At 71.7% G+C, this 55,992-nt stretch carries 53 protein-coding genes and 2 pseudogenes (2 of these 55 running past the window's edge); 16 read left to right on the plus strand and 39 right to left on the minus strand.

Annotation, left to right across the window (positions count from 1 at the left end):
• From KUM03_RS12735 to KUM03_RS12785, 12 genes are all read right to left on the minus strand, one after another.
• Window positions 1-592 carry the 5' portion of an aliphatic sulfonate ABC transporter substrate-binding protein gene (locus tag KUM03_RS12735; RefSeq protein WP_217247156.1) on the minus strand. 512 nt of this gene lie to the left of the window's left edge, so 592 of the gene's 1,104 nt are visible here — the first part of the coding sequence; the start codon lies at window positions 590-592; the stop codon falls past the left edge of the window.
• A 239-nt stretch (window positions 593-831) separates the two neighbouring features.
• Window positions 832-2,187, minus strand: a complete 1,356-nt coding sequence (locus KUM03_RS12740; RefSeq protein WP_217247157.1) for a sulfate adenylyltransferase subunit 1 — start codon at window positions 2,185-2,187, stop codon at window positions 832-834.
• A 2-nt stretch (window positions 2,188-2,189) separates the two neighbouring features.
• Window positions 2,190-3,128, minus strand: coding sequence for a sulfate adenylyltransferase subunit CysD (gene cysD / locus KUM03_RS12745; RefSeq protein ID WP_217247158.1), 939 nt, complete (start codon window positions 3,126-3,128; stop codon window positions 2,190-2,192).
• Complete coding sequence (gene cysC / locus KUM03_RS12750) at window positions 3,125-3,661, minus strand: adenylyl-sulfate kinase (RefSeq protein WP_217247159.1); 537 nt, start codon at window positions 3,659-3,661, stop codon at window positions 3,125-3,127. The genes cysD and cysC overlap by 4 nt, the downstream gene beginning before the upstream one ends.
• Before the next feature lie 43 nt (window positions 3,662-3,704).
• On the minus strand, window positions 3,705-4,415 hold the full coding sequence (locus KUM03_RS12755) for a phosphoadenylyl-sulfate reductase (RefSeq protein ID WP_217247160.1): 711 nt from the start codon (window positions 4,413-4,415) through the stop codon (window positions 3,705-3,707).
• Complete coding sequence (locus KUM03_RS12760) at window positions 4,412-4,591, minus strand: hypothetical protein (RefSeq protein ID WP_073731948.1); 180 nt, start codon at window positions 4,589-4,591, stop codon at window positions 4,412-4,414. Before KUM03_RS12760 ends, KUM03_RS12755 begins: the two co-directional genes overlap by 4 nt.
• Window positions 4,588-6,285: a sulfite reductase SirA gene (sirA, locus tag KUM03_RS12765; protein ID WP_217247161.1), complete on the minus strand. Its 1,698-nt coding sequence runs from the start codon at window positions 6,283-6,285 to the stop codon at window positions 4,588-4,590. Before sirA ends, KUM03_RS12760 begins: the two co-directional genes overlap by 4 nt.
• 128 nt (window positions 6,286-6,413) lie before the next feature.
• Window positions 6,414-6,566 (minus strand): putative leader peptide, encoded by a 153-nt coding sequence (locus KUM03_RS39200; protein WP_374225302.1) that lies wholly within the window; start codon window positions 6,564-6,566, stop codon window positions 6,414-6,416.
• Window positions 6,567-6,648: 82 nt separating this feature from the next.
• Entirely contained in the window at window positions 6,649-7,221 is a 573-nt protein-coding gene (locus KUM03_RS12770; protein ID WP_217247162.1) for a GNAT family N-acetyltransferase, read from the minus strand.
• 43 nt (window positions 7,222-7,264) lie between these two features.
• Entirely contained in the window at window positions 7,265-8,581 is a 1,317-nt protein-coding gene (locus tag KUM03_RS12775; RefSeq protein ID WP_217247163.1) for a hypothetical protein, read from the minus strand.
• 151 nt (window positions 8,582-8,732) lie between these two features.
• Window positions 8,733-10,022, minus strand: coding sequence for a helix-turn-helix domain-containing protein (locus KUM03_RS12780; protein WP_217247164.1), 1,290 nt, complete (start codon window positions 10,020-10,022; stop codon window positions 8,733-8,735).
• A gap of 236 nt (window positions 10,023-10,258) precedes the next feature.
• The gene (locus tag KUM03_RS12785; protein WP_217247165.1) at window positions 10,259-11,902 is read right to left on the minus strand and encodes an acyl-CoA dehydrogenase family protein; all 1,644 of its coding nucleotides are present in this window, start codon (window positions 11,900-11,902) and stop codon (window positions 10,259-10,261) included.
• Between the two features lie 99 nt (window positions 11,903-12,001).
• Between KUM03_RS12785 and KUM03_RS12790 the strand changes: the two genes are divergently transcribed.
• The 3 genes from KUM03_RS12790 to KUM03_RS12800 all read left to right on the plus strand — a co-directional run bounded on the left by KUM03_RS12790 (window position 12,002) and on the right by KUM03_RS12800 (window position 14,887).
• Complete coding sequence (locus KUM03_RS12790; protein WP_217247166.1) at window positions 12,002-13,165, plus strand: YihY/virulence factor BrkB family protein; 1,164 nt, start codon at window positions 12,002-12,004, stop codon at window positions 13,163-13,165.
• An 86-nt stretch (window positions 13,166-13,251) separates the two neighbouring features.
• Window positions 13,252-14,187, plus strand: coding sequence for an AraC family transcriptional regulator (locus tag KUM03_RS12795; RefSeq protein ID WP_217247167.1), 936 nt, complete (start codon window positions 13,252-13,254; stop codon window positions 14,185-14,187).
• A gap of 10 nt (window positions 14,188-14,197) precedes the next feature.
• The gene (locus tag KUM03_RS12800) at window positions 14,198-14,887 is read left to right on the plus strand and encodes a helix-turn-helix transcriptional regulator (RefSeq protein ID WP_217247168.1); all 690 of its coding nucleotides are present in this window, start codon (window positions 14,198-14,200) and stop codon (window positions 14,885-14,887) included.
• On the opposite strand, the gene KUM03_RS12805 is transcribed toward KUM03_RS12800, so the two are convergent.
• Entirely contained in the window at window positions 14,867-15,271 is a 405-nt protein-coding gene (locus KUM03_RS12805) for a VOC family protein (protein WP_217247169.1), read from the minus strand. The genes KUM03_RS12800 and KUM03_RS12805 overlap by 21 nt on opposite strands.
• 132 nt (window positions 15,272-15,403) lie before the next feature.
• On the opposite strand from KUM03_RS12805, the gene KUM03_RS12810 reads away from it, so the two are divergent.
• The gene (locus KUM03_RS12810; RefSeq protein WP_217247170.1) at window positions 15,404-16,072 is read left to right on the plus strand and encodes a hypothetical protein; all 669 of its coding nucleotides are present in this window, start codon (window positions 15,404-15,406) and stop codon (window positions 16,070-16,072) included.
• 24 nt (window positions 16,073-16,096) lie between these two features.
• Here the strand turns inward: KUM03_RS12810 and KUM03_RS12815 are convergent, their stop codons facing one another.
• The 6 genes from KUM03_RS12815 to KUM03_RS12840 all read right to left on the minus strand — a co-directional run bounded on the left by KUM03_RS12815 (window position 16,097) and on the right by KUM03_RS12840 (window position 20,347).
• Entirely contained in the window at window positions 16,097-16,972 is an 876-nt protein-coding gene (locus KUM03_RS12815; RefSeq protein ID WP_254399254.1) for an ABC transporter permease, read from the minus strand.
• A complete protein-coding gene (locus KUM03_RS12820; RefSeq protein WP_217247171.1) occupies window positions 16,969-17,907 on the minus strand; it encodes an ABC transporter ATP-binding protein in 939 nt (312 codons plus the stop codon). The genes KUM03_RS12815 and KUM03_RS12820 overlap by 4 nt, the downstream gene beginning before the upstream one ends.
• Entirely contained in the window at window positions 17,904-18,257 is a 354-nt protein-coding gene (locus KUM03_RS12825) for a transcriptional regulator (protein WP_217247172.1), read from the minus strand. The genes KUM03_RS12820 and KUM03_RS12825 overlap by 4 nt, the downstream gene beginning before the upstream one ends.
• Window positions 18,254-18,760 (minus strand): hypothetical protein, encoded by a 507-nt coding sequence (locus KUM03_RS12830; RefSeq protein ID WP_308406310.1) that lies wholly within the window; start codon window positions 18,758-18,760, stop codon window positions 18,254-18,256. Before KUM03_RS12830 ends, KUM03_RS12825 begins: the two co-directional genes overlap by 4 nt.
• Window positions 18,761-18,823: 63 nt before the next feature.
• Complete coding sequence (locus tag KUM03_RS12835) at window positions 18,824-19,906, minus strand: LacI family DNA-binding transcriptional regulator (protein WP_217247174.1); 1,083 nt, start codon at window positions 19,904-19,906, stop codon at window positions 18,824-18,826.
• A 102-nt stretch (window positions 19,907-20,008) separates the two neighbouring features.
• Window positions 20,009-20,347 (minus strand): STAS domain-containing protein, encoded by a 339-nt coding sequence (locus tag KUM03_RS12840; RefSeq protein ID WP_217247175.1) that lies wholly within the window; start codon window positions 20,345-20,347, stop codon window positions 20,009-20,011.
• A gap of 159 nt (window positions 20,348-20,506) precedes the next feature.
• Here KUM03_RS12840 and KUM03_RS12845 point away from each other — a divergent pair, with 159 nt between their 5' ends.
• Window positions 20,507-22,003 (plus strand): carboxylesterase family protein, encoded by a 1,497-nt coding sequence (locus KUM03_RS12845; RefSeq protein WP_217247176.1) that lies wholly within the window; start codon window positions 20,507-20,509, stop codon window positions 22,001-22,003.
• Here KUM03_RS12845 and KUM03_RS12850 read toward each other — a convergent pair.
• Window positions 21,966-22,199 (minus strand): DUF397 domain-containing protein, encoded by a 234-nt coding sequence (locus KUM03_RS12850; RefSeq protein ID WP_217247177.1) that lies wholly within the window; start codon window positions 22,197-22,199, stop codon window positions 21,966-21,968. The two genes, KUM03_RS12845 and KUM03_RS12850, sit on opposite strands and share 38 nt — an antisense overlap.
• Window positions 22,196-23,014, minus strand: coding sequence for a helix-turn-helix transcriptional regulator (locus tag KUM03_RS12855; RefSeq protein ID WP_217247178.1), 819 nt, complete (start codon window positions 23,012-23,014; stop codon window positions 22,196-22,198). The genes KUM03_RS12850 and KUM03_RS12855 overlap by 4 nt, the downstream gene beginning before the upstream one ends.
• Before the next feature lie 112 nt (window positions 23,015-23,126).
• Here KUM03_RS12855 and KUM03_RS12860 point away from each other — a divergent pair, with 112 nt between their 5' ends.
• Entirely contained in the window at window positions 23,127-23,549 is a 423-nt protein-coding gene (locus KUM03_RS12860; protein ID WP_308406312.1) for an ATP-binding protein, read from the plus strand.
• Here the strand turns inward: KUM03_RS12860 and KUM03_RS12865 are convergent.
• Window positions 23,533-23,691: a hypothetical protein gene (locus KUM03_RS12865; protein WP_217247179.1), complete on the minus strand. Its 159-nt coding sequence runs from the start codon at window positions 23,689-23,691 to the stop codon at window positions 23,533-23,535. The two genes, KUM03_RS12860 and KUM03_RS12865, sit on opposite strands and share 17 nt — an antisense overlap.
• A 139-nt stretch (window positions 23,692-23,830) precedes the next feature.
• Here KUM03_RS12865 and KUM03_RS12870 point away from each other — a divergent pair, with 139 nt between their 5' ends.
• Together KUM03_RS12870 and KUM03_RS12875 are read left to right on the plus strand one after the other, a co-directional pair.
• Window positions 23,831-25,810 (plus strand): helix-turn-helix domain-containing protein, encoded by a 1,980-nt coding sequence (locus KUM03_RS12870; RefSeq protein ID WP_217247180.1) that lies wholly within the window; start codon window positions 23,831-23,833, stop codon window positions 25,808-25,810.
• A 212-nt stretch (window positions 25,811-26,022) separates the two neighbouring features.
• The gene (locus KUM03_RS12875; protein WP_217247181.1) at window positions 26,023-26,538 is read left to right on the plus strand and encodes a hypothetical protein; all 516 of its coding nucleotides are present in this window, start codon (window positions 26,023-26,025) and stop codon (window positions 26,536-26,538) included.
• 23 nt (window positions 26,539-26,561) lie between these two features.
• On the opposite strand, the gene KUM03_RS12880 is transcribed toward KUM03_RS12875, so the two are convergent.
• From KUM03_RS12880 to KUM03_RS12910, 7 genes are all read right to left on the minus strand, one after another.
• Window positions 26,562-27,158: a hypothetical protein gene (locus KUM03_RS12880; protein ID WP_217247182.1), complete on the minus strand. Its 597-nt coding sequence runs from the start codon at window positions 27,156-27,158 to the stop codon at window positions 26,562-26,564.
• Complete coding sequence (locus KUM03_RS12885; RefSeq protein ID WP_217247183.1) at window positions 27,155-28,495, minus strand: DUF58 domain-containing protein; 1,341 nt, start codon at window positions 28,493-28,495, stop codon at window positions 27,155-27,157. Before KUM03_RS12885 ends, KUM03_RS12880 begins: the two co-directional genes overlap by 4 nt.
• Complete coding sequence (locus tag KUM03_RS12890) at window positions 28,492-29,502, minus strand: MoxR family ATPase (protein WP_217247184.1); 1,011 nt, start codon at window positions 29,500-29,502, stop codon at window positions 28,492-28,494. Before KUM03_RS12890 ends, KUM03_RS12885 begins: the two co-directional genes overlap by 4 nt.
• On the minus strand, window positions 29,499-30,086 hold the full coding sequence (locus KUM03_RS12895; RefSeq protein ID WP_217247185.1) for a hypothetical protein: 588 nt from the start codon (window positions 30,084-30,086) through the stop codon (window positions 29,499-29,501). The genes KUM03_RS12890 and KUM03_RS12895 overlap by 4 nt, the downstream gene beginning before the upstream one ends.
• On the minus strand, window positions 30,083-31,021 hold the full coding sequence (locus KUM03_RS12900; RefSeq protein ID WP_217247186.1) for a DUF4129 domain-containing protein: 939 nt from the start codon (window positions 31,019-31,021) through the stop codon (window positions 30,083-30,085). Before KUM03_RS12900 ends, KUM03_RS12895 begins: the two co-directional genes overlap by 4 nt.
• Before the next feature lie 129 nt (window positions 31,022-31,150).
• Window positions 31,151-32,059 carry a homocysteine S-methyltransferase gene (gene mmuM, locus KUM03_RS12905; protein ID WP_217247187.1) on the minus strand — a complete coding sequence of 303 codons (909 nt, stop codon included), beginning with the start codon at window positions 32,057-32,059 and terminating at the stop codon, window positions 31,151-31,153.
• 151 nt (window positions 32,060-32,210) lie between these two features.
• Window positions 32,211-32,744, minus strand: a complete 534-nt coding sequence (locus KUM03_RS12910; RefSeq protein WP_217247188.1) for a hypothetical protein — start codon at window positions 32,742-32,744, stop codon at window positions 32,211-32,213.
• Between the two features lie 117 nt (window positions 32,745-32,861).
• On the opposite strand from KUM03_RS12910, the gene KUM03_RS12915 reads away from it, so the two are divergent.
• Complete coding sequence (locus KUM03_RS12915) at window positions 32,862-33,344, plus strand: hypothetical protein (RefSeq protein ID WP_217247189.1); 483 nt, start codon at window positions 32,862-32,864, stop codon at window positions 33,342-33,344.
• On the plus strand, window positions 33,341-34,132 hold the full coding sequence (locus KUM03_RS12920) for an isocitrate lyase/phosphoenolpyruvate mutase family protein (protein ID WP_217247190.1): 792 nt from the start codon (window positions 33,341-33,343) through the stop codon (window positions 34,130-34,132). The genes KUM03_RS12915 and KUM03_RS12920 overlap by 4 nt, the downstream gene beginning before the upstream one ends.
• Here the strand turns inward: KUM03_RS12920 and KUM03_RS12925 are convergent.
• Both KUM03_RS12925 and KUM03_RS39205 read right to left on the minus strand, forming a co-directional pair.
• On the minus strand, window positions 34,100-34,429 hold the full coding sequence (locus tag KUM03_RS12925; protein ID WP_217247191.1) for a hypothetical protein: 330 nt from the start codon (window positions 34,427-34,429) through the stop codon (window positions 34,100-34,102). The two genes, KUM03_RS12920 and KUM03_RS12925, sit on opposite strands and share 33 nt — an antisense overlap.
• Before the next feature lie 247 nt (window positions 34,430-34,676).
• A pseudogene (locus tag KUM03_RS39205) lies at window positions 34,677-35,036 on the minus strand (polymorphic toxin-type HINT domain-containing protein); the annotation flags it as partial.
• 20 nt (window positions 35,037-35,056) lie between these two features.
• Between KUM03_RS39205 and KUM03_RS38290 the strand changes: the two are divergent.
• From KUM03_RS38290 to KUM03_RS39015, 3 genes are read left to right on the plus strand one after another with little or no spacing between them, the layout of a single operon-like run.
• Entirely contained in the window at window positions 35,057-35,671 is a 615-nt protein-coding gene (locus KUM03_RS38290) for a hypothetical protein (protein ID WP_254399256.1), read from the plus strand.
• Window positions 35,672-35,692: 21 nt separating this feature from the next.
• Window positions 35,693-36,046, plus strand: coding sequence for a hypothetical protein (locus tag KUM03_RS38295; protein ID WP_254399257.1), 354 nt, complete (start codon window positions 35,693-35,695; stop codon window positions 36,044-36,046).
• Window positions 36,047-36,098: 52 nt separating this feature from the next.
• The gene (locus tag KUM03_RS39015; RefSeq protein WP_308406313.1) at window positions 36,099-36,695 is read left to right on the plus strand and encodes a replication initiator; all 597 of its coding nucleotides are present in this window, start codon (window positions 36,099-36,101) and stop codon (window positions 36,693-36,695) included.
• Here KUM03_RS39015 and KUM03_RS12945 read toward each other — a convergent pair.
• From KUM03_RS12945 to KUM03_RS12980, 8 genes and pseudogenes are all read right to left on the minus strand, one after another.
• Window positions 36,589-36,927 (minus strand): hypothetical protein, encoded by a 339-nt coding sequence (locus tag KUM03_RS12945; protein ID WP_217247193.1) that lies wholly within the window; start codon window positions 36,925-36,927, stop codon window positions 36,589-36,591. The two genes, KUM03_RS39015 and KUM03_RS12945, sit on opposite strands and share 107 nt — an antisense overlap.
• Complete coding sequence (locus KUM03_RS12950; protein WP_217247194.1) at window positions 36,927-43,790, minus strand: polymorphic toxin-type HINT domain-containing protein; 6,864 nt, start codon at window positions 43,788-43,790, stop codon at window positions 36,927-36,929. The genes KUM03_RS12945 and KUM03_RS12950 overlap by 1 nt, the downstream gene beginning before the upstream one ends.
• Window positions 43,791-43,888: 98 nt before the next feature.
• Entirely contained in the window at window positions 43,889-47,539 is a 3,651-nt protein-coding gene (locus KUM03_RS12955; RefSeq protein WP_217247195.1) for a LamG domain-containing protein, read from the minus strand.
• A gap of 8 nt (window positions 47,540-47,547) precedes the next feature.
• Window positions 47,548-49,062, minus strand: a complete 1,515-nt coding sequence (locus KUM03_RS12960; protein WP_308406314.1) for a VCBS repeat-containing protein — start codon at window positions 49,060-49,062, stop codon at window positions 47,548-47,550.
• Between the two features lie 1,108 nt (window positions 49,063-50,170).
• A complete protein-coding gene (locus tag KUM03_RS12965) occupies window positions 50,171-50,527 on the minus strand; it encodes a hypothetical protein (RefSeq protein WP_217247197.1) in 357 nt (118 codons plus the stop codon).
• A 183-nt stretch (window positions 50,528-50,710) separates the two neighbouring features.
• Window positions 50,711-51,409 carry a glycerophosphodiester phosphodiesterase gene (locus KUM03_RS12970; protein ID WP_217247198.1) on the minus strand — a complete coding sequence of 233 codons (699 nt, stop codon included), beginning with the start codon at window positions 51,407-51,409 and terminating at the stop codon, window positions 50,711-50,713.
• Window positions 51,410-51,741: 332 nt separating this feature from the next.
• Window positions 51,742-51,993 (minus strand): annotated as a pseudogene (locus KUM03_RS12975) (transposase); the annotation flags it as partial.
• A gap of 6 nt (window positions 51,994-51,999) precedes the next feature.
• Window positions 52,000-52,635 (minus strand): TetR/AcrR family transcriptional regulator, encoded by a 636-nt coding sequence (locus tag KUM03_RS12980; RefSeq protein WP_217247199.1) that lies wholly within the window; start codon window positions 52,633-52,635, stop codon window positions 52,000-52,002.
• 152 nt (window positions 52,636-52,787) lie between these two features.
• Here KUM03_RS12980 and KUM03_RS12985 point away from each other — a divergent pair, with 152 nt between their 5' ends.
• From KUM03_RS12985 to KUM03_RS12995, 3 genes are all read left to right on the plus strand, one after another.
• Window positions 52,788-54,494 (plus strand): PHP domain-containing protein, encoded by a 1,707-nt coding sequence (locus KUM03_RS12985; RefSeq protein ID WP_217247200.1) that lies wholly within the window; start codon window positions 52,788-52,790, stop codon window positions 54,492-54,494.
• Window positions 54,491-55,018: a hypothetical protein gene (locus tag KUM03_RS12990; protein WP_217247201.1), complete on the plus strand. Its 528-nt coding sequence runs from the start codon at window positions 54,491-54,493 to the stop codon at window positions 55,016-55,018. The genes KUM03_RS12985 and KUM03_RS12990 overlap by 4 nt, the downstream gene beginning before the upstream one ends.
• Before the next feature lie 117 nt (window positions 55,019-55,135).
• A protein-coding gene (locus KUM03_RS12995; protein WP_217247211.1) for an MFS transporter crosses the window boundary here: on the plus strand, window positions 55,136-55,992 show its 5' portion. It continues 412 nt past the right edge of the window; 857 of the gene's 1,269 nt are visible here — the first part of the coding sequence; its start codon is at window positions 55,136-55,138; the stop codon falls past the right edge of the window.

Below are 55,992 nucleotides of genomic sequence, written 5' to 3' on the forward strand. Positions count from 1 at the left end.
CCTTGTTGTCACTGCGGACGACCGTCACATCGCCCTTGCCGCTGAGCGCGTCGACCTTCCAGCCCTGCTCGGCCACCCAGTTGAGGAACGCGACGTCCTGCGTGTTGCCGAGCTGCGGGGTCGCGATGCGCTTGCCCTTGACGTCCTCAAGCGACTTGATCTTGTCCGGGTTCACCACCAGCTTCACGCCGCCGGAGGCCGAACCGCCGATGATCCGCAGGTTCTTGCCGTCCGACTTGGCGTAGCCGTTGATCGCCGGGGACGGGCCGATCCAGCCGATGTCGATGGAGCCCGAGTTCAGCGCCTCGATCTCGGAGGGGCCGGCGTTGAACACCGCGTACTTGGCCTCGGTCGCGCCCAGCTCCTTCTGGAAGAAGCCCTTCTGCTTGCCGACCAGCGCGGTGGCGTGCGTGACGTTGCCGAAGTAGCCGATCCGGACGGAGTCGAGACCGTCGATCTTCTCGGCCCCGGCGGCGATCTCCACGCCCCCGTCGTCCTTGGCCTGGGAGCCGTACCCGCAGCCGGCGAGGGCCAGCAGCGGCAGGGCGGCGAGGACCGCCAGGGTGCGGCGCGGGGGCTTGGTGACAGGCACGGGAGGTGGTCCTCTCGTCGGCCCGGCTCTCACGCCTGTCGGTTGGTCCGAGGTGTCAGGTCGTGGCCGGGAGATCGGCGGGTTCGCGTCTACGGCGGTGAGGGGCGAGGGCGCGCGAGCGGTGCGCGTACGTCACCTGCCACATCGCCCGACGCCGCCCTGCCCACTCCCCAGGACGCCGCTGCCGACGCGGCCGCCCTCCTTCGCGAACGTGGCATAGAAGTCCGGAACGGCCATGGCTAGAAGTCCCACCCGTCGTCGTCCGCCGCGTCCTTGACCGGCTCCGGCGCGGCGAAGGACTCGCCGGCCATGCCCGCGGTGAGCGTGGTGCCGTCGCTCGGGTCGATCAGGATGAACGAACCGGTGCGGCGGGAGTCGGCGTAGGAGTCGGCGGGCAGCGGCTCCGCCGTCCGGATCTTGACGCGGCCGATGTCGTTGGCGACGAGCTGCCCGGGGTGCGGGTGCAGCGACAGGTCGTCCAGCGTGAGCCGGGCCGGGATGTCCTTGACGATCGCCTTGACCGTGCGCGTGCCGTGCTTGAGGAGCACCCGGTGCCCCACGGTGAGCGGCGCGTCGGCGACATGGCAGACCGTCGCCTCGACGTCCTGGGTGGTCTCCGGCGCGTCCTTGCTGGGCACGATCAGGTCGCCGCGCGAGACGTCGATGTCGTCCTCGAGCAGCAGCGTCACCGACTGCGGCGTCCAGGCCGCCTCGACCGGCTCGCCCAGCAGGTCGATGCCGGACACCTTCGAGGTGCGGCCCGACGGCAGGACGGTCACCTCGTCGCCGACGCGGAAGGTGCCGGCCGCGATCTGGCCCGCGTAGCCGCGGTAGTCGGGGTGCTCGGCGGTGCGCGGACGGATCACGTACTGCACGGGCAGCCGGGCGTGGCAGTGCGCCAGGTCGTGGCTGACCGGGACGGTCTCCAGGTGCTCCAGCACCGTCGGGCCGCCGTACCAGTCCATGACCGCCGACGCTTCCACCACGTTGTCGCCCGCGAGCGCCGAGATCGGGATCGCGGTGACCTCGGGCACGCCCAGCTCGGTCGCGTACGCCGTGAACTCCTCGGCGATCGCGGCGAAGACGGACTCCTGGTAGTCGACCAGGTCCATCTTGTTGACGGCGAGGACGACGTGCGGGACGCGCAGCAGGGCGGCGATCGCGGCGTGCCGGCGGGTCTGCTCGACGACGCCGTTGCGGGCGTCGACGAGGATCACCGTCAGCTCGGCCGTGGAGGCGCCGGTGACCATGTTCCGGGTGTACTGCACGTGCCCGGGGGTGTCGGCCAGGATGAACCGGCGGCGCGGGGTGGCGAAGTAGCGGTAGGCCACGTCGATGGTGATGCCCTGCTCGCGCTCGGCCCGCAGGCCGTCGGTGAGCAGCGCGAGGTCCGGTGCGTCCTGGCCGCGGCTCGCGGAGGCGCGCTCGACGGCCTCCAGCTGGTCGGTGAGGACCGACTTGGAGTCGTGCAGGAGCCGGCCGACCAGCGTGGACTTGCCGTCGTCGACCGAGCCGGCGGTGGCGAAGCGCAGCAGGGTCGTCTCCGACAACTGCCAGACCGACAGCGGCTCGACGGGTTCAGTGGTGCTGGTCATGTCTAGAAGTACCCCTCGCGCTTGCGGTCTTCCATCGCGGCCTCGGACATCTTGTCGTCGGCGCGGGTGGCGCCGCGTTCGGTGAGCCGGGTGACGGCGATCTCGGCGATCACCTTCTCGATGCTGTCGGCGTCGGAGTCGACGGCGCCGGTGCAGGACATGTCGCCGACGGTGCGGTAGCGGACCTGCCGCTTCTGAACCGTCTCGCCGTCCTTCGGGCCGCCCCAGTCTCCGGCGGTCAGCCACATCCCGGAGCGGGCGAAGACCTCGCGCTCGTGGGCGTAGTAGATCTGCGGCAGCTCGATGCCCTCGCGGGCGATGTACTGCCACACGTCCAGCTCGGTCCAGTTGGAGAGCGGGAAGACGCGGACGTGCTCGCCGGGGGCGTGCCGGCCGTTGTACAGGTTCCACAGCTCGGGGCGCTGGCGGCGCGGGTCCCACTGGGAGAACTCGTCGCGCAGCGAGAACACCCGCTCCTTGGCCCGGGCCTTCTCCTCGTCGCGGCGCCCGCCGCCGAAGACCGCGTCGAACTTCTCCGCCTGGATCTTCTCGGTCAACGGCAGCGTCTGGAGGGGATTGCGGGTACCGTCCGGACGCTCCTTGAGCACGCCCCGGTCGATGTAGTCCTGCACGGAGGCGACGTGCAGGCGCAGCCCGTACTTCTCGACCGTGCGGTCGCGGTAGTCGAGCACCTCGGGGAAGTTGTGCCCGGTGTCCACGTGCAGCAGGGAGAACGGCACGGCCGCCGGTGCGAAGGCCTTCAGCGCCAGGTGCAGCATCAGGATCGAGTCCTTGCCGCCGGAGAAGAGGATCACCGGCCGCTCGAACTCGCCCGCCACCTCGCGGAAGATGTGCACGGCCTCCGATTCGAGCGCGTCGAGGTGGGAGAGGGCGTACGGGCCCGCCGTACCCTCCCGCGCCGCTGCGACGGTCGTCGTCATGCCAGTCCCCTTTCGGTGAGCAGGGCGTGGACCGCCGCGGCGGACTCCTGGACGGTCTGGTCCTGCGACTCGATGCGCAGGTCGGGCTTGACGGGCTCCTCGTACGGGTCGTCGACGCCGGTGAGCCCCGTCAGCTCACCCGCGGCCTGCTTGGCGTACAGGCCCTTCACGTCGCGCACCGAGCACACCTCGACCGGCGTGGCCACGTGCACCTCGACGTACGCCGTGCCGTTCGCCTCGTGGCGTTCGCGGACCGTGTCCCGGCTGTCCGCGTACGGGGCGATCACCGGGACCAGCGCCGTGACGCCGTTGCGGGCGAGCAGTTCGGCGACGAAGCCGATGCGCTGCACGTTGGTGTGCCGGTCCTCGCGGCTGAAGCCGAGGCCGCGCGAGAGGAACTCGCGGATCTCGTCGCCGTCGAGGAGCTCGACGCGCCTGCCCTCCTCGCGCAGCCGCCCCGCCAGCTCGTGGGCGATGGTGGTCTTGCCGGCGCTGGGCAGGCCCGTGAGCCAGACGGTGGCTCCGGTCGTCACGTGGTTCTCCCTGGATCTCGATGGTCCGGTGGTCGTCGTCATGTCAGCCGTGCAGTCCGCACTCGGTCTTGGAGCGGCCCGCCCAGCGTCCGGCGCGGGCGTCCTCGCCCTCCAGCACACGACGGGTGCAGGGCGCGCAGCCCACGGAGGCATAGCCGTCCATCAGCAGCGGGTTGGTGAGAACGCCGTGCTCGGTGACGTACGTTTGCACATCTTCCTGTGACCACTTCGCGATGGGCGAGATCTTCACCTTGCCCCGCTTCTCGTCCCAGCCGACGACCGGCGTGTTCGCCCTGGTCGCGGACTCGTCGCGGCGCAGCCCGGTCGCCCAGGCCTGGTAGCCCTTCAGCCCCTCCTCCAGCGGCCTGACCTTGCGCAGCGCGCAGCACAGGTCCGGGTCGCGGTCGTGCAGCTTCGGGCCGTACTCGGCGTCCTGCTCGGCGACCGTCTGCCGCGGGGTGAGCGTGATGACGTTGACGTCCATCACGGCCTCGACGGCGTCCCGGGTGCCGATGGTCTCCTCGAAGTGGTAGCCGGTGTCGAGGAACACCACGTCCACGCCGGGCAGGGCGCGGGAGGCGAGGTGGGCGACGACCGCGTCCTCCATGGAGGAGGTCACGCAGAAGCGGCTGCCGAAGGTGTCCGCCGCCCACTGGAGGATCTCCAGCGCGGAGGCGTCCTCCAGCTCGCGGCCCGCCCGCTCGGCGAGCGCCTTGAGATCCTCGGTCGTACGTTCTTCCTGAACGGCAGTCATATCCGTTCCCCCTCGGTCGAGTCGGGCTGAAGACCCCGGGCCAGCAGCCCGAGGAACTTCAGCTGGAAGGCGCGGTTGCACGCCGCGCATTCCCACGCGCCGTGTCCCTGCTCGTGCGGACGCAGGTCCTCGTCGCCGCAGTACGGGCAGTGGAACGGCACGGCGCGCTCGCTCATGACAGGGCCTCCTCGGAGGCGCGGGCCGCCCAGGTGGCGAACCGCTCGCCGTCCTCGCGCTCGGCCTGGTAGCGCTTGAGCACGCGCTCCACGTAGTCCGGCAGCTCCTCGGCCGTGACCTTCAGGCCGCGCACCTTGCGGCCGAAGCCCGGCTCCAGGCCGAGCGCGCCGCCCAGGTGCACCTGGTAGCCCTCGACCTGCTCGCCCCTCTCGTTCAGCACCAGCTGGCCCTTGAGACCGATGTCCGCGGTCTGGATGCGGGCGCAGGCGTTCGGGCAGCCGTTGAGGTTGATGGTGAGCGGCTCGTCGAACTCGGGGAGCCGGCGCTCCAGCTCGTCGATCAGCGAGGCGCCGCGCGCCTTGGTCTCGACGATGGCGAGCTTGCAGAACTCGATGCCGGTGCAGGCCATCGTGCCGCGCCGGAAGGTGGAGGGCCGGGCGGTGAGATCCAGCGCCTCCAGGGACTCGACCAGCGAGTCGACCTGGTCCTGCTCGACGTCGAGGATGATCATCTTCTGCTCGACGGTGGTGCGGACCCGGCCCGAGCCGTGCGCCTCCGCCAGGTCGGCGACCTTCGTCAGGGTGGTGCCGTCGACGCGGCCGACGCGCGGGGCGAAGCCGACGTAGTAGCGGCCGTCCTTCTGCCGGTGCACACCGATGTGGTCGCGCCAGCGGCTGGTCGGGTCGGCGGGCGCCGGGCCGTCGGTCAGCTTCCGCTTCAGGTACTCGTCCTCCAGCACCTGCCGGAACTTCTCCGCGCCCCAGTCGGCGACCAGGAACTTCAGGCGGGCGCGGTTGCGCAGCCGCCGGTAGCCGTAGTCGCGGAAGATCGAGATGACGCCCTCGTAAACGTCGGGCACGTCCTCGATCGGCACCCAGGCGCCCAGACGCACGCCCAGCTTGGGGTTGGTGGAGAGGCCGCCGCCGACCCACAGGTCGAAGCCCGGCCCGTGCTCGGGGTGCTGGACACCGACGAACGCCACGTCGTTGATCTCGTGCACCACGTCCAGCACCGGCGACCCGGAGATCGCGGTCTTGAACTTCCGCGGGAGGTTCGAGTACGCGGGGTTGTTGAGGACCCGGCGCTTCATCTCCTCCAGGGCCGGCGTGCCGTCGATGATCTCGTCCTCGGCGATGCCCGCGACCGGGGAGCCGATCATCACGCGGGGCGTGTCGCCGCAGGCGGTGACCGTGGACAGGCCGACGCCCTCCAGGCGGTCCCAGATCTCGGGCACGTCCTCGATGCGGATCCAGTGGTACTGGACGTTCTGCCGGTCGGTGATGTCGGCGGTGCCGCGCGCGAACTCCTGCGAGATCTCGCCGATGACGCGCAGCTGCGCGGTGGTCAGCGCGCCGCCGTCGATGCGGACCCGCAGCATGAAGTAGCTGTCGTCCAGCTCCTCCGGCTCCAGGACGGCCGTCTTTCCGCCGTCGATGCCCTGCTTGCGCTGGGTGTACAGACCCCACCAGCGCATGCGTCCGCGCAGGTCACCGGGGTCGATCGAGTCGAAACCCCGCTTGGAGTAGATCGTCTCAATACGTGTCCGTACGTTGAGACCGTCGTCGTCCTTCTTGGTCTGCTCGTTCCCGTTGAGCGGAGTGAAGTGACCGGCCGCCCACTGACCCTCGCCGCGGTGACGGCTCACCTTGCGGCGGGGGGTCGCGGCAGCGGAATTCGGCGGCGTGGCGGCCATGGGGACACGTCCTTCGGGACAGGCGGGAAAGCGGCTCTGACCTGCGCATATGAGCGCACGGGTAGGGTGCGCGTCATTGCGCGGGAATGAGGCGAAGAAAGGAGATCCGGTAGTGCTGGAGAGTGCTCTCAGCGGGCCGGACAGATGGCGCTGGACATGCGGCCGAGGTCGACGTGCCGCCGACTCACCAAGGCAATTCCAGTTCCAGGCATGACGGAAGACTGGCACGGCGATCTGGACACAGTCCAGCTTAATCCAAAATGCGGACACCCTTGTCTCATGCAGCGAGACAAGGGTGCCGTGGATCACATGCGGGGCCGCGCGGCCCGGTCAGGCGTCGGTCAGACGTCGGTCAGGCGTCGGTCAGGCGGGGAAAGCTCCAGGCCACGGACCCGGCGTGGCCACCTCGGGCTCCTCCTCGACCTTCGTGTCGAACAGGCGGAAGCCGCGGCGCTGGTAGTTGTCCATCGCGAACTCGCCGTCCTTGCTGCACGTGTGCAGCCACACCCGCTTGGTCGTGGCCAGCCCCGGCCAGCGCTCCGCCAGGTCCCAGGCGCGGGCGGTGCCGTACGAGAGCAGGTGACCGCCGATGCGCCGGCCCCGGAAGGCCGGGAGCAGGCCGAAGTACTCGATCTCCACGACGCCGTCGTCCCCGGGCGTCAGCTCCACGTACCCGGCGGGCGTGCCGCGGTCGTAGGCGACCCAGGTCTCCACGCCGGGCCGCTCCAGGTGCTCCCGCCACCGCGCGTGGCTCCAGCCGAGCCGGTCCGTCCAGCGGATGTCCCCGCCCACCGAGGCGTACAGGAAGCGGCTGAACTCGGGGGAGGGCACCTCGGAGCGGACGATCCGGACGTCCCCCTCCGGGGCGGCGGCCGGCAGCAGATCGGTCGGCGCCGTCTGCTCCAGGGACCAGGTGGTCACGGCGATGTTGGTCATGCCGGTCAGGGAATCACCAGCCCCGCGGATCTGTCGATCCCCGTCAGTCCAGCGCGTCCTCGATCGACCGGAGCGGCAGCGCGAACAGCATCCGGCCCGACTGCGACCAGACCTCACCGGTCTCGGCCCAGTACGACAGGGAGCCCGCCGGGCCGCTCCAGCAGCGCTGTGAACCGTCCGCCCCGCACTCCACGGCACGGGCGCCTTCGGTGTCCTGGCGCCACAGGGTGCCGCGCCCGTCCGTCCCGTCGTCCGCGCCGGCCGCGCGGCCCAGGTACCAGTCGGCGCGCGCCGCACCGGCCGGACGGTACGACAGCACGCCGCCCACCTCGGCCGCCCCGGTCTCGTACGCCTCCACCGGGTCGACGTGTCCGGCGGAGTCCGTGTCCGGCAGTCCGGTGCGCGCCGGGTCCGTGCTGAGGTCGTAGCGCCACAGCCGGGTGGGACGGTCGCCGTCCGCGGGCACCCGCTCGCTGGCCACCAGGCTGTCGGGGACCGTGCCGCGGTCCAGCGAGAGCGCGCCGGGACGTGCCGCGCCGGGGGAGTCGGGGAGCCGGTAGGAGGCGACGGCGGGCAGCACGTACCGGTGGCCGGCCGCCGCCCAGCCGCCGGGCACCCGGCCGACGGCGAGCGCGTCGGTCGTGGCGCGCTGGATGCGGTCCACGTCGTACACGAACAGCGCGTCGCGGCCGCCGGTCCCGGCGGTGACGAGCAGCTTGTCCTGGTACCAGACCATGCCGGAGACGGGGGAGGCCAGCCCCCGGTAGTCGTGGCCGCCGTCGACCGGGACGGTGAGGAGAGCCGAGGTGTAGGTGAGGTGGTCGGGGTCGTCGGCGTCGACGAAGGAGACCCGGGCGAGAGAGCCCTCGGGTGTGCCGTCGTCGCGGGACCAGGCGGAGAGGATGACGCGGTGGGCGCCCCAGCGGCCGTCCTCGTCGGCGTCCCCCGAGGTGGTGACCGCGCCGGGACGCCAGCCCTCGGTGTCGGCCTCCTCCCAGCAGTAGGCGCGGGTGGCCGCGGGGGAGACGGGCAGTGCCTCCCGTTCCCCTGTGGTGCAGTCGGCGGCGTCGCGCAGGGTGTGGTCGGCGGAGCCGAGGACGGAGCCGACGCCCACCGGCTCGCCCATCGCGGTGGAGAGCCGGTCGAGCCAGGGACGCGGTACGCGGTGTTCCGTGAGCCGCAGGTCGGCGGTCTCGGCGGCGGAGGTGAGGGGGTCCAGGGTGCCCGGGTCGTCGGCCACCGTGGCCTGCGAGGCGCTGATCATCGTGGCGGCGCCCGTGAGCGCGAGGGCCGCGCCGGCCAGGGCCGCGCGCAGCGCCTTGCCCCGCCTGCGCCGGCGGTGTCTGCCGCGATGCTTCATGAAACCTCCACAGGCACCGTCCAACTGTGCTCGACGGTGGCCGCGTTGACCGAGGAGCAGATGGGGCGGTCCCCAGAGGATGCTACGACAGACGGACGGCCCGGCGGACGCGGACGCTGCAAATATGCGATAACGACTCACCGTCGCCCGTTCAGGGCACCGACGCCGCCCCCCGGCGTTCCACCACCGCCGGTGCCGTCGAGTGGGGGAGCAGGTCCCCCGGGGCGGCCGGGAGGGCGACCTCCACCTCCACCTCTTCACAGAAACGATACGGCCGGTGTTCCAGGTAGGCACCGAGGTACCTCCTGACCCGCGACATCTCCGCCCGTACGGTCACCGTGCGGGCCGGGTCGCCGAACATGTCCTCGGCCAGCTCCGCGGCACTGCGCCCGGTGCGGTGGACGGCCAGCAGGTACAGCAACTCGGCGTGCCGGGGACTCAGTTCCCGCTCCCAGTCCTCCGCGCCACCCACCACCCGCACCGACCAGCGGCGCGGCTGCGAGAGGTCCAGCGCGACCCGGACCCCCTCCTGCCCCGCCGGTTCCCCGGCCGCCCGCAGCAGCCAGCCCTCGCCCAGCGGCTCCACCGTGCACGCCCCGAACGCCGGCAGCCACCTCGGCCCGGCCGCCGGGGACTTGGGCAGCGCCACCCGGTCCAGGTGCGGCATCCCCGTCACCGCCGCCGTCCAGCCGTCCCGGTCGGTCACCAGGGCCCGGCCCGCCAGCCGCGCCAGCACAGGGGCGGCCACGGTGCGCAGCCGCTCCAGCGACCGCACGTGCGACTCCCGCAGCCGGGCCTCGGCGAGCTTGGCCACCGAGTCCACCCACGCCAGCGTCGCCGGATGCATGGTCTCCAGCGGCCCGCTCACGTCGACCACGCCGAGCAGCCGGCCGCTGCGCGGATCGGTGATGGGCGCCCCGGCACAGGTCCACGTCGCCTGGGACCGTACGAAGTGCTCGGAGGCGAAGACCTGGACGGGCCGCCTGGTGACCGCCGGCGTGCCCACGCCGTTGGTGCCCACGACCTCCTCCCGCCAGTCCGCGCCGAGTTCGAAGCCGAGCCCGTCGGCCCGGCGCAGCACCCGCGCGCTGCCCTCCCGCCACAGCACCCGCCCCTCGTCGTCGGCGACGACCATGATGTGCTGCGCGACGTCCGCGACCGACAGCAGCCCCTCCCGCAGCACCGGCAGCACGTGCCGCAGCGGCGAGGCCTCCCGGCGCCGCCGCACCTCCTCCGGGGACAGCAGCCCGGCACGGAAGTCGTGCTCCGGATCGACGCCGCTGCGCAGCATCCGGTCCCAGGACTGCTCGATCACGGGACGCGGCGCCACCGGGGCCCGTCCGCCGGTCAGTCTCGCGGAGCGGACCTCGTTGAGCACGCGCGCCGCACGTGTCGTGTCGACGGCGGCGAACTGCGTCACGTCCATCGGCGAGAGCGCCACTGGTCCCCGTCCTCCCGGAAGTCGGATGTTCGTCTCATAATGACCGCTTGCCCGGGGTGGAAGGACACAGTCCGCACACAGCCAGAAGCAAGTTGCAACCCCCTGCAACCCTGGTGGCCCGCCGTACCGGTGCCCAAACTTGAACCACGTCGCCCCGAGCGGCGTACTCGGCCTGAACGGGCCTGTGTGGCGGGGGTGGTGCCGTGTCGGCGCAGCACCACCCCCGCACCGAAGGATCAGTGCACCGGACGGGCCCGCTCCACCACCGACGCCAGGTCCAGCGTCGGCGGCAGCGTGCCGAAGGCCGCGCCCCCGTCGCCGCCCAGCCGCGCCGCGCAGAACGCGTCGGCGACCTCCGGCGGCGCGTACCGCACCAGCAGCGACCCCTGGAGCACCAGCGCCAGCCGCTCCACCAGCCGCCGCGCCCGCCCCTCGGCGGCGCCCAGATCGGCCAGCTCCGTCAGCAGCCCCCGGATCGCCGCGTCCAGACGGTGATCGGCACCGCGCGCCAGGCCCACCTCCGTCAGGTAGGCGTCCATCGCCGCCGGTTCCCGCCCGAGCGCCCGCAGCACGTCCAGCGCCTGTACGTTCCCGGCGCCCTCCCAGATCGAGTTCAGCGGCGACTCGCGCACCAGCCGGGGCATCCCGGACTCCTCGACGTACCCGTTGCCGCCCAGGCACTCGGCGGCCTCCACCGCGAGGGGGGCACACCGCTTGGTCACCCAGTACTTCGCCGCCGGCACCGCCAGCCGCAGCAGCGCCCGCTCCCGCTCGTCGCCGCCCTCCGCCGCGTCGTACGCCGCCGCCAGCCGCATCCCCAGCGTGGTGGCCGCCTCCGACTCGATCGCGAGGTCCGCGAGCACGTTGCGCATCAGCGGCTGGTCGGCCAGCTTCGCGCCGAACGCCTCCCGGTGCGCGCCGTGGTGCACCGCCTGCGCCACCGCCTGCCGCATCAGCCCCGCCGACCCCAGCACGCAGTCCAGCCGGGTCGCCGCCACCATCCCCATGACGGTCCGCACCCCGCGCCCCTCCTCTCCGACCCGGCGCGCCCAGGTCCCGGCGAACTCGACCTCGGCGGAGGCATTGGACCGGTTGCCCAGTTTGTCCTTGAGCCGCTGGATCAGGAACACGTTGCGGCTGCCGTCCGCCAGCACGCGCGGCACCAGGAAACAGGTCAGCCCTCCCGGCGCCTGCGCCAGCACCAGGAACCCGTCCGACATCGGCGCCGAGCAGAACCACTTGTGCCCGGTCAGCTCGTACGTGCCGTCCTCGGCCAGCGGCCGCGCGGAGGTGGTGTTCGCCCGGACGTCGCTGCCGCCCTGCTTCTCCGTCATGCCCATCCCGAACAGCGCCCCGGCCTTCAGGTGCGCCGGCCGCAGCTCCCGGTCGTACACCCGCGAGGTCAGCCGCGGCTCCCACTCGGCGGCCAGCGCAGGATCGGCGCGCAGGGCCGGCACCGCCGCGTGGGTCATCGACAGCGGGCAGCCGTTGCCCGCCTCGACCTGCGTCCACATGACGAAACCGGCCGCGCGCCGCACGTGCCCGCCCGGCCGGGACCAGGCCTCCGTCAGCCCCGCCGAGACGCCCTTGCCCAGCAGCCGGTGCCAGGCCGGGTGGAAGTCGACCTCGTCGACGCGGTGGCCGTAGCGGTCGTGCGTACGCAGGACCGGAGGGTTCTCGTTCGCCTGCGCGCCCCACTCCTGGGTCTGGGCCGACCCGCAGCCGCGCCCCAGGCCCGACAGCTCCGCCACCGCCTCCTCGCGCAGCTCCTCGGCCAGATGCCGCTCTACCGCGGCCGCCAGGGCCCGGTCGCTGGTGAAGACGTCGTAGCCGGTCAGCGGCGGCGCCTGATTCGTCACGGTGTGGGTACTGCCTGCCATGACCGTGAACTTACCGTGCCGCCGATCCGCACGGAGCCGTCACCGGCAGGAGGGCGTCCGCGGATGAGTGCGACCCCCCGCGGCGGATACCTTTAGGGCGTGCAGCCAGCAAGTGAATCCCCCGAACGGCCCTCCGGCCGGCTCCATCGCGCCCGGGTCCTGTACCGGAACGTCTCCAAACGCAGGACCGCCTGGCTGCTCCTCAAGGACACCGTCAACTCGTGCATGGAGTACCGCATCCTCGGCCTGGCGGCGGAGGCGGCGTTCTTCACCCTGCTGTCGGTGCCGCCCCTGCTGCTGAGCCTCCTCGGGCTGCTCGGCTACGTCGACGCCTGGATCGGCGCCGACACCACCGAGAGCCTGCGCAGCAACATCCTGGACGCCTCCCGCGCGGTGCTCTCCGAGAAGGGCGTCGAGCAGATCACCGAGCCGATCCTGAACGACGTGATGAAGGGCGGACGGCCCGACGTCATCTCCCTCGGCTTCCTCTTCGCCCTGTGGTCGGGCTCCCGCGCGGTGAACGTCTTCATCGACACGATCACCGTGATGTACGGCCTCGACGGCGTCCGCGGCATCGTCAAGACCCGCCTGATGGCGTTCCTGCTCTTCCTCGTCGCCCTGCTGATCGGGTCGGTCGCGCTGCCGCTCATGGTGGCCGGACCGGACGCCGTGGTGCGGATCGTGCCGTGGTCGACGACGGTGGTCCAGGTCCTGTACTGGCCGGTCGTCATCATCCTGTCCGTCGCCTTCCTGACCACGCTCTACCACGTGTCCGTGCCGGTGCGCTCCCCGTGGATCGAGGACGTGCCCGGCGCGCTGGTCGCCCTCGCCATGTGGGTGCTCGGCAGCTTCCTGCTGCGCATCTACCTCACCAACACCGTCGAGGGCCCCACGATCTACGGCTCCCTCGCCGCGCCCGTCGCCGTGCTGCTGTGGATCGGCGTGTCCGCCTTCGCGGTGCTCGTCGGCGCGGCGGTCAACGCGGCCATCGACCGGGTCTGGCCGGCCGCCTCCACCGCCGCCGCCCGTGAGGCCAACGAGCGGCTGCGCCAGGCCCAGGTCGCCGAGTACGTGGCCCGCGCCGCCGCCAGCGGCGAGTCGGACCCCGACATGCCCTCCGAGTTCCCGGAACGCTGGTCCCGCTTCCTGCCCCCGGAGGACGTCACCTCCCGCCTGCGCACCCACGTGAAGCACACGCCGCCCGCCAACCACAGCCACAACCACAGCCACGACCACGACCACGACAAGCCGGAGGCGTCGTAGCAGGCCCTACACCCCGCCGGGCGCCCGAGGGGCCCACACCTCCGCCGCATACGCGTGCGTCCACGCCGTGGCTACGCTGTGGCGCCATGGACGCACTCGCCGGCCTGCTCGAAGGACCCCGCGCCCGTGGCGCGTTCATGATCCGCGCCTGCTTCGACCCGCCGTGGGCCGTCCGCGTCGAGGACGGCGCGCCGCTCACGGTGATGCTGATGGTGCACGGCGACGCCTGGGTGGTCCCGGACACGGGGGAGCGGCTGCGCCTGCGCGCCGGCGACCTCGCCATCGCGCGCGGCCCCGACCCGTACACCTGCGCCGACGACCCCGCCACCGCGCCCCAGGCGGTGATCCTCCCGGGCGGCGAGTGCAGCTACCCCGACGGACGTCCCCTCAACGGCTCGATGGACCTCGGCGTACGGACCTGGGGCGACCGCCCCGACGGCGAGGCGGTGCTGTTCATCGGCACCTATCTGGTGCGCGGCGAGATCGGCGGCCGGCTCCTCGACGCCCTGCCCCCGCTGCTGTCCCTCACCTCGGACCAGTGGGAGTGCCCGCTGACGCCGCTGCTGATGACCGAGGTCGCGCGCGACGAACCCGGCCAGGAGGTCGTCCTCGACCGGCTCCTCGACCTCCTCCTCATCGCCGCGCTGCGGTCCTGGTTCGCCGGCCCGAGGGCCGAGCCGCCCGCCTGGTACCGGGCGCTCGGGGACCCGGTCGTCGGCCGGGCGCTGCGCCTGCTCCAGGCCGACCCAGCGCACCCCTGGACGGTGGCGTCCCTCGCCGCCAAGGCCGGGGTCTCCCGCGCCGCGCTCGCCCGGCGCTTCACCGACCTGGTGGGCGAACCCCCGATGGCGTACCTCACCGGCTGGCGGCTGGCGCTCGCCGCCGACCGGCTGCGCGACACCGACGACACGCTCGGCGCGATCGCCCGCCAGGTCGGCTACGGCAGCGCGTTCGCCCTGTCGTCGGCGTTCAAGCGGGTGTACGGCGTCAGCCCGCAGGAGTACCGCGCGCCGGCGGCGTAGCCTGGCACGCGTGTACGCGGAACGGGCGTCCCGGCTGACCGGCGCGGTGGTGTGGACCAACAGCCCGACCGTGCCCGGCACGGGACGGGTCCTGCCCGACGGCTGCATGGACCTGCTCTGGCACGACGGCCGGCTGCTGGTCGCCGGCCCCGACACCCGCGCCCACGTCACCACGGCTTCCTTGGGCCCCTGGGCAGGCGTCCGCTTCCACCCCGGCACCGCCCCCGCCCTCCTCGGCGTCCCCGCCCCGGAACTGCGTGACCGCCGCGTCGACCTCGCCGACCTCTGGCCGGCCGCCCGCGTCCGGCGCCTGACCGCGCGGGTGAACGCGGCGCCCGACCCGGCGACCGGCCTGGAGGAGGCCGCGCTGTGGGCGGCGGCCGACACGGGACCTTTCGACCCGCTCCCGCCCCGGATCGTGGCCGCCCTCGACGCGGGCCGCCCGGTCGCCGCCACCGCCGACGAACTGGGCCTGAGCGCACGCCAGCTGCACCGCCGCTCCCTGGCCGCCTTCGGCTACGGCCCCAAGACGCTGGCCCGTGTGCTGCGGCTCCAGCGCGCCCTCGCCCTGGCCCGCGCGGGCACCCCCCTCGCCGAGACGGCCACCCGGTCCGGCTACGCCGACCAGGCGCACCTGGCCCGGGACGTACGGCAGTTGACGGGACTGCCGCCCGGTGAGCTACTCGCCGGGCGCGGCTAGCGGCGCGAACAGGTCGACGCCGTGCCCGTCAGGGTCGTTGAGGACGGCGTACCGCTGCCCCCAGGGGGCGTCCCAGGGTTTGCGCTCGCCGTGGCAGCCGGCGCCGGTCAACTCCTCGTAGAGGGCGTCCACCTCTGCGGGCGTGTCGCACAGCAGGGCGAGCGAGTGCCGCCCGCCACCGGCCGGCGGCTCCCATCCCGGAGTGAAGGAACGGACGGACTCCTCGGTGTCGAGCATCAGCCGGACACCGCCCGGCAGGCCGGCCTCGGCGTGCGGCTCGCGCTCGGCACCCTCGGGGAAGGCGAAACCGAGCCGGCGGTAGAAGGTCACGGACGCGGCCATGTCGGAGACGACGAGGCCGATGGCGTTGAATCGTGCGGTCATGGGGTCACCGTAGGCAGGGCGGCCGGGAGCCGTCTTGAAGGAATCGGACACGGGAGCGGCCGTGGGCTTGGCCGCGGGGTGGGCGAGCGGAAACCGGACGGCTGTGGAACACCTGTGCGGCAGGATGGGCGCATGAATCGTCGCGCGCGCGTCCTGCCGCTCCTGCTGACCCCGCTGCTGCTCACCGCGTGCGGTACCGAGAAGGCGTCCGGAGAGTCCGGAGAGTCCGAAGCCCCGGCCGCCGCCGCTTCCGAACAGGCTCCCCCCGCCACCGGCGGAACACCCGGCGAACTCAAGTCCAGGGCCGAGGCTATGGGGACGGCCCCAGAACTGGTCTACGTCACCACGGTCCCCGGCTTCACCCTGGCCGAGCAGTCCGTCGGTGTGCTCGGCGACGACGGCTTCTCCGCCGCCTACACCGACGGCTCGGGGGCCGTGGTCCGCCTCGGCGTTGAGCGGGGCTCGATCACCGGGGAAAGCTGCCGCAGCGGGCCGGTCGGCTACACGAGCGGCGGAGCGGCCACCTGCGAGCGTGACGCCGGGACGTGGTACCGGACGGGCGGCGGTGAGCACGAGTACGCGGTGCCGAAGGACGGGCACGTGCTGCGGCTGTCCGCCGAGACGGACTCGGTGCCGCGCGCGGTGCTGCGCGAGGCCGCCGAGTCCGCCCACCGTCCCGACGCGGCCGAGGCCGCCGAGACCCTTCCCTCCCCGCGCCCCGACACCACACCCGTGGAACGCGGCGACCTGCCCCCGTTCGGCGACGGCGCACCCGACAACAGCGTGGACATCGGCGGCTGAGCACCACCGGCCGTCGGAGAGGCCCTATCCCCGCGCGGGCAGCGCCCCGCTCTGTTCGGCCTTCCGGTGGCGCGCGCTCAGGCGGGACCCGGACTCGCGGCGGGCGGCGCGGCGCAGGAGGGGAACCGCGAGGAGGAAGCCGAGGACGGCCCAGGCGGTCAGGACCAGGGCGACCATGGGCAGTTCCCAGGAACCGGCCGCCTCGGCCGCCTTCGCGGAGTCCGGGAACAGCGCCGAACGCAGGCCCTGCGCCATCCACTTGAGCGGGAAGACGGAGGCCACCTGCTGCACCGGCACGGGCAGCGCGGTGATCGGGAACACCGCCCCGGACGTCACCAGCAGCCCCATCGTCGGCAGCATGATCAGCGCCAGCGCCTCGCGCGGGTTGGGCAGCACGGCGCCGATCGCCGCGCCCAGCGGTACGACGGCCAGCAGCCCGAGCGTGGTGACCCACAGCAGCGTCAGCCAGCCGCCCGGCCCGTGCGGCAGCGGCCCGTCCACCAGTACCGCCGCCGACAGCAGGAGCAGCGCCAGGGTGCCGACCGCCGTGCCGACCACCAGCAGGCACTTGGCGATCAGGTAGGCCGGTATCCCGCCGGGGGTGGCGCGCAGCCGCAGCAGGGCGCCCTCCTCCCGCTCGGTCACCAGCATCTGCGGGAGGTTGACCAGCCCGACCTGGAACAGCAGGTAGGCGGCGAAACCGGCCAGCACCAGGTGGGCCATCGGGGTCTGGGTGCCGGGCACGTCGTCGCTCATGTAGGCGGCGACGACCAGGGCGACGACCACGTTGGTCAGGTGGCCGGACAGTTCCTTCGGATTGCGCAGGAGCTGACGCAGCTCGATGCCGCCGCGCTGGAGACCGGCGCGCCGGTAACCACCCGTCATGTGTGTTCCCTTCATGCGGCCCGTGCCTCCCCGTCCGCGTGCCCGTCCGTGTGCCCGCCCGCGGCCCGGTCCGTGCCGTCGTCCGCCCGGTGCACCATGTGCAGGTACGTGTCCTCCAGGGTCGGGCGGCGGACCTCCAGGCCGGGGATCGGCCCGGCCGCGTCCCGGTGGAGCTCCCAGACCAGCCGCGAGGGGTCCTCGGTGCGCTGCCGGCGGGGCGTACCGTCGTCGGCCGTCCAACGGACCTCGGCCTGTGCGGCGGCCCGCCGGGCCAGTTCGGCGGGGGTGCCGAGGGCGCGGATGCGGCCGCCGACCAGCATGGCGATCCGGTCGGCCAGCCGCTCGGCCTCCACCAGGTCGTGGGTGGTGAGCAGCACGGTGACGCCCTCGTCGCGAGCGAGCCGTTCCACCAGGAGATGGAACTCGCGCCGCGCCTCGGGGTCGAAGCCGGTGGTCGGCTCGTCCAGGAAGAGCAGCTCGGGGCGGCCGACGATGCCGAGGGCGACGTCCAGCCGCCTGCGCTGCCCGCCGGAGAGCCGGTTCACCTGCCGGTCGGCCTGGCCGGTGAGACCGACCAGCGCCAGCAGGTCGGCCGGGTCGCGCGGGTGGGGGTAGTACGTCGCGAAGTGCGTGAGCAGTTCCGCGACCCGCCAGCGGGGGTGGTCCCGCCAGGACTGCAGGACCAGCCCGAGCCGGCCGCGCCAGGCGTCGTCGCCGCGCTCCGGGTCGGTGCCGAGGACGCGCACGTCACCGGCCGAGCGCCGCCGGAAGCCCTCCAGGATCTCGACGGTGGTGGTCTTCCCGGCGCCGTTGGGGCCGAGCAGGGCGAAGACCTCGCCCCGGCGGATGTCCAGGTCGACGCCGCGCAGGACGTCCACGTCGCCGTACGTCATGGTCACGTCCCGGGCCTCGACGACGACGTCGTGGGCGGGTGCTTGCCGGTGCGTCATCGTGCGGCCTCCGAGGGGAGGCGCTGCTGAGCCGGACCGGTGGGCGCCGCCGGTGGTCCGGCGCCCTCGACGATCGCGCGGAGCGCAGCCACGTGCCCTTCGAAGGCGGTGCGGCCGCGCTCCGTCAGCCGTACCTTGGTACGCCGCTTGCGGCCGGCGCCCTCCTTGCGGAGCTCCAGGTACCCGGCCACCTCCAGCGTGTGGAGCTGTTTGGAGAGCGCGGAGTCGCTGAGCGAGAGGCTGTCGCGGACGAACGGGAAGTCCGCCCATTCGGTCGCGGCGAGCAGCGCGACCACCGACAGCCGGGTGGCGGGATGGATCAGCTCGTCGAAGCCGGCGGGAGTGCTCACCGGCCCGTCCCCTCGATGGCCCGCCGGTCGGCTCGACCACGCAGCGAGCCGGTCGACCACCGGGTCACCGGCCCGACGAACAGCACGAACACGGCCGCCGAGACCGTCGCCCTGATCAGCGCGCCCGTCATCGGCTCCAGCGGCTCGACCAGCCGGCCGGACAGCAGGACCGTCCCCCCGGTCACCACCGCGCCCCCGACGAAGGCGGCGAACATCCGCCAGTCGCACCGAGAGTGGTGCAACTGCACCCGGCTCCTCCGGTGCAAAGCCCTGGCCAGCACGGTCAGCACCACGCAGTAGCCGGCGAGCGCCAGCCAGACACCCCACTGGGGCAGATCGAGACTGATGACGGCCAGGAAGACCCACATGGCCGCGGCCATCGCCCAGGTCGCGCCGGGCTTGCGGGACGCCGACCGCTCGACCTCGTCGTACACCCGCTCCTGCGGCACCCGGATGCGCTGCAGGTCCCTCCATGCCTGTTCGGCATCGACCGGTGTGCTCACGGCCACCGCCTCCCCGTCCGTGTTCCCGTCCCGCGTTCCCGCGTTACTTCCCTGCTGGGAAAGTTACCTTTGACTTTCCCGGCAGGCAAGTCGTGTCCGGGCGGTGCGTGGCGGCGCCGTGCTCGCGCGTTCCACCAGGCGGGTCGAAAGTTCCGTGCGGGTGCTCTCCGGACGGTGGCCGTCCATCATCCGCAGCAGCAGGCGCAGCGCCGTCGCCGCCATCTCGGACAGGGGTTGGCGCACCGTGGTCAGGGCCGGGGCGGCCCAGCGCGCCTCGGGCAGGTCGTCGAAACCGACCACGCTCATGTCGTCCGGCACCGTGAGCCCCCGTCCGGCCAGCGCCTCGTACACGCCGAGCGCCATGGCGTCGGAGCAGGCGAACACGGCCGTCGGCGGCACGGGCAGGTCCAGCAGGTCCCGTGTGCGGCGGCGGGCTGCGGCCCGGTCGAAACCGGCGTGCCGGACGTACTCGGGTCGGTGCGGCACGCCCGCCGAGGCCAGCGCGGACCGGTAACCGGCGACCCTCGCGTCGCTGCACAGCCTGCGCCTCGACCCCGCGACCACGGCGATCCGCTCGTGCCCGAGGCGCAGCAGGTGCTCGGTCGCCGTCACCCCGCCCTGCCAGTTCGCCGCGCCCACCGACACCACGCCCGGCGGCGGTTCCACCGCCGGGTCGATCATCACGAAGGGAATGCGGTGCTGCTCCATCGCGGCGTACTGGACCGCCGTCAGCTCGGCCAGGTTGAACAGCGCCCCGGAGGACCCGCGCACCGCGAGCCGGTCCAGCCAGCCGCGCTCCGGTGCCCCCGGCGGCCGCGACCGGTCGAGCCCCGCCGAGACGACCAGGTCCAGCCCCGCGTCGTACGCCGCCTCCTCCACCCCGCGCAGCACCGCGCCCGACCCGGGGCTGTCCAGCGAGTGCACGATCAGGTCGACCAGCCGGGGCGCCCGCGCGGTGTCGAAGCGGGGGCGGCGCACGTAGCCGAGCCGGTCCAGCGCCTCCGTCACGCGCCGACGGGTCTCGGGCGCCACGTCCTCACGTCCGTTGACCACCTTGGACGCGGTCGGCACCGAGACCCCCGCCTCCCGGGCCACCACCGCCAGCGTCGGCCCGGCCGACGTGCTCGCACTCGCCGTACGGGCCATCCGGCAACCACCTCTCGGGATAGAAAGCGCTTCCTATCCTAGGTATGCCAGGCCCCGGCGGGAAGACCGGTGAAACGGGGGCAGCGCCTGGCGGGCGGCCGGTCAGTGCTCGTACGCGACGACGGTGTCCAGACCCGCGTGCTTCAGGGTCCGGTGAACCGCCGGACGGGCCCCGCGCACGGTGATCGTGACCGGTTCCTCCGCCCGGGTGGCCGCGCGCAGCAGCGCGTAGGCGCATGCCAGGTCGATGTGGTCCAGCCCGCTCATGTCCAGCGTCCAGGCGGTCGGCTCCACCAGGCGGTGGTCGAGGAGCAGCTCCTCCAGTACACGCAGCGCAGGGGCATCCAGGTCGCCGGAGAAGGCCAGCACGGCGTGCCGCCCGTCCGCCTCGGCGATCCTCACGGGGGCGACGCTGCTCGGGTGACGAGGGTCGACGGTCACGACGGCCTCCTCGGCGGCACAGGGTGGGCGTACGTGTGGGCGTGCGTGTCTCCCATTGTCCACCAGCGGCGCCGGGAGCGAGGATCGGAATAGATCCGGACGCCCCAGCGCTTTGACATGAGCGGTACGACTGTGCGGCGAAGGGCTGGTGAGCGCGTGATGGCAAGCCGGACGAATCCCGTGGTCCGTACGCCCCACGGGGCCGTACGCGGCAGGTACGAGCGCGGCGTCGCCGTGTTCCGGGGCATCCCGTATGCCGCCTCGCCCTTCGGCCCCCGCCGGTTCCGGCCCCCACAGCCGCCCGAGCCCTGGGACGGAGTGCGCGACGCGACCGCCTTCGGTCCCACGGCACCCAAGCCCCCGTACTCCGAAGCCTTCGCCCGCTATCTCTCCGACCCCGCGATCCCCGGCGACGACTGCCTCAACCTCAACGTCTGGACCCCCGACCCGGCCCCCGCCGCCCGCCTTCCGGTCCTGGTCTGGCTGCACGGCGGCGCCCTGACCAGGGGCTCCTCCGCCGTCCCCGTCTACGACGGCCGCACCTTCGCCCGCGACGGAGTGGTCTGCGTCTCGATCAACTACCGGCTGGGCGTCGAAGGCTACGGCCTGTTCCCCGACGCCCCCGCCAACGCCGGCCTGCGCGACCAGATCGCCGCCCTGGAGTGGGTGCGGGACTCCATCACGGCCTTCGGCGGCGACCCCGGCCGGGTGACGGTCGCCGGTCAGTCGGCCGGGGCCATCAGCACCGGCGCCCTCCTCGCCGCCCCACGGGCCCGGGGCCTCTTCCGGCGGGCCGTGCTCCAGAGCGGCGCACCCGAGGCCGCCGACCGGGACAAGGTGCGGCGCATGGTCCGCCGTATGGCCACCCGACTCCGGGTCCCCGCCACGGCCGAGGCGTTCGCCGCCGCCGACCGGGGCGAGCTGCTGCGGGCCCAGGCCGAGGTGGGGCGGTTCAGCAGCCCCGTGCTGGGCGGACCCGCCTTCGGCATCGTCGTCGACGGGGACGTGATGCCGGGAGACCCCTTGGAAGCGCTGGTCGACGGGGACGCGGCGCGCGGCGTCGACCTGATGATGGGCTGGACCTGCGACGAGTACCGGCTCTGGCTGGTCCCGGGCGGACTTCTGGAGCGCGTCGACCGGCTCGGCGCCGTCGCCCTCGCCGGGGCCCGCGCCCGCTGCCACTGCGGCAACGAGGTCGTACGCGGCTACCGCGCCCTGCGCCCCGGCGCCGGTGCCGCCGAGACCGTCGGCCAGCTGGTCACCGACCACCTCCTCCGGCTCCCGATGCACCGGGTGGCCGACGCGCGGCCCGGCTCCTCGTACGTCTACGAGTTCGCCTGGCCGTCCGGCCTGCCCGACCTCGGCGCCTGCCACGCCCTGGAGCTGGGGTTCGTCTTCGACTCCGGGGACCAGCCGGACGCGCGGCGACTCGCGGGCGAGGGTGCTCCGCAGGAGCTGGCCGACGCGATGCACGGGGCGTGGGTGCGGTTCGTGGAGTCCGGGGACCCTGGGTGGCAGGCGTGGGACGCCACGCACCCCGTGCGGGTCTTCGGGGACGGCGTCCCCTATACGGCGTACGGTCCGCGCGACGCGGAGTTCGACCTGTGGAAGGCCGACGTCACCATCCGAGGAATGCGGTCCAGGTTGCTGGCGTGACGGTGACGGTGTCGCCGACGGTTGTTTTGGAGTCGCGGATGTGGATGGCGGTGGGGTGGGTGGCTACTTCGACGCAGTTGCCGCCCTCGTCGCCGCTGTAGCTCGACTTGCGCCACTCGAAGGCGACCTCGATGCAGTTGCCGCCCTCGCTGCCGCTGTAGCTCGACTTGAACCACCGAAGTGCGGTGCTGCTCATTGCTCTCCCAAAAGACGGTCCAGCAGGTCCCTCGTGTCCTCGGGCGTGAGGGCCTGAGATCGCAGCATCGCACACTTCTGGGTGAGGATCGCCACCTCGTCCGGGTCGGCGATTAGTTGGCTGCCGCGTTGGTTCTCCGTGTAGGCGAGGCGCTGGTGTTCAGGGGTTTCGAGCAGGACGAACGGGCCGTCGAGGGACGCGTGACTGGCCCGGTCCAGAGGCAATACCTGAAGCATGAGCCCAGGCAGCTCGGAGCACGCGCGGAGATGCCGAAGTTGTTCTGCCCACACCTGCCGTCCACCGATGGGTGCGCGTACCACCGGCTCCCAGACCACGAAGCAAGTGATCGGCGGCTCCTTGCCCTGCAAGATCCCCTGACGTTCGATGCGTGCCGCCGCGAGACGGGCGATCGTGTCTTCGTCGTAGACCGGCACACGGCTGCGGAACACCGCCCACGCGTACGCCTCCGTCTGAAGAAGCCCCGGCAGCACCTGGTTCTCGTACGACGAGATGGCGATCGCCTCCCGCTCCCTGTCCAGGAACTCCTCTGCCCACAACGGAACCAGATCCACCTCCGGCATCTTGCTCAACGCAATGGACAACGCCCCCTTGGTCTGGAGGAGTTCGTCGAGCTGCTCGGCGAGATCCGGCTTCAGCGGGCGTCTGCCCTGCTCGATCGATGCGATCTGCTGCTCGCCGATGACGAACCGTTCGCCCAGTGACCGCTGGGTGTGCCCGGCGGCCTGGCGGTAGAGGGCGAGCAGCGCCCCCACCATCTTCATCGCGGAGGCGTTCCTCCGTGTCGTCGTGCCCATGTGGTCGAACTCCCCACCCGCCCGCGTACGTTCACCATCGCGCACCCGTACAGACCGGCTGTACGGCCATGCGCTCTGTCTCATGATGGCCACGGAGCGTGACCCTCGTCACGTGAACACCGAAACTCAACCCCCGTCCCCACGTGAGCGCTTCTACCGCCGGGAGCGCCGGTCCGTCCCCGCCGCACGGGCCTTCGCTCGCGAGACGCTCGCGGCGTGGGGCGTGCGGGAGCGCGCGGACGACGTCCTCCTGTGCGTCAGCGAACTGGCGACCAATGCGCTGGTCCACGGCGTACCGCCAGGCCGGGGCTTCCTGCTGCGGCTGCTGCCCTGGGGCGTGGGCGGCGTACGCGTCGAGGTGCACGACAGCGGGGACGGCGTACCGGCCGTGCCGCAGGCGGACGTGCGTGAGCCCGGCGAGGGCGGTCGCGGGTTGCTGCTGGTGTCGGAGCTGGCCGACAAGTGGGGCGTGGGGGAGCGGGACCCCGGCAAGGTCGTGTGGTGCGAGCTGGGTGCCCTCAGCTCTTCGGAGTGATCGGGCCCGACTCGAGATGGGTGACGTCCGGGGACGTGCCGCCGCCGTCCTGGCCGATGATCACCGCCACCAGGCAGCCGGCGGTGATCGCCAGCAACGCGGCGAAGCCGCCGAAGCGCCTGACATGTCGGCGTGTCGCCACAGATGCTCTCCTCTGTCGGGCCTGACGCGGCATCATTTCCGCCCGTTGGGCTTCCCCTGTGTACGGTGTCAGGTCGGCACGGCCCCGCGCAACGTCTCGGCCGCCGCCGGAGAGACCCCCCACCGCTTCGGACGTCGTCATGCTGACCCTTACCGACCTGACCGCCGGTTCCGGCCCGGTGCTGCGCCACCCGGAACCGGCTGCCGAGGCGGCGGCACGCACGGCGGTACAGCAGCACCTGGACGACGTGGTCGTCTGCGACGCGCGCTGGCGCCTGCCACCGGACGAAGGGCCCCGGGTGCGGGCGGGGCTGGCCGTGCTGCCCACCGGCCCCGACGGCGCGGGACCCGAGGACGCCGGGGTGGCGCTGCGCGAACTCGTCCGTGCAGGAGTCGTCGCCGTCGTCCCGGCACCCGCGACCGCCCCCACGCGTGAACTGCTGGAGCAGGCATCCCGCGCCGGGCTGCCGGTGCTGCTGCCCGCAGGGCCCTGGGACGCCCACGGGACAGTGCGCCGGGTACTACGGCGGCAACTGGCCGTCGAGCGGGAGTACGCGCAGGCGTCCGCACGCGTGCTCACACTGTCCGCGTGCGTTCCGGAGCAGGCGGACGGTCCGGCCCGGCTGCTGCGGGAGGTGGCGGCCGTCACCGGCGGTCCCGTGCTGCTGGCCGAGCCGGGAGGGGCGGAGTGGGCGCGGCTGGCCGCCGTACAGCCGAGGGCGCTGGAGCAGGTGCGGTCGGGGCGGGCGCGTACGGCCTTCGTGCCGTACGGCGACGGACGGGAGCTGGTGCTGCACGCGGTGGGCCGCGACCGCCCGCACCCGGTGCTGGCCGCCGTCCTGCCCGGAGGCGGGCCCCCGCACCTTCGGCAACTGCTGGCGCACACCGCCGGGCAACTGACCCTGCTGGACGCCGCGCTGCGCAGCCGCCGGGACCGTGAGGTGCTGCGCACCGCGCTGCGAGGCATCCGTGTCTCGGTGCTCCAGTACCTGATGCTCGGCAACTGGGAGGGCGCCGTACGCGTCGCCGAACCGCTGGCCGGGCTGGGCGCCGCCGAGGCCGGGGTCGGCGAGGTGCTGGCCGCCGGACGCGGGGTGGTGGCCGTCCTCCAGTGCGCGCCCGGGGAGGACCGTACCGGGGCCGCGTACGCCTGTGAGGAGGCGGTGGGCGGCGGGGGACTGGTGGTGCCGTGCCCGGCGGACCCGCGCCACGTGATCGTGGTGCTCCCGCAGGACCCGGGCGGCACGGCCCCGTTGACCGTGCTGCGGCCGGTGGTGGGGCAGTCGCCCGGGCGGTTCGCCGGGGTCTCCGGGCCGCGGCCGTGGTCGCAGACGGCCTCCGCCTACGGGGCGGCCGTGCGCGCGCTGACGGCCGCCGAACGCGACCCGGAGCGGATAGTGCGGGACTTCGGCGGGTCCTCGCTCCTCGCCTTCCTCTCGCCGAGGGCACGCGCCTGGTCCCGCCAGGTCTGCGGCGGGCTGCGGAGGCTGACGGAGGAACAGCGCGCCCAGGCCGTGCCGACCGCACGCCGGGCCCTGTCGTACGGGGCGCTCAGGGCCGGACGGCTGCTCGGCGTCGACCGCACCACCGCCAACAAGCGGCTCCGGCTGGTCCTGGAGGCGATGGGGCTGGACCACCGGCAGGTCACGCACCGCGCGGTCGCGGACCTGGCCTTCCAGCTCGCCGACCTGCCCGATCCGCCGGACGACGCGTCGAGCGGCTCCGGGGCCGGACTGCGGTCGCTGCTGCGTCAGGCACCGGTCGTGGAGTGGGCGACCCGTGAACTGGCCGTCCTGGACCACCCGGAGGACGCCCCGCCGGACGGCAGGCTGGGCTGCTCAGACGGCCCGGAGTGCTGCGGGGCCTCGGCACGGCGGCTCCTGGTCACCTGGCTGGGTCTCAACTGCCGGGCCGGCGCGGCGGCCGAGGCGCTGGGCATGCACCGGAACACCTTCGCGGCCCGGCTGCCGGTGCTCGGCGCCCGGCTGCGGCTGCCGTTGCGGGACCAGGGAGCCGCGCCCTACCAGGCGCTGTGGCTGCTGGTGGCCGCCGGGTACATCCCGGTGACCGACGTACCGGACCCGACGGACCCGACGGACTCGACGGACCCGGCAGGCTGACCAGGCCCGCACAGCGCACCTCACCTGCACACGGGACCGCCTCGGATGCACGAGGCGGCGCGGCGGGCGGCATGCCTACGATCCCGGCGTCCGGGCGACGGACGCGAAGGGCAGGCGCCGCAGCGGTCCGCCGGTGCGTCCACTGTCCCCGCCCGGCCAGCCACACCGCCACACCCACCGCATACCGCATGCGGAGAATCAGGAGACATCACGTGCGCACCTTCCTGCGCAGAGCCGCCGTCACCGCGACCTGCCTGGGCGCCCTCGGCGGCGCGGTGGTCGGTACGGCCGCCCCGGCCATGGCGGCATCCTGCAACACCACCACCAAGTCCATCGACGACCGCGGGTACACCGGTCCCTGGCCGGACAACTGGACCATGAAGGCCACCATGTGCTCGTACCGGTCCGGCAGCTACATCTACAGCTACGCGAAGCTGTCCTGGGACCGGCCCGCCTCCTACGGCAACGCGCCGCACCTGATCTTCGACGCGGCCAAGTTCCGGGTCGCCCTCAAGAAGAGCATCTCCGGCGCGACGGACCCGGTCCGCTACCGCCGGGACTTCGGCATCGAGGGCCGCCTGGAGGACGGGGACGGCTCGTACACGACCCCGACCATCCGGCACGCCATCTCGCGCTACGCCCTCGGCGACGGCGCCTGGAAGCTGAACTGGAACAACGACGGCGACGGCTACAAGACCTACCGCGTCACCGCCTCCCCCCGCGTGTGAGGAGCCCCGACGGCACCGTCTCGTCACCGGGAGCCGGTGGAACGGGCGGTGCCGCCGGCCCACCCCAGAACAACCAACAGCCCTGCCATCACCACCACCCCGGCGGCGATCACACGCCCCAGTCCGCCCCCCGCACCGCTCACCGGAACCAGCGCGGCGCCCAGCACGACGCCCGCCCCGGCACAGGCCGCGACCGCCTCCGCCCACACGCGTGCGGCCCCGCGTCCCCACCGCCACGGCCACGTCTCACTCGTCACCAGGTAGGCGACCAGCAGGCCGACCACGCAGGCGCCTTCCCACCAGGCCGGATCACCGGCGGAGGCCGCGATCGCCACGACACCGGCCGCCAGCACCGTCGTACGGTGCCGCAGCAGACGGTGGGGCCACCGTGCGGACTCCAGCGTCGGGCGCCGGTCCAGGGACGGAGCCGCCCACACCGCGAACGCGACCGCGCACCCGAACACCACGGCCTCGGGCGCACCGCTCACCGTCGCCCACGGCCGCCATGCCATCACGAGGGCCGCCACGCCGAGCACCCGCACGGGCAGGGTGCCGGCCCAGTACCCCAGGTACTCGCGGACACCGACCCGGACACCGCCCCGGGCATCGAGCATCGTCATCCCGCGCGCCCCCTTCCGCCGACCCGCCCCGACAGCAGCGGCGCCAACGCCAGGTCCAGCGACTCGCCCACGACGTGCCGCACCACCGGCACCCCGCTGTCCCGCAGGGCGAAGCGCATCGCGCCCCGCTCCGCGTGCCACAGCCGCAGCCCCAACTCTCCCGCCGCGTCCCCGGGTTCGACCTGGGGGTCGCCGCTCGGGATCTCCACGACGACCGGGCGGCGCCCGCGCTCCTGGAGATCACGCAGCACCTTCAGCATCCGTGCGTCGCTCAGCGGCGTGAACACGTACACGAGCGCTCCCTCCGGCAGCGCGGGCGGCGGCAGCCGCTCCAGGCCGGGCGCGTCGAAGCGGCGGTCCTTGCGGACGTCGAGGACGCTCTCCACGATGCGGTAGAACGCCGCGTCCCCGGTGCCCGGCGCCAGCCATCGCGTGGTGCCCCCGGTCGAGACGACCCCCACCCGGTCGTGGGTGCGCAGGTAGGCCCGGGTGAGCCCGGTGGCGGCGCGCACCGTCTCGTCCAGGGACGACAGCCCGGTCACCGGGTCGACGACGTCCCCGAACGCGTCGATCAGCATCACCGTGTCGGCGGCCCGCTCGGCCGCGAAGCGGTGCAGCTGCACGGACCCGCGCCGGGTCGTCGACGGCCAGTGGATGCGCCGCTGCCGTTCCCCGGGCACCCAGGGGCCCACCCCGATGACCTCGATCCCCTCACCGGCCTGCGGCGAGGCGTGCTCGCCGAGCCGCTGCGGCAGCCGTACCGGGATCGGGGTGAACCGCGCCTGCGTGGCCTGCGGGAAGACGGCCACCTCCTGCTCCGCCACCCGCACGGTGCGCCGTACGGTGCCCCCGGCGTCGTACACGTCGAGGTCCACCGGTCCGAGCGACCAGCGGCCCCAGTGCAGCGCGGTGTGGCGCAGCGTGACGGTCGACGGGCCGACGACCACCTCGTCGAGCCGCAGGCCGGGGCCGAGCGTGACGCCGGGGTCGAGGCGGACTGCGTCCCCGTCGTGGGCCACCGAGACGCGCAGGGTGACGGTGTCGCCCTCGAAGCAGCGGCTCGGTTCGACGGTCGCCGTCGTCTCGACGCGCCGGGGGTGGGCGCGGGGCAGCGACAGCGCGAGCAGCACCAGCGGTGCCGCCGCGAGCGCCAGCAGCCACGCCCGCCCGGTGAGCAGCGCGGCGGACAGCGCGACGACGGCGACGGTCAGCAGGCGCAGCGTCCGCTCGCTCGGGCGCGGCCCGCCGGGCGGCGGGGGCGGCGGCTGCGCCGGGGCGGTGCGCCCCTCAAGGGCGCGGACCACACCCGCGTCCGGTGGCGGCGCGGGCGCGGTCATGACGAGGCGTTGGCGACGGTGGCGGCCGTACGCCGGGTCGTCGGCGTGCCGACACTGCCGACGATCTCGCGCAGCACGTCGTCCGTGGACACCTCGCGCACCCACAACTCGGGCCGCAGCGAAACCCGGTGGGCCAGCGCGGGCACCGCGAGGGATTTGACGTCCTCCGGGACGACGTAGTCGCGGCCGTCCAGCACGGCGCGGGCGCGCGCCAGCTGGGCCAGGGCGAGCCCGCCGCGCGGTGAGGAGCCGATACTGATCTGGGGGTGGTCGCGGGTCGCGCCGACGAGGGCGACGGCGTACTCCAGCAGGTCGTCGTCGATCTCCACGCGCTCCACGACGGCCCGCCACGCCACGACGTCGGCCGGCCCCGCGAGCCTTTCGAGCACGGCCTCGGGCGCGGCCCGGTCGATCCGGGCCCGCAGCATCGCAAGTTCCTGCCCGGCGGTCAGATAGCCCATCCGCACGCGCAGCTGGAACCGGTCGAGCTGCGCCTCGGGCAGGGAGTACGTGCCCTCGTACTCCACCGGGTTGGCGGTCGCGATGACGACGAACGGGTCGGCGAGCGGCCGGGTCTCGCCGTCCACCGTCACCTGCGACTCGGCCATCGCCTCCAGCAGCGCGGCCTGGGTCTTGGGCGGCGTCCGGTTGATCTCGTCGGCGAGCAGGAGGTTCGTGAAGACCGGGCCGGGGTGGAAGACCATCTCGCCGGTGCGCTGGTCGTACAGCGGCGTTCCGGTGACGTCGGAGGGCAGCAGGTCGGGCGTGAACTGGATGCGGCGGAAGTCCAGGCCGAGAGTGGTGGCGAAGGACCGCGCGAGGAGGGTCTTGCCGAGTCCCGGCAGGTCCTCGAGGAGGACGTGGCCGCCGGCCAGCACGCCCAGCATCACCAGTTCGAGGGCGTCCGCCTTGCCGACGACCGCGCGGCCTATCTCGCGCAGTACGGCGCCGGCCTGCTCGCCGACCTGCTCGGCGGTGCGAAGCTCGGGCGTGGGGTCAGTCGTCACGTCGCTTGTTCCTTACCGGTGCGGGGTGCGGGGTACGCGGTGTTGGTCGCGGGTGCGCCGAGGGTTTCGAGGCGGTCGACGAGGCGGCGCAGTACGTCGACGGGGACCTCGCCGTCGGGTCCGGTCCGGGGCGGCTCGGGGCCGAGCCACGGCCACAGTTCGGGGCCGATCAACTCGGCCGCCCGGTCGGGCTGCTGGTCGAGCGAGACGTGGTGGTGCTCGGCGAGCGCGGCGGTGTACAGGTGGCGCAGCTCGGGCCGGAGCACCGCACGGTAGTAGAGGGCGCCGTCGGGTCCCGTCGCGGTCCCCACGTTCCGTCGCCACTCGCCCATGCCCGGCGCCCGCGTCCGCAGCAGCCGCACCTCGCCCCGGTGTCCGGAGTCGAAGGCGTCCGCCCCGGCGACGTATCGGGTGACGACCAGTGCCACGACGGCGAGCAGGGCCAGCAGGGCGCCGGCCGCCTGGAACCCGTCGAAGAGCAGGACGAGCAGGACGCCGGAGCCGGCGACCGCGCCGCCGAGCAGCCCGAGCCGGCCCAGCGTGAGCATGTCCCCTCCGGGGGTGTCGTCCACCGGCCGGTTCACCGCGCGTCCTCCCGGTCCCGCAGCAGCGCGTCGATCTCCTCCAGGGCGTCGGCCGCGGCCTCGCGGTGGGACGCGTCCATCGGGTGCGACGAGTAACGCGCCTCGCGGAACAGCGCGGTCAGGCGCGGTGCGGCCGGGCCCGGCGCCAGTCCCGCCGTGACGGCGCGGGCGAGGAGGTCGGCGGGACTGTCGGAGGCGTGCCGGGGCACGCCGGACGCGACGAGGGCGTCCTCCATCCCGGCGTAGCAGGCGATGACGGCCGCGCGGGCGTCACCGGTGTCGGCCAGGGCGCGGCGGCCCGACCGCACGGCGGACAGGAGCAGACGCGCGTCGTCGTCCTCGGTCACCGGGGCCGCGAGGCCGGGGCGCTGCGGCACCCTGAGCCCGAGCCGCCGCAGCCGTCGTACGACGGCGACCACGACGAGCACGACGACCACTGCGGCCAGCAGGCCGAGCAGCAGATAGAGGGGGAGTGACGCGTCGTGGCCCGGGTCCCCTCCCTCCTGCCCGGGCATCGGATCGCCGGGGACCGGCTGAGTGGGGAGCGGCGTCGGGACGACCGGCGGCGGGGCGGGCTGGTCGCCGCCGGTGGAGAACCGGTGCAGGACCAGGGCCAGGACGCCGATGACGCCCGCCCCGGCGAGCAGCAGCGGCGCGGCGAGCTCCCGCAGCCGTTCCTCGCCCGGCGGCAGCGCGGCACGGTAGCTGTTGAACCGGGGGCGCAGGCGCTGGACGGCCTTCATGACCGCGACCGTCCAGGCGACGGACGCCCCGATCACGATGAAACCCCAGTGGCCCAGCGGGCCCTCGCCCGAGTGCAGCAGCCCTTCCTCGGGCCGCAGCACCAGCGCGGCCACGGCCAGCGCCGCGACCACCCCGGCGGCGACCACCGCCCCGGGCACCGTCCGCTGTCCGGGCCGCCCCCCGTGTTCCATCGCTCCCCCTGTCGACCTGCCGAACTGTCGAACCCGTCCCCCCGAACGTCAGTTCACGCAATCCTGGCATACGCCTCGCCCGCTACGACACGGACCGCTCCCCACGACGACCGGACCACCGGCCGTCGGTCACGCCGACGCCAGGGCCGCCGCGACCGACCTGATCGTCTCCGGCCCCACCCGGCAGCAGCCGCCGACCATCCCGGCCCCGGCCGCCCGCCACCGGCGCACCTGCCCGGCGTCGAACGAGGAACGCCCCGTCCAGGACCGCGCCTCAGCGTTCCAGGCCTCCCCGCTGTTGGGGTAAACGACAACCGTCTTCCCGGTGACGCGGGCGGCGGTCTCCACGGCGCCGGGGACGTCGTCGGGCGCGCAGCAGTTCACGCCCACCGCGATCACCTCCTCCGCGTCCGCGGCCAGGGCGAAGGCCTCCTCCAGCGGCTGGCCCGCGCGGGTGCGGTCGCCCGTGATGGTGTACGACAGCCAGGCCGGCACGCCCAGCCCGCGCACCGCCCGCAGCAGCGCCGCCGCCTCGTCGGTGTCGGGGGCGGTCTCCAGCGCGAGCACGTCCGGGCGGGCGGCGGCCAGTACCTCCAGGCGGGGGCGGTGGAAGCGCTCCAGCTCCGCGACCGTCAGCCCGTACCGGCCCCGGTACTCGGAGCCGTCCGCGAGCATCGCCCCGTAGGGGCCCGCCGACGCCGCCACCCACAGGCGGCGGTCCGCCCGTGCGCGGCGCGCCGCCGCCCGCGCCGACTCCACGCTCAGTTCCATGAGTTCGGCGGCGCGTCCACGGCCGGTCCCGCGCCGGGCGAACCCCTCGAACGTGGCCTGGTAGCTGGCGGTGATCGCCACGTCCGCGCCCGCCCCGAAGTAGGCGAGGTGCGCCTCGGTGATCGCCTCGGGATGCTCGTCGAGCAGGCGTGCCGACCACAGGTCGTCGCTCAGGTCGTGGCCCGCCGACTCCAGCTGGTTGGACAGGCCGCCGTCGAGCACGAGGGGGCGGCCGGAGGCGAGGGCGTCGGCGAAGTCGCTGGTCATGGGCCGAGGTTAGTCAGTTCCCCCGTGGCGGCCCCGGAGGCTCGTCCCCCGTGCGAGCTGCAGCGAGGTGTCCACCGTGAGGTGACGACGGGATGACCCGAGACGTGGCGCGGGCCCGCCCGGCGCCGGACCCGTCGAGCTTCCGGTTCCGCTACCGCAGTCGATGCCGCATCTGCGTCAGGCGGCGGTCGAAACGGAGGTTGAACCAGGTCAGCCAGCCCAGGAACGCCACCGCCAGCGCGAGCGTCCAGCTCCCGGCGGCGACGGAGCCGGAGACGAACCAGAGGACCGAGGCGCCGAAGAAGATCAAGATCATGAGCGGGAACGCCCACCAGCGGTTGCGCCGCAGTAGCCGCTGACGGGATTCGACCAGTGCCGCCATGGCCTCCCGCTGCCTCGGGTCCTCGGGAGGCGGCCCGCCCTTGAGGATGCGTCGTTCCATGGCGGGCACGTCGTCCGGCGCGGTGCCGGAGTCCCGGGCGTCCTGCCGACGGCGGCGGCGTACCAGGTGCACGATCCACAGACTCACCAGGGCGGCACTGATCAGGGCGTACAGCCAGGCGTCGAACCCGTCGACGATCAGTCGGAAGGTCAGGTTCGCGGCCAGTGCGACCAGGCCGATGACCGACAGCCTGTCCCGCCACCGACGGTCGGGGAATTCGTCGTGCCGCTCACGTCTTCTCATGCTCACCTCTCGGGTGGTCGGGTCCCGTCGTGACGTCACGTGAGCGTCCAGGTACCCGGCCGAAGGGCGGGAACACTTCGGCCGGCGCCGAAGCAACGGGCCCATAGCGTGCGGGACATGAACGACACGACCACCGTCCCCACCGCACCCGTCACGCCCGTCACCCCCGCCGGCACCGTCACCGGCATGGTCGAGCACGTCCTCGCCCTCGCCGCCACCTGGACCCGCTGGGACGGGCGGCCCGCCCACGTCGACGGGCGCGTCTACGCCCCGCACAAGGCGATCCGCCGGGTCGCCGACCACATGGTCGACCATCTCGCCGAGATGGAGGCGCGGCTGGCGGGGGAGGAGACGCAGCCCGACCAATGGCACGCCTCCATGGTCACCACGGACGCGGACCGCGCGCCCTTCACGCGGGAGGACCTCGACGAGGCCCGCAGCCGCCTCACCCGCCTCGCCCGGATCTGGGCCAACCGCCTCGACGCGCTCACCGAGGAGCAGCTCGACCACTCGCCCGGCGAGGGCTGGAGCTTCCGCCGACTGGCCGAGCACCTCGAGGAGTCCGTGTACTACGCCGATGCGGTGGGTGACCTGTCGTGACTGTGTTCGCCGAACTGCACCGCGCCGGTGAGCCGCTGCTGCTGCCGTGCGCCTGGGACCACGCCTCGGCGTACGCGTTCGCCGCGCGCGGGTTCCGGGCGATCGGCACGACCAGTCTGGGCGTGGCGGCGGCGGCCGGGCTGCCGGACGGGGCGTCGGCGACCCGCGACGAGACACTGCGGCTGGCCCTCACCCTGGGCTCGGGGCCGTTCCTGCTCTCCGTCGACGCGGAGGACGGCTTCAGCGACGACCCCGACGAAGTGGGGCATTTCGCGCGGGAGTTGGCGGCGGTGGGTGTCGTGGGCGTCAACCTGGAGGACGCCCTCGGCCCCGCCGACCGGCACGCCGCGAAGATCGCCGCGGTCCGGGCGGCGGCCCCCGGCCTGTTCGTCAACGCCCGTACGGACACGTACTGGAGCGGCGACGGCTCCTTCCCGGAGACGGTGCGACGCCTGGACGCCTACCGGGAGGCCGGCGCCCACGGGGTCTTCGTCCCCGGCCTCACCGACCCCGGCGCGATCGGCGACCTCGTCGCCCACCTGGGCCACGTCCCGCTGAACGTCCTCCACTCGCCCACCGGGCCCGCCCTGCCCCACCTCGCCGACCTGGGCGCCAGCCGCGTCAGCCTCGGCTCGCTGCTGTACCGGCGGGCGCTGGGTGCCGCCCTGGAGGCGGCTGACGACGTACGCGCGGGGCGGGCGCCGGGCGGGGCGGCGCCCACGTACGAGGAGGTGCGGGCTATGGGGAAGCCGGGATCAGTCCCCCTCGAGATGCAGCTCCAGAGATGAGTCCCCGGCGCACCGGACGGCAAGTGCGTCGATCCGCTCCAGCTGCGATGAATGAGGCGTGCGGTCGCACCCGGACCGCAGTTCTCGAATCTCGAGCAGGAATTGTTCCATCTGCTGTGCAGTCAGAATGAGGCTGCCGTACGGGTCGACCCTCTGCAGCATCGGGAGTCCGGCGCTCTCGCTCAGGTCCGCGAACACGTCCGATTCATCGGGAACAGAATCGACTACCCTTATCTTTCTGCCTTTCGAGCTGGTTCCCTGCTGCCGCACCTGAACGAGAATGACATCAACACCCATGCCCGTATTTTAGGGCATGGGTGTTGATGTGTGTCAGTCCGACGGGAATGCGGTGATCAGCTTGTGATTACGCACCACCACGCGAAGGCGCCGTGGTGTCGCCTCCCTCCAGAGCCCTGTTGATCATCTTCTGGATCTTCGCCTTGCTTGTTGTATTGAACTTGCTCTTGTGCTGGTAATTCGGGTCGCTCGTGTTCACGTGGCGGTTCCAGATGTGATCCCATCACCCCTTTGAGATCGGAACCGTACAGGTCGAGTTGTGAACGAGAATCGGTGTTTCGTCTGCCAGGGCGAAATAGGTGTGCAGGTCCTCGACAGTGAGGTTGTAGGTGCGATCATGCTGCTCGAAGGGCCGGTTCTCGGTGACGAGTATCGTGTGGCCCTCGTCGTCGAGCAACGTCATGCCCGCCGTGAGCCGGCCGGCCTACACCCAGCGCTTCTCGGACGGAGACCAGAAGGGGTATTCATGAGTTGCCGTCAGCTTCTCGACACCGCTCTCGGTGACGATCAGGCGCGTCACTTCACGAGTGCCCCGTTCGCTGGACTCGGGGGCAGCGGCCAGAACCTCGTCGCCGAGATCGAGGTCCTCTATTTCCCATCGTCGTCCAGTGAGCGGAGCGCCACGGCGTGAAGGTCGCCCAACGCCTCGCGGACGCACAGGACTTCTCCGACGAGGTGCAACGGCGACTGCGACCGGCCAACATGACGGACACGTACGCGAAGGCGTGGAGGGTCTGGACGCGATTCTGTGAGGCGCAGGAGTACCCCGAACTGGATGCCACATGCAGCGCGTTGGTGGCGTTCGTCGTGTGGCTGCTTGACCGGGGCTGTGTGGACGGGAAGGGCTACGCCGCGTCGCCGGCGAGCACGATCCTCGTCGGCGCGGTCGTGGAGCTGCGCCGCCGAGGCGCGGAGGTGAGCCGGGACGACCAGGGGCAGGCCCGGGCGACGCTGGAGGCGGCAGCCGTGGAACTGCTGGCGGCGGGGGAGCGGCGCGGCCGGGGCCAGGCCGCCGCGGCCGAGGTCCCCGACCTGTACCGGGTGGCGAGGGCCTGCCCCGGCACCCTCGCCGGCGCCCGTGACAAGGCGCTCGTCCTGACCGGCTTCCACTACGCCTCGCGCACCCAGGACCCCGCCGGCCTCCTCGCCGGGGACGTGGCCCTCACCCCGCGCGGCCTGGTCGTGTCGGTACTCACCGGCAAGACCAAGCACTGCGTCCGCGACGCGAAGATCAACTACTAACAGGAGCCGGCAGTCTGCCCGGTGGAGGCGTGGAAGGCGTACCGGATCCGCCTCGCAGCCGACGCCCCGCCGCGCTGGTCGGTGCCGACCGCCCCCGCGTTCGTCGGCGTCGACCGGCACGGCAACGTCACCGGCGGCATGGTCTCCGACTCCGTCACCCGGGCCGTGAAGCGCATCAGCGCCCGCGCCGGGGGTCCCGCTCGCCTGGACCGGCCACTCCCTCCGCATCGGCCTCGCCAAACCGCCCGCCGCAGGGGCAAGGACGCCGTGGCCATCGCCGACCAGGGCGGATGGGCCCGGCACTCCCGCTCCATGAACGGCTACTTCCAGCGGGTCGACGGCTGGGAGGACAACGCCACCGCCGGCCGCACCTGACCGCCGGACTGACGACAGGGACCCCGCCGCAGTCGGCAGACTCCCTCAACGCTTGCTCCACAAGGTCGCCCGCTTCTCGTACGCCAAGGTCGCCGAGTACCAGCAGCACGGACTGGTCCACTTTCCCGCCGTGATCCGCCTCGACGGCCCCGCAGGCCCCTACACCTCGCCGCCCGCCTGGACCAGGCCCGATCTTCTCGTCGATGCCCTCGGGATCGCGGCGATCCGCGCCACATCGACGGGCCCGAGGTCAACGGCCGCGCTCGCTCCTTCGCCTTCGGCGAGCAGGTCGACACAAGGGTTCATCCGGTCCTCCGCCTTCCAAGGAACTCCTCGGCCACGCCCACATCGGCGTCACCGCCGGCGTCTACGTCCACGTCCGACTCAGCCTCCCACGCCAAGCCATCGACACCCTCGGGGACGTGCTGCACGAGGGCGACGCCCCCGAAGAGCCGTCGCCATCGGCGAGCATCGTCCGCTGACGTTGCCGTCACAACTCCGGTGGGATCCTCCAAAACTTCCTGGAGGATCCCGCCGCTATGTCATGCATCGCCCTCAGAAAGGATCACAATGGCAAGAATTCTTTCACAGCACTCCTCGCCATAAAGCATCACTTCCATTTTCCCGGCCTGTAGGTGTATTAGCTTGATCTCGCTCGACTCTGCACTGCGGAACGCAGACAATAATTCATCTACCAGCCGCACGGCAGCTCCGTCATCACGAACCTTCGCCCTTCTGAGGCGATGCTCGAAGATTCGAATCAGTGACTCCCTGGCGACCGCGCTCTCGTGAAGAACGGTCGCACCGTACTCGTCAACCGAAGAGGCGAACTGGCACATTCCCAGGCGACGCGCCTCAGCGGCGATGAAACCTGCATCCATCAGCCTGCCCCCGGTAGATGCCATGGACCTCGGTTGATGCTGATCTCAGCACCGTCGATGACCCCTTCCACCAAAAGCTCACTCTCGCCGTAAATATCTTGCGGACCCTTGATTAGGCGATCCTGTATATCCGCTCGACGGTGACGCATGACGATCCCGGGGCCATTCCCTAGTTCCGCAGCGTCCAAAGCCACGCCTTCGTAATCGTCCGTCCACGACGTGAATGGACTGTCGAGGTTGCCGCCATTGTGTGAAGCAGCGTCAGCATCTCCACCTCGCGGCACCGCTCGCCCTTCGAGGGCATCGTCATACTTCGAGTGGCCCCAATCGATTCCGCGGTATACATGTTCCCCAGTCTCTCCACAGTTATGGACAAGGACGGGCACGGCCCCCGCCAGCACATAGTACGTGTGGACGTCACTGACGGTCAGGTTGTGTACGGTCTCCGACTCCGCTGTCCAGCGCTTGAGCGCGGTGACCTTGACGTAGGTGCCGGCGCTGGTCTTCAGCCACTGGCCCGACTGCAGGTCGGTGGCGTCGATCCACCTGCCGAGTTCCTCGACCCAGAAGGGGTGACCGTCGGTCGCGGTGACTGATGCGGTCTTGGTCCCCTTGTCTCCGTCGATGTCGATGGTGACACGGACCAGGTGCTTGACGCCCTCTCCCTTGATCTTGGCGGTTACTGTTTGAACAGTGGTCTTTCCTGTTTCCGGGTCAGTTGCGACAACCTCGTCTCCGACGTCGACGTCCTTGATTTCCTTGGTTGTACCGTCAGCCATCAAGACGAGGGTGCCGGGTGTGAAGCTGTTGCCGACCTTGCAGGCTTTCTGAGCGAGTCGGCTACTCTGCCACCACTCACCGACAGCGTCGATGAGTTTGCTACCCAGGGCCCACAGCTTCTTTCCGAGCTCGACACCCTTGGCCCAATTCCAGGGAAAGCCGTATTTGAGCGCCAGTTTTCCGACGACGCCGCCTACGAGGCTGGTGACGACGTTGACCGCGGTGGCGGCGCAGGCGCCGAGCGAGCCGGTGGTGAAGCAGTCGAGTGCGTCGGTGATGCCGAGTTCGTCGGCGATGATCTGGGATATTTCCTTGGCGACGGCTATTGCTCGGCGTTTGGCCGCGCTGGCCTGGTCCTTCGCTGCTTGCTGCTGGCGCTTCTTGATCGCGGGGGCGGAGTCGTACCCGAGGGCTTTGCTGAGGGTCCAGCCGGCGGCGGCCGCGTTCTGCGACAGCTTGGGCGGTCCCATCTCCTGCCCCGGAGTTGTGTTCTCGCACTGGGGGCACGGCCGTGTGTTGCAGTCGATGAAGGGGCACAGGCCTGTGGGGTCGGCATGTGTGGCGGGGTTGTTGTTGCCGTAGTTGTAGCCGTTGATCTGCTGGGGGTTGGTGAGGTTCATCACCGGGTCGAGGGAGATGAACCGTCCGCTGGACGGGTCGTACTCGCGTGCGCCGAGGTGGACGAGTCCGGTGGTCTGGTCGTTGGTGCCGCCGACGAAGCCCTTGTCGTTGACCCAGGAGGAGGGGTTGGCCGCGGTCTGGTCGCGGGCGACGCCGAATGAGTCCATGCGTCGGCGCTGGGTGGTGCCGTCGGTGGAGGCGATGGCGAGCTGGGCGGTTCCCTGGTGGTCGCCGGCCAGGTAGGTGACGCCGTCGGTGGTGCGCTGGGCGATCGTCTGACCGCCGAAGGAGTAGTAGCGCGTGGCCTGGATGGTCTTGCTGGCCTTGTCCAGGCGGAGTTCCATGCCCGGCAGGTAGAGGGTCTTGTCCTGGGTGGTGTCGCGGAGCAGGCGTGCGCCGCCCGCGGCGTAGATGAACTTGGTGGTGGTGCCGTCGGCTTCTTCGACCTGAGTGAGGTCGTTCTGTTTGTCCCAGGTGAGGGTTTGTGTGTCTCCGCCGATGACCCGGCTGGTGGTGTTGCCGGTCTTGTCGTAGGTGTAGGTGTCTTGTGCGGTAACGGCGGGGGTGGTGCTGGTGGCTTCGGTCTGGGTGACCGTCTTGGTGAGCTGGTGGGGGCCGGCGTCGCCCTCGCCGTAGGTGTAGGCGGCGGTGGAGGTGGGTTTGCCGGCGATGCCATGGCGGGTGATGCCGGTGCGGTTGCCGGTGACGTCGTAGGTGTAGGTGTTCCAGTAGGGGGAGACGCCGCCGACGTTGGAGGCGGTGGGTGTGGCGGTGCAGGCCGCGTCGCGGGTGCCGGTGCCGGATGCTCCGTTGGGGGTGCTGGCGGAGGTCCAGGCCTCGGTCATGCGTCCGAGTGCGTCGTAGGTGAGGCACTGGGCGTCGTTGGGGCCGCCGGCCGGTCGGTCGGCGATGGAGCGGACGTTGCCGGCGTCGTCGTATCCGTAGGTGGTGTCCAGAGCGGGCGAGGCGGCGTTCTCGACGCGGACGCTCTGGCGGAGGAGGCGTTCGGTGCCGCGTTCGTAGCGGAAGTCGAGCCAGGTTTTGCGGTCGGTGGAGCGGCCGCTCCAGAGTTCGACGCCTTCCAGGTGGCTGGTGGGTGAGTAGACCGCGTCGGCGACGTAGGTGGTGGAGCCGTCCAGGGAGGTGCCCATGCCGACGGGGCGCTGGAGGTCGTCGTATTGGAAGGAGACGCTTTCGCCGGGGAGTCCGCCGGCGGCGGGGTAGCTCTGGGCGAGGATGGTGCCGTCCTGGTTGTAGCCGGTGTTGAACTCGTAGGTGCCGCCGAGTTCGGGTTCGGCTGTCTTGGAGATGGTGTACCGGGTGACTTCGGGCTGGTACATCGGGTCGAGCGAGGGGTACAGCACGGAGCTGTAGACGGCGCCGTTGCGGTAGGTGTACTGGCCGTAGAGCTTGCCCTTGGCGATGGTGTCGTACTTGGTCAGGGTGAGGCGGGTGCCGGTGTCCGCGGGTCCCTGCCAGGTGCCGGTCGGGCGGCCGATGGCGTCGTAGGTGGTGGTGGTCGTGTAGCCGCGGGAGTCGGTGACGGCTGTCTGGCGGTCGAGGTCGTCGTAGGCGACCGTGGAGCGGTCGGCGTCGGGGTCGGTGCTGGCGATCTGGCGGCCGCGCTGGTCGTATTCGTAGCTCCAGCTGTTGCCGGCCTGGTCGGTGACCTTCTTGAGCTGGCCGGATGGTGTGTAGGTGTACTTGGTGGAGATGTAGTCCTCGGCGGTGCCGGTCGGCCGCGGGGCATCGCTCTTGTAGTGGCGCAGTTCGACCGTGCGGTCGCGGACGTCGGTGATGGTGGTGGTCGGCGTCTGCCCGTTGGGTGGGTCGACGTGGACGCGGTCGCCGCCGTAGGTGTAGGTGGTGCGGTTCTCCTCGATGTTGCCGACCTTGAAGATGGTGGCGGTGGTGCGGCCGGCACCGTCGTACTCGGTCACCGTCTGGGCGTCGACGTCGGAGTTGTCGGGCTGGAACAGGCTGGTGGCCGGGTCGCCGGTCGTGTAGTAGGTGTCGTTGGTCTTCACGAGACGGCCGGAGCCGTCGTAGTAGGTGTCGGCGATGAGGCGTCCGCCGTCGGGGCCCTCGGTCTGGATCTGGCGGGGCCGCAGGAGTCCGTCGTAGAGCTGGTACTCGCTGCCGTAGGTGGTGCCGCTCTTCTCGATCTTTTCGGTGCGGACGTAGGACGGCCCGTCCTTGCGGACTGCGTAGGTGTACTTGATGGACGGGCTGAAGTCGGCGGCCTTCGGGCGGTCGGGCATCCAGACGGAGGTCAGGCGGCCCAGGGCGTCGTAGGCGAGGTCGGTGCGCTTGCCGTTCATGTCGGTCTGCGCGGCCGGCTGTCCCCATTGGGGCGCGTACTCGGTGGTGGTCGTCCAGCCGAGGGGGTTGGTGTCTTCCTTCTTGGTGGCCAGCCCGTAGGTGTCGGTGTATTCGCTGGTCGTCGTCTTGCCGTCGGCGTCCGTCACGGTCAGGGGGCGGCCGTAGGCGTCGTAGGTGGCGCGGCTGACGGTCTGGTAGGTGGCGGTGGTGCCGTTGTGGGAGGCGAGGCGCTTGACGGTGGTCGGGTCGCCCTTGGTCGGGGCGGCGCCGACGGTGGTCGTGCCGTCGTAGAGGGTGATGTCGTCCGAGACGACGTCCTTGGAGCGGTCAGGGGTGGCGGGGCAGTCGACGGCGAGTGTCTCGACCCGGGCGATGAGGCTGTAGATGTGCCGGTCCGGGTTGTCCGCGTACTGGGTGGTGGTGCACTTGTTGTCGGCCACGCCGGTTTCGCCGTAGTCGGCGGTTTTCACGAGGCGGCCCGTGGAGTCGTAGGTGTTCTGGGAGGCTGACTGGCGCCAGCCGCCGGCGGCGAGGGCTTCGTAGGAGTCGGTGCGCAGGCTGCGGACGTAGCGGGCGGTCCGGGTTCCCCAGCTCTCGGTGTTGGTTGCGGTGACCTTGTTCCACACCGTGCTGATCGACTTCTCGGTCACGGTGTCACCGTTGTAGGTGAGCGTTTCGAGTTCGAAGCCGGATTTCCAGTCGTCGTCGCTGTGGGTCTTGCCCTGGGAGTCGGTGACGGTGGAGGTGCGTGTTCCGCCGCTGGCGGTGGCGTCGCCGTCCAGGCCCTGGAAGTAGATGTGCTCGGTGCGGGTGTTGGAGGGGTTGTTGGTGCCGTCGGAGGTCTGGACGCGGACGCGCTGGTAGCCGCGCCAGTCGCTCCAGGTCAGGTCGTCGGGGTCGGCGAGGCCGTCGGGCTTCGCTTTGCGCCAGCCGGCGTCACCCAGGTAGGTGTACGAGGTGATCTGGTCGGGGTTGCCGCCGATGAGGTCCTGCTCGGTCACGGACGAGACGACGTACTTGTGGAACCAGTCCGTGATCGGGTCCTCTTCACCCGGTGGGCTCCACTTGACCGGGTAGCAGCGCACCTTCGACGAGCCGGGCGTGGGCAGGTTCGTCGGGCTGCACTGGGGGGTGGCGTAGTCGACGGACAGGACGCCGCCGGACTCGGTTTCCACGGCGGTCAGCCGGAAGCGGACGAAGGGCTGGATGTTGTCGTCCGGCTTGTCGACGCGGTTGGCGAGTTGCAGGCCGTGGAGTTTCACGGACGGCACGGAGATGTCTGTGCCGGTCAGGCCCTTGTGGTCGATCTGGCTGAGCCACAGGGACTTGGAGCCGTCCCCGTTGTCGGTGAACAGGTGGCCCAGGGTCCAGGAGTCGACGTCCTGGTAGGTGGTGTCACCGGTGCGGATCTGAGTGGTGATCTTGTCGAGTTGCTTGCGGGTCCAGAAAGTCGGTGAGTTCTGGCCGGGGCACTTGCTGTTCGCCTTGCAGTTGCGGTCCCAGGGCACGTCGGGCCAGTCCGCGGCGGTGGCGTCGGTGAGGTCGCCGGGCTGGCAGTCGGTGAGGTCGCCGATGCAGCGCTCGGAGGTGGTGAAGTTGATCCGTGCTGCGGGCTTGCTGTCGTAGACGGTGCCGGCGCGCTGGCCGTAGTCGATGCGCTTGAGGTAGCCGCCGCGGATGTAGGGCTTGCCGTTTTCTGTAGTTTCCAGGCCCTGTGTGTAGTAGTTGGTCTCGGTGCCGTAGAAGTACGAGATCTGATTGCCGTGCCGGTCGATGACGGCGTCCAGGTTCCAGCGCCAGGCTTGGTTGCAGTAGGCGTCGGCGAGGGTGGCCTTGTAGCAGGGTTCGCCGGAGTCGTCGCCGTAGACGGGGACGGTCCAGGCCGAGTTGGTGGATTCGTCACCGTCGGCCCAGCCGGCCAGGTGGTTGAGGCCGAAGAAGAACTGGGTGCCGTCGGTGTCGGTGACCTTCCAGTACTCGCCGTCGGCGTCACCGTTGCTCGCGCCCGTCAGCTTCTCGATCTTCGAGAAGTCGTCGGAGCTGATGCGCCACTGGCCGGTCTTGTCGTCCTTGATCAGTTCACCGGAGGCGCCGCCGGCGATGGAGATGGTGGCGTTGTCGGTGCCCCAGCACTGGTCGCCGTTGGTGTCGTCGTGGCCGTCGTCGGCGCAGGCCTTGTAGCGGCGTTCGATGAAGCCCGGCTCGTAGGAGAATCCCTGCCCGATCCAGGAGCCCTGGTTGTTGGTCGTGGACGTCTGACCGTCGATGCTCTGGGAGTTGTAGCTGAGCCCCACCTGGGGAACGAGTCCGCCCGGGACGGGCGGCGTGGTGATGGGGTAGGACCAGGTGAAGGCGCCTGAGGAGTTGGACACGCTCCACTTCGAGGACGGGGCCAGGGAGGTCGCGGTATAGCTGCCTTGCGCGCCGGAGTCTCCTGCGGTCGCCGCGAGGACGGTGAGCGGTGCGCTGGTGTCGGCGCCTGCGGTGTCGGCCTTGACCTGGGGGGTGGCGGTGAGGGTGTGGGTTTGGGTGTCGTTGACCGATTCCAGCGGGACCGGCTTGGTGCAGGCGGTCTTTTCCGGGGTGGTCAGGACGCATGCCGGGTACTGCACCAGGCGGAGGCGGGACGCGTAGTCGCCGCCATAGGCGGCGGCGAACGGCGCGTAGTCCACGGACACCTTCACGGTGCCCGCTTTGCGCTGCCCGTCCGCGCGGGCCACGGTCATCAGGGTTCCCTCGACCCCGGCTCGCTCGGCCTTCTTGCGGTCTTCGACAGCCACTTCGACGGCCGTCGGGCTTGATGCGCCTGCCTCCGCGACGCGGATCGGGAGTTTCCCGGCCCGCTTCGCCTCGGCGCCCACCGCGACCTTCGCTCGGCCCGCGGCCGGCCACGCGTGCTCGTCCGCCTCGGTGACGGCTGCTTTACGGGCCGGGTCCGCCTTCTTGTACCGCTCGGGCTTGAGGTTCTTCCCGTCCACCGGGTGATCGAGGTCCGTCTGCGTGGGCAGCCGGTCCAGTCCTGCGGCCTTGGCGTCCGCGGGCAGCGGGCTGAACTGGGGCAGCAGTGTCACGGTGAGGGCCAGGCCCAGGGTGGCGGCGACGCGTCTGGCGGCGCTGAGTCTCCAGGATGTTGGGCGCATGACAGCTCCAGGTGAGCAGGGGGGCGCGGGCACGCCGCGGACGTGGGGATCGGCAGGGTGGGGCGCCCGGCGGTGGCCGGACGCCCCACCAAGGGAGGTCAGGTCGCCACGTCCGGCTCCCCGATGCTCGAGCCGGCGGGCAGGCGGCTCACCTGCGCGACGGCGCTGGTGTCCAGGTCGCCGGCGAAGACGCGTAGCTCGTCGAGGGCGCCGGCGAAGTAGGCGCCGGCCGAGGTGCCGTCCAGGGAGCGTCCGACCTGCAGGGACGTGGTGGTGAAGTCCCAGGTGTTGTCCCAGGCCGTTGTGGCGGCGAGGGTGCCGTTGACGTAGAGCCGGACGTCGCCGAACACCGCCGAGTAGACCAGGGCCAGGTGGTCACCCTTGCCTTCGCTGCTGGGCAGGGCGCCGGTGGCGATGGTCGTCGTGGACGTGGCGGAGGTTCCCGCCGCGTCCGTGGTGACCATGGCCCAGCGCTGTTCCGATGCCAGGTACTTGACCGTGACGGCGCTGTTGCCGGTGCCGGACAGGGAAAGCACCGTCTGGTCGCGGGTCGGTAGGGCGGCGGCGAGCCGTGCCCGGCCCGTGAGTGTGAAGCCGTCCTGTTGTGCGAGCAGGCCGGCGGCGCGGGTCGCATACGCGTCTGTGCCGTTGAGCTGGAGGTGTCCGTCGCCCCACAGGGGCTCGGCCGGGAGGGTGCACTCCGGGTCGAGGGCGGGGTCGCAGGAGTCGTCGGGCAGGTAGATAGCGGCCTGGCCGCCCAGCGTCAGTCCGGTGCCGCCGTGTGCGTCCGGGGAGACACCGGCCGTCGCGCTGTCGACCTGCCAGTACGCCAGCTGGCGGACGGGGACTCCGCCGAGGCTGAGTCCTTCGGCCTCGGTGATCACGCGGTTGTAGAGCTTGACGTCCGCGATGCCGCCCTGAAGGTGGTTGGTGTACCCGTCCAGGGCGATCTTCCGGCCGATCTGGAGGGCTCCGTCCGCGCTCCAGACGGTGTGGCGTGCCTTGCCGGCCTTCTCGATCAGGTCGCCGTTGACGAACAGGCTCATGTTGCCCGTGACGTCGTCGTAGACACCGATGAGATGGGTCCAGGTGCCGGGTACGGCCTTGGCGCCGGACACCGTCCAGCTGCCCATGGTCTGCATGTCGGAGACGGGGATGGAGAAGGTCCACGACTGGGTGTCCGCGTCGTAGCCCAGGTCGAAGCCCGGCTGGGCGACGCCGTCCTGGCTGACGACCGTGACGTCACGGTCCGGTTGCTCGGCGAGGTTGACCCAGGCGCTGACCGAGAACGTCGTGCTGGTGTCCACGACCGGCGCGCCCGCGTCCAGGTAGGCGCCGTCCGAGCCGTCCAGGGCCACGGCGGTGTCCGCGCCGCCCAGAGGTCCGGTGCGGCCGAAGGTCACGCCGTCTCCGGCGGCCGCGGCCGGCGTGCCGCTGGTGCCGACCGCCTCGGACGAACCGGCGGCATCGCCCAGGGTCCATCCGGCTGTGGGTGCGCGTCCGTCTCCGACGTTGAACGAGTAGGTCGTCGGCGTCTTCTGCGCGTTGCCCGCGTCGTCCACCGCCAGGACGTCCACGAACATCGGACCCTCGTCCGGCGGCATCCAGGTCGTGCTTGCCGGGCCGCCGAGCTTGGCGGCGTTCACGTACTTCCAGCCCTCACCCTTGAACCGGTACCGGTAGGAGGCCACGTCCGTGGACGACGAGTCGAAGGTGAAGGTGCCGTAGTCTCCGACGCCCGCGTGCCACTGTTCGTCGTCGGGATAGCGGTCGGAGGTGACGGCCGGCGCTTTGGGGACGGTTGCGTCGTAGATGAATTCGCAGCGGGTGGCGTCGCCGTTCAGGGCCCAGGGCCCGTACGAGGTTCCGTCGTGACCGCGGACCGTCCAGCCGATCACCGTGTTCTGCGGAATGGTGAAGCCCGCCTGACCGTCCCCGGACAGGTCCGATCCCACGGTGTAGGTGAAGGTCGCCACACCCGTCTGGTCACTCCACGAGCTGTCCACCGTGCTCTTGGCCGCGGTGGTCGCATAGTGGTTGTACGTCTTGCCTCCTGCGGTCCACCACACCCAGAACTGAGCCTTCAGCCGCTCCGAGTTCCCGCCGGTGTCTCCGTGGTCGTAATCCCTGATCACGGCAGTGAGCCGCGGTGTGCTGGACACGTAGTGGTCCGTGGCGCGCCCGTACTCGCAGTTCCCTCCGGGCGCCATCCGCAGATCGCCCATGGGCGACTGCGCGGGCGGCCGGTTGTAGGTGACCTCCAGGTTGGCGTTTCCGCAGAACCGCTTCCAGTACGAGTAGTCGCTCTCGTTTCCGGCGGCCAGCCGGAACGTCGTGGTGTCCCAGCCGTAGGTTGAGGCCTTCTGCAGCGTGCTCTTGACGTTGAACCGCACGTTCTGGTTCGTGCTCGTGCAGGAGCCGGCCGGGTTGGTCGGGGACTGCGAGGCTAGGTTCTCCTTCAAGGAAGGCTGGTTGCCCCAGTTGGTGCCGGAGTTGATGGCGCTCGCTCCGCTGGAGTTGACCCGGCCCAGCCGTACAGTCCGGCCGCTGTCGCTGTAGGTGTGCACCATCGTCACGGCGAATTCCGCCGCGAGGATGTCCTTGTCCTCGAAGGCGCCGGTGGGCAGTGCGAAGAACTGCCGCTTGACGTCGTTGCTCGAGGAGCACCGGAACGACACGTTGGCCGGGCAGCGGCCCACACCCTCGTCGTCGCCGAACTTCCAGAACTCGCTGGAGGAGTGGTACGAGGACACCATGGTCCAGGCGGAACGATTCGCCGTCTTGACGACCGGGTCGATGTACACCGGGTAGGTGGTCTCGCTGCCGGTCAGCAGGTCGGTGTCCGGCTCCAGGGCCAGCACGCCGCCGGACACGTCCACGGCCACGTCGGCCACCTGCGCGCCGTCCGGTGGAGTGGTGTCCGCACTGGGCGAGTCGTCGGCGGTCAGGCTTTGTGCCCTGAGCCCGGCCGTGTCGGTCTCGCCTGCGGGGCGGCTCGAGTCCCACATCAGCGGCTTCGGTGCCTCGAAGACCACCCCGGAGCCCGAGGCGTCTCGTGCTTCAACCGCCCCGGACTGCGTCTCCGTCAGATCCAGGCTCCGGGTGCGCACCGGCAGTTCGAGGCGCGTCAGTTCGGGGTTGGCCGCTGCCTCGGCGTCCTTGACCACCAGGATGTGCGAGAAGCCTTCGGCGTCCGCGTGCAGGCGCAGGTCCACGCCGGGCAGTACGTTCGCGTAGGTGGCGGTCTCTCCCTCGACATGCGGCTCGGGCAGGTCGCCCGGCCAGGACAGGGCCAGTTCCCGGCCGTCCTTCTCGATCCGGGCGAACGTCTGGTCGCCGCCGCCGGAGAACGACATGGTGCTGACCGCGGCCTTGGGCGCCCAGCTCCCGTCGGGGCGGCGCTCCAGTGTGGTGTCGATCGCCTGCCAGGCACCGTTCTTGCGGGTACGGACCGGCTGGACGGATTCCGTCTGGGTGAACGTGCCGTCGGGGTTGGCCACCGTCGTGCTGCGCTCGGAGCGCAGGTCCAGCACTTCCACGCTGTTGCCGGTGGAGGCTGCCTTGCGCTGGGCCGTCTGCGTGTCGGGGGCGGCCGACGGGCTCTTGTGGTCGACAGCTTGGGCAGGGGCCGGTTCCGCGGAACCGATCGGCACCACGCCGAGCCCCGTGGCCAGGACCGCGGAGATCACCGCCGTGGTCAGAGCTCGGCGGGAGCGGTTGCGTCTGCCCGGTGTTGGTATCGACGTCATTGTGCCGTTCACCCGACTATGCCGAAGGAGGTGCCGGTGTCGGGGATGCCGCCCGCGCCCGGTCGGTACAGGGTCGCCGTGCCTGTGCCGGCGTCCGCCGCGCTCCAGGTGAGGGAGTAGAGGGCGCCCTTGCTGGTCGCCGGTTCCTTGCTGTACGGGACACCCACGTACAGTGTGTTGGGGCCGGACCGCAGGCTGGTGCCCAGGTAGTCCCTGGCGGTGGCGACTCCGGGCAGCAGGCTTCCCGAAGCCGCGCGGGAAAGGAGGGTGTCCGAGGAGCCGAGTGCGGTGTCCAAGGGCTGGAAGATCTGGACGGCGCCGGCGTCCTTGGCAGTCCCGACGTCGCGGCCGGGGATGCCGACGGCCAGGCGGGCGGTCGCGGCCCCGGTCACCACCGAGGCGTCCGTGTTCGCGAGCGTCACCCGCTGGCCGAAGAAGTCACTCGCGGCAGGCTCGCCGTCGACATCCGGCACCGTGGCGTCGATGGTCGCCACCGTGCTGACAGCGCCGGTCGGCTGAACGCGTACCACGGACACCATGCCTGCGCTGGGAACCTCCCCGATGGACTCCCCCGGGATGCCGATCGCCAGCATTGCGTCGGAGTTGTAGCTCTGGTCCGCAGGACGGTAGTTGTCCATGCTCACCGATGTGCCGAACTGGTCGCCGGCCTCCGCGGTACCGGGCATACCGTCGCTGGCCCCCGCCTGGTCCAGCCCGGCCAGCGGCTTCGGGCAGCCGCTGGCCAGCGTGTGACTGAAGACCGTCACCATGCCGGCGAACTGCTGGGGCCCGATGGCCTCACCGGGACTGCCCGCCGCGAAGTAGCGGTGCGTACCGGTCAGTGACGCACCCATCCGGTCGTAGGCCTCGACGGCACCGGGCACGCTGGGCGTGTCCTGTGTGATGCCGCACACGGTCGAGCCCTGCAGGTACTCGACCGCACCTGCGTCCGCCCGCACGGCGTTGTCCACCTTCAGATCCTCACCGGGCACGCCGATGGCGAGCCAGGGCCGGCCGGACGCGACTGTCCCGGACGCCAGCGAGTAGCCGAACAGGTCGTTGGCCTCGGTCACAGCTCCAGCGTTGATCACGTGCTGTGTCCAGTTGTCGATGCGCGCGCCCTCGGCTCCGAGCCCGACCGCGGAGCCGTGGTAGACGTACACCGCACCGGCGTCGAGCTGGTTCACGCCGTCGACGGCCACGTCCTCGTACGGCACGCCCACGACCAGGTCCGCGCAGGCGTCACCGTCTGCGTCGTACACCGCCCACGAGAAGCCGAACTGGTCCCCACGCTCCGGAGCGGCGGCGTCGTAGGGCAGCGCCTGCGATATCTCCGCAGTGCCCTTGCCTCCGCCGTAGATCACACGGACCAGTCCAGCCTGGGGCGCTCCGTCGACCGTCGCCTGCGGGTCGGCGACGACCAGATCGAACAGACCGTCGCCGTTGAAGTCCTGGCCGGCGTCCGCACACGCCTCTGCCGCCGCCGGCACGGAGACCGGCTGGGCGTGAGCACCACCAGGCACAGCGACCGCGATCACCGCCATCCCAATCAAGGCGCCGAACGCCCTGCCAGTTACGCGCACACCCCACCCCGAGACCATCAGATTCACAGAAATTCCGCACTCGTCACATCATGTGCACGAGGCATAACTGACCGGAGCGTAATGATCATGCACACGGCACGCAAGATCGATTCAAGCCGCCAGCGTCGTTTTTCAGCCATTAAGAAGTGCGTGATCCATCAGATTTCCGCCACGAGGACACAATCCGCACCCTCGCCTGACCACCAGCAGTGACAGCTGCGGCCTCAGGAAACGGCATCGGGCGTCTCACCGACCGTGCGGCCGCAGCCCGACGATTCCCCGCTTGCCGGCGGCGGTCGCACGTGACCGGTGTGCGGTGCCGGCAGGATGCAGGGCATGCTCGCCGGGACCGCGCGCGGTTCTCCGCAGGCGCATACGACGCCTCCTGCGAGATCGCCCGTCGGATCGGCCGAGTCCGTCGAGCATCTGGCTGCGGACCGGGAGCGGGGTCTGGACGCGCATGGCGGGCGCGGGCCGCATGGATTTCTCCGGCCCGATGCCGGCTGCGGCCATCTAGGTCTTCTTGTCGATCCGCCGGGTGAGACGCATGGCGTCGAGGTGGAGGTCCCTGACCGTCTCGGTGCGGAAGGCGGCGAGCCGAGCGACGCGGGCGCGGGCGTCCTCGGTCATGGCGACGTCGAAGATGAGGCCCTACTCAGCACCCAGCGCAGTCCAAGGAAACGGTGTGCTGCGCGCGGCCGATCATCGCCGCGATCTCGACGCGGCCTCGGTCTTCGCCATGGAGGCAGGTGATCTCGGCGCGCTCTTCGTCAGTGACCTGGCGCATGTCCTTGCGTACGGGCCACAGGGTCACCTCCGCCAAGCGCGCGAACGCCCGGCTGCGGGGACGTGGTCACGTCCGGGCCGGCCAGTGATGTCCGGTCAGACCTTGCATGGCTGCAGACGGCACGCGCTGCGGAATCCTGACCGAAGACGAGGCGCGGCGCGGATGGGGGGCGACCTTGCTGGCAGCGCCGGTGGAGCCGAGCGGGACGCCCTCTTCGTACCGCTACGACTTCCACTGCCACTGCCTGTCGGCAGCACCCCCTCACGGCCTGAGCCGGTTGCGTTGCACGTCGAAGCAGACCAGCCCCATGGACTGCGCCACGGCTGCTGCGTATGCCGATGCCTCCTCGGCCATGCTCCACCGCATGGGGAAGTGGATCAGCGGCCCGCTGGCCTCTCGGATCAGCGGGCCCGTCGACCAGGGCGAAGTGTCCTCCTCGTCCTCCGTGACGTCACACCACCGCTCAAGGAGCGCGCTTGCGTAGGCCCTGATGCGTTCGGACGGAGGCAGCGCCAACTCGCCGTCGAGGTAACGGTCACGGAGGCTGTCGAAGACCCGGCCGGCGGTCCTGTCGTCCGCTGGCCTTTCTCCTTCCCAGACAGCCAAGTCGTAGCTCATGCCCCGCAGGCTCTCACGGCGCGGTGCCCAGAAGAGCCTCGGCCGGGAGGCCGCACGCGCCGCCACCTGAGACGATGAGCCTCAACCGTCCTCGCGGTGCCGCGCTGCCTGGATCGGCGTCACACTGATGTGCCCCGCCGTGGTTCGCGGGCGAGATGCGTCAGTGCTGTGCCCCAGGATCAACTACTGTCGCGTCGGCTCGACCCTGCACGCCGTACGAGCCCACCTCTTATAAGGGGCGATTCGGTCAGTGAGGACTGCGTCGACACCCGCAGACTTCGCCGTTTCCCAGTTCGCCGTCCACACGTACACACGCAGCCCCGCCGCGTGCCAGTTTTCAACGGCTTCCGGAGTGGCCAAGAAGCGAGAAACGTTCAAGGAAGTGCCGTACCGGGCAGCCTCCGCGCCGCTGATTTCCGTCTTCTCGTGCGTGAGCGCGGTGCGAAGCTCGGGTGCCGCCTGGCGTACGGCATCGACCGCTGCCCGGTTGAAGCTGTGCACGATGACATACTCAGCGGTCCCGGTACTACGGATGGCTGCCAGCAGCGACTGCACCTGCGCGGGCGTCGGTGTCGGCTTCAGTTCGACCATCCCCGTCATCCGCTGCTCAGCCACGTAGCGCAGCGCCTCCTCAAGCGTGGGAACGGGCTGTCCCCTCTTGGTGCGCAGCAGCCGGACTTCCGCGGCGGTCATGTCGGAGATCGCTCCGTGCCCCGTTGCGGTGCGGTCGACCGTCGAGTCGTGCGAGAGGACCGGCACCCCGTCACTCGTCCACCACACATCGAACTCCACGCCCGCCGCGCCGGCGCCCACGGCGTCCCGGAGGCCCTTCAGGGTGTTCTCATCCTCTGGGGTGCCGCGATGCCCGATCACCTCCGGCACGACGCAGCTCGGCCGGGCCGTAGCCTCCGCAGCGGCCCCGGCCGGAGCTGTCTGTTCCGCGCCAGGACCCGAACAGGCACTTGCCACAAGGGCCGCAAAAGGCCATAAGAGTCGCTATTCGAACCGGCTTTCGCTCTGTCACCAGAAGAGGGTAACGGCACTCTTGTCGCGCGCATGAAGAGCCCCTCGGTTCATTCTGGCCCGTTGCCCCAGAGGGCTTCCTCGTACTCGCCAGCGGCAGGAGTTCCATGCGCATCACCCGCACCGCCCGCGCTTACAAGGTGCCCGGCTCCGCCCGGACCGTCCCCGCCGAGCCATGTACGGAGAGTACGCAGCTGCACCGAGCGCAGGGTGTGCGGCATGGTCCGGGCGGCGTCCGCGATCACTGTGGCGTCCTTCGCGTCGGTCTTCGCCTCGCCCGGGTAGAGGTCGGCGATCCGGCGCATGGACAGGCCGGGCAGGTAGGCGACCTTGCAGCCGGCGTCCCGGGCGACGGCCAGGGGCGGAGCTCCGGTGGAGGCGGGCTGGTCCACGATCACCAGTACGGTGCCGACCTTCGTGGCCAGTTTGTCCATGTCGGCACGCCAAGATCAACAAGGTGGGCGAACGGGACCCGCGATCGCCCCGCCCGGCCCCTGGCCGTCGGCCCCGGCTCGTCCCCCGCCCGGCCAGTGCGTCAGCGCCACGTGCAGTGCCTCGACCGCCTTGTCCCAGGACGCCCGCACGTCGCGCGGGGCGCCGAAGCCGCCGGTGGCCTCCAGGGCGCAGTAGCCGTGGAAGGTGCTGCGCAGCAGGCGTACGGCGTCCGTGAGGTCGGGCTCGGTGAGGCCGTAAGCGCGGAGCATGCCGTGGGTGATCTCGGCGGTGCGGCGCAGGGCGGGGGAGCCGGCGACCAGGGACTGGTCGACGCGGATCTGGGTCGCCGCGTAGCGGCCGGGGTGGCGCAGGGCGTAGGAGCGGTAGGCGCCCGCGAAGGCGGCCAGCGCCTCCTTGCCGGCCCGCCCGGCCACCGCCGCCGCGATGTCGTCGATCAGCTCGCCGCCGGCCAGCAGCGCGACCCGGACGCGCAGGTCCTGGAGGTTCCGCACGTGCGTGTACAGGCTCGCGTCCTTCACCCCGAAGTGCCGGGCGAGCGCGGAGACGGTGACGTTCTCGAATCCGGACGCGTCGGCCAGGTCGGCGGCGGCCGCGACCACGCGGTCGGTGGTAAGACCCGCTCGCGGCATGCGGCACCTTCTCTGCTTCCTAGAGCTCCTAGGTTTCATGCTAGGGCAGGCGTGGTGGCACGCGAGGCTCACCTTCAAGTCGTTCAACGTTCATCTTCTGCCTCGATTCTCCTCGGAGCCGCGCACGGCGGCGGTATCCAGGAGGGGCTTCCATGGGGCACACGCACGGCCATCACCACCACGGCCACGCACACACGCACGATCACGACCACGAGGCCGCACCGGCCCTTCCCGCCGCCTTCGACGCGTCCGTCCCCGACGAGGCCCTCAGCCCCGAACAGCAGTCCCGCCGAGGCCTGTTGCGCCGCGCCGGACTGCTCGGCGCCGGACTGGCCGCCGGCACCGTCCTCACCCAGACCGCCACCACCGCCCCCGCGCAGGCCGCGAGCCACGGCCGCCGCAGGAAGGGCTTCCTCTGGCTGGCCGGCGACCACCACATCCACACCCAGTACAGCAGCGACGGCAAGTACCGCGTCGTCGACCAGGTCCGCCAGGGCGCCCGGCACGGCATGGACTGGCTGGTCATCACCGACCACGGCAGCGTCACCCACGCCAAGATCGGCGTGGAGAAGGTCAACCCGGACATCCGCGAGGCCCGCGACGCCCACGAGGACACCCTCGTCTTCCAGGGCCTGGAGTGGAACATCCCGGCCGCCGAGCACGGCACCGTCTTCGTCCACCCCGGCCGTCACGAGGTCTCCGTCCTCAAGCAGTTCGAGACCGGCTACGACGGCGGCGTGAAGGGCGCGGGTGACTCCACGCCCGCCAACGAGGCCCTCGCCGTGGCCGGGCTCTCCTTCCTCGCCGAGCAGGTCAAGCGGCGCAAGGTCAAGGACGCCCTGATGCTCGCCAACCACCCGGCGCGCAAGGGCATCGACTCCCCGCACGAGATCCGCGCCTGGCGCGACGCCACCTCCCGCCACCACCAGATCGCCGTCGGCTTCGAGGGCGCCCCCGGCCACCAGGCCGCCGGCCTCCCGGAGCCGCTCGGCATGGGCCGCGCCCGCGGCATCTACGACGGCAGCCCCGGCGCCAACAGCTTCCCCGGCTACCCGCTGGAGAGCTACCGCACCTGGGGCGGCTTCGACTGGATGACCGCCACCGTCGGCGGCCTGTGGGACAGCCTCATCGCCGAGGGCCGCCCCTGGTGGATCACCGCCAACTCCGACTCCCACCAGGTGTACGCCGACACCGCCGCCCGCGGCGGCGGAGACTTCAACGCCAACGGCCGCTACGACGACCCGGTCTACGCCGGGCAGATCGACGTCACCCAGGGCGACTTCTGGCCCGGCCAGTACAGCCGCACCCACGTCGGCTCCGACGGCTTCTCCTACGCCGCCGTCATGGACGGCATCCGCGCCGGCCGCATCTGGGTCGACCACGGGCAGCTCATCAGCGGCCTCGACGTCCGCGTCTTGGGCGGCGGCCGCTGGGCCACCCTCGGCGGCGCACTGCACGTCCGCAAGGGCACCCGCGTCACCCTGTCCATGGACGTCGCCCTCGCCGGCGGCCCCAACTGGGCCGGGTTCACCCCGAAGCTGGCCCGCGTCGACGTCATCCAGGGCGACGTGACCGGCCCGGTCGCCGACCAGGACACCTTCACCGCGCCGACCGCCCGCGTCGTCAAGTCGTACGAGGTGAACAAGGACACCGGCACCGTCCGCCTCACCTACGACCTCGGCCGCGTCGACCGCCCCGTCTACCTCCGCACCCGCGGCACCGACGGCAACCGCTCCGCCGTCGGCGCGCTGGGCGCCAAGGTCGACCCGGCGGGCCCCGCCATCGACGTCGTCGGCGACGCGGACCCGTGGCGCGACCTGTGGTTCTACTCCAACCCGGTGTGGATCCTGCCGTCATGACACCGCCCGCCGCCACGCCGCACGCCATCGGCATCGACACCGGCGCGACGACGCTGCGCGAGGCCGACCACCTGCTCCAGGCGCTCGCCGCCGAACTCGGCCTCCCGGAGGGCGTCTTCGGCTGCACGCACCTGGTGCGGGACGGCCGCCCGCGTGTCGCCCTGTCGCTGGCCGCCGAGGGGGAGCCGGTCCTGCGCGCCGCCCGGGACCGGCTCACGGAGCAGGGGTACGAGGTCCGCGACGGCGCCTGGGACGCCGTCGGCCGGGCCGTTCTCTACCCGGGCGCGGACGCGCTGACCGGCACGGTGATCGTCGCCGAGCTGCTGGCCCGCTCCGCGATCGACCGCGTGACGGTACTGGGCACGCCGGGTGAACCGGCCCCGGACACACGGCTGGTGACCCGGGACCACGTGCGCCCGCAGTGGCAGGGCGGCCGCCTCGTCCTGTCCGCCATGCCCGCCGTGGGCGGCACGCTCGTACCGTTCGAGGACCCGGACCCGACACCGTGCTGCGCGGACCACTGACGGTTCCGTAACCGTGGTGCGCGGAGCACGACGGCTCCGTAAGGTGGGCGCGGACCTGGCAGCGGGCGGCGGGGGAGGCGACCGGAAATTGGGGTGGCGGCGGACGGCGACGGCCCGGTGACCCACGAGGCACGGGACACGGGGCGAGCGGCCGGGCGTTCCCCCGGGGAGAGCCGCCCGCTGTGGCGGCAACGGGACTTCGGCGTCTTCTGGGCCGCGCAGACCCTCTCCGTCCTCGGCGACTCCTTCGCGCTGATCGCCCTGCCGCTGCTGGTGCTGGAGGCGACCGGGTCGATCGCGCGGATGGGGCTGCTGACGGCCGTCGGCGGCGCCGCCGCGGTCCTCGCGGCCGTGTTCGCCGGGACCGTGGTCGACCGGGTGGACCGTCGCAGGCTGCTCATCGGCTGCGACCTCCTGCGGATGGTCCTGTACGGGCTGGTCCCCCTGGTGTGGTTGCTCGGCCCGCAGGTCTGGCTCCTCTACGCCGTCCTGCCGCTGTGCGAGGCCGTCGGCATGTTCTTCGCCGTCGGCTACGTCACCGTCGTGCGCTCCCTGGTCGGCACCGAACAGCTCACCGAGGCCAACGGACGCCTCAACGCCACCGCCGCCGCGGCCGGTGTCCTCGGGCCGCTGTGCGCGGGCGTGGTGGCCGCCTGGTCCGGCCCGGCCGCCGCCGTCGGCGTGGACGCGGCCAGCTTCGGCGTCTCGGCCGCCCTCGTCGCCCTCGTCCGCTTCCGGCCCCGCCCGGCCGACGACCGGCCCGAGGACAAGGGGGAGCGCCCCGGGCTGCGCCAAGACCTGCGCACCGGCGTGGCGTTCCTCTACCGGCACCCGGTGCTGCGCGCGCTCACCGTCCTGCTGTGCTGCTTCAGCTTCCTCACCCTCGGCCTCAACGACCTGATCATCTATCACCTCAAGCACGACCTCGGCCACGACGACGGCACGGTCGGCACCGTCATGGCGGTCGGCGCCCT

The sequence above is a fragment of the Streptomyces sp. AC602_WCS936 genome (assembly GCF_019049125.1).
GTDB lineage: Bacteria > Actinomycetota > Actinomycetes > Streptomycetales > Streptomycetaceae > Streptomyces.

Coding starts and splice junctions, on each gene's coding strand:
- KUM03_RS12740 (WP_217247157.1), bottom strand. CDS start 2,187: ATGACCAGCACCACTGAACCCGTCGAGCCGCTGTCGGTCTGGCAGTTG.
- cysD (WP_217247158.1), bottom strand. CDS start 3,128: ATGACGACGACCGTCGCAGCGGCGCGGGAGGGTACGGCGGGCCCGTAC.
- KUM03_RS12755 (WP_217247160.1), bottom strand. CDS start 4,415: ATGACTGCCGTTCAGGAAGAACGTACGACCGAGGATCTCAAGGCGCTC.
- KUM03_RS12760 (WP_073731948.1), bottom strand. CDS start 4,591: ATGAGCGAGCGCGCCGTGCCGTTCCACTGCCCGTACTGCGGCGACGAG.
- sirA (WP_217247161.1), bottom strand. CDS start 6,285: ATGGCCGCCACGCCGCCGAATTCCGCTGCCGCGACCCCCCGCCGCAAG.
- KUM03_RS39200 (WP_374225302.1), bottom strand. CDS start 6,566: ATGAGACAAGGGTGTCCGCATTTTGGATTAAGCTGGACTGTGTCCAGA.
- KUM03_RS12770 (WP_217247162.1), bottom strand. CDS start 7,221: ATGACCAACATCGCCGTGACCACCTGGTCCCTGGAGCAGACGGCGCCG.
- KUM03_RS12775 (WP_217247163.1), bottom strand. CDS start 8,581: ATGAAGCATCGCGGCAGACACCGCCGGCGCAGGCGGGGCAAGGCGCTG.
- KUM03_RS12785 (WP_217247165.1), bottom strand. CDS start 11,902: ATGGCAGGCAGTACCCACACCGTGACGAATCAGGCGCCGCCGCTGACC.
- KUM03_RS12795 (WP_217247167.1), top strand. CDS start 13,252: ATGGACGCACTCGCCGGCCTGCTCGAAGGACCCCGCGCCCGTGGCGCG.
- KUM03_RS12805 (WP_217247169.1), bottom strand. CDS start 15,271: ATGACCGCACGATTCAACGCCATCGGCCTCGTCGTCTCCGACATGGCC.
- KUM03_RS12810 (WP_217247170.1), top strand. CDS start 15,404: ATGAATCGTCGCGCGCGCGTCCTGCCGCTCCTGCTGACCCCGCTGCTG.
- KUM03_RS12815 (WP_254399254.1), bottom strand. CDS start 16,972: ATGAAGGGAACACACATGACGGGTGGTTACCGGCGCGCCGGTCTCCAG.
- KUM03_RS12820 (WP_217247171.1), bottom strand. CDS start 17,907: ATGACGCACCGGCAAGCACCCGCCCACGACGTCGTCGTCGAGGCCCGG.
- KUM03_RS12835 (WP_217247174.1), bottom strand. CDS start 19,906: ATGGCCCGTACGGCGAGTGCGAGCACGTCGGCCGGGCCGACGCTGGCG.
- KUM03_RS12845 (WP_217247176.1), top strand. CDS start 20,507: ATGGCAAGCCGGACGAATCCCGTGGTCCGTACGCCCCACGGGGCCGTA.
- KUM03_RS12850 (WP_217247177.1), bottom strand. CDS start 22,199: ATGAGCAGCACCGCACTTCGGTGGTTCAAGTCGAGCTACAGCGGCAGC.
- KUM03_RS12855 (WP_217247178.1), bottom strand. CDS start 23,014: ATGGGCACGACGACACGGAGGAACGCCTCCGCGATGAAGATGGTGGGG.
- KUM03_RS12870 (WP_217247180.1), top strand. CDS start 23,831: ATGCTGACCCTTACCGACCTGACCGCCGGTTCCGGCCCGGTGCTGCGC.
- KUM03_RS12880 (WP_217247182.1), bottom strand. CDS start 27,158: ATGACGATGCTCGATGCCCGGGGCGGTGTCCGGGTCGGTGTCCGCGAG.
- KUM03_RS12885 (WP_217247183.1), bottom strand. CDS start 28,495: ATGACCGCGCCCGCGCCGCCACCGGACGCGGGTGTGGTCCGCGCCCTT.
- KUM03_RS12900 (WP_217247186.1), bottom strand. CDS start 31,021: ATGGAACACGGGGGGCGGCCCGGACAGCGGACGGTGCCCGGGGCGGTG.
- mmuM (WP_217247187.1), bottom strand. CDS start 32,059: ATGACCAGCGACTTCGCCGACGCCCTCGCCTCCGGCCGCCCCCTCGTG.
- KUM03_RS12910 (WP_217247188.1), bottom strand. CDS start 32,744: ATGAGAAGACGTGAGCGGCACGACGAATTCCCCGACCGTCGGTGGCGG.
- KUM03_RS12915 (WP_217247189.1), top strand. CDS start 32,862: ATGAACGACACGACCACCGTCCCCACCGCACCCGTCACGCCCGTCACC.
- KUM03_RS12925 (WP_217247191.1), bottom strand. CDS start 34,429: ATGGGTGTTGATGTCATTCTCGTTCAGGTGCGGCAGCAGGGAACCAGC.
- KUM03_RS12945 (WP_217247193.1), bottom strand. CDS start 36,927: ATGGATGCAGGTTTCATCGCCGCTGAGGCGCGTCGCCTGGGAATGTGC.
- KUM03_RS12950 (WP_217247194.1), bottom strand. CDS start 43,790: ATGCGCCCAACATCCTGGAGACTCAGCGCCGCCAGACGCGTCGCCGCC.
- KUM03_RS12955 (WP_217247195.1), bottom strand. CDS start 47,539: ATGACGTCGATACCAACACCGGGCAGACGCAACCGCTCCCGCCGAGCT.
- KUM03_RS12965 (WP_217247197.1), bottom strand. CDS start 50,527: ATGAGCTACGACTTGGCTGTCTGGGAAGGAGAAAGGCCAGCGGACGAC.
- KUM03_RS12980 (WP_217247199.1), bottom strand. CDS start 52,635: ATGCCGCGAGCGGGTCTTACCACCGACCGCGTGGTCGCGGCCGCCGCC.
- KUM03_RS12985 (WP_217247200.1), top strand. CDS start 52,788: ATGGGGCACACGCACGGCCATCACCACCACGGCCACGCACACACGCAC.
- KUM03_RS12990 (WP_217247201.1), top strand. CDS start 54,491: ATGACACCGCCCGCCGCCACGCCGCACGCCATCGGCATCGACACCGGC.